This window comes from Pseudomonas sp., assembly GCF_035554175.1.
Lineage (GTDB): Bacteria > Pseudomonadota > Gammaproteobacteria > Pseudomonadales > Pseudomonadaceae > Aquipseudomonas.
Window position 1 is genome coordinate 114,836 of the sequence record NZ_DATMIV010000018.1, and the last position, 57,671, is coordinate 172,506.

Sequence of the window (57,671 nt, forward strand, 5' to 3'; positions counted from 1 at the left end):
CGATCCGATCATCAAACACATCAAAGAGGGGCAGAAGGTGACCTATGATCTTATGCGTGGTGATAACGGCCAGTTGTATGCCTTCGATATCAGACTGGCTCAAGACGAGGACATAGCCAGACCGGCTCGGTTCTCTGTGCTTTTGTAATGCGTCACTCAATCAATCGAAGCGGGAAGCACGAACATGTCAGGCAGAACTACAGGTACCGTTAAATGGTTCAACGATGAAAAAGGTTTTGGCTTTATTACCCCGCAGGGTGGAGGCGATGATCTTTTCGTTCATTTCAAATCAATCCAGACCGACGGTTTCAAATCGCTCAAAGAGGGGCAGACCGTTTCTTTTGTCGCTGCAAAAGGAGCGAAAGGAATGGAAGCCAAGGAAGTGCGGTCCGAGTAGTGAAACGTTGAACGGACTTCCCGGAAGTCTGGAACCAATATGAAAACGGCGACCCATAGTCGCCGTTTTTTATTCCCTCATTGCTTACGCCGCACTGAACAACTTATGCGGATCAATCACAAACTTCTTCGGCACACCCGCATCGAACTCGCCATAACCTTCCGGCGCCTGATCAAGGCTGATGACCTGCACGCCGACCACTTCGGCGATGTTGATGCGATCCCACATGATCGCCTGCATCAGCTGGCGGTTGTACTTCATTACCGGGGTCTGGCCGGTGTGGAAGCTGTGGGATTTGGCCCAGCCCAGGCCGAAGCGGATGCTCAGGCTGCCCATTTTTGCGGCGGCGTCGACGGCACCCGGATCTTCGGTGACGTACAGGCCGGGGATACCGATCTTGCCGGCCACCCGTACCACGCCCATCAACGAGTTGAGCACCGTGGCCGGGGCTTCGGCCTTGACCCCGTCGTGGCCGTGGCCGCGTGCCTCGAAACCGACGCAGTCCACCGCGCAGTCGACTTCCGGCTCGCCCAGCAGTGCGGCGATCTGTTCGTGCAGCGGAGTGTCCTTGGACAGGTCGACGGTTTCAAAACCCTGTGCCTTGGCGTGGGCCAGGCGGATGGTGTTGACGTCGCCGATGATCACTACGGCCGCACCGAGCAAACGTGCGGATGCCGCAGCGGCCAGACCGACCGGGCCGGCGCCGGCGATGTACACGCTGCTGCCCGGGCCGACGCCGGCCGTGACCGCGCCGTGATAACCGGTCGGGAGGATGTCGGACAGACAGGTCAGGTCGCGGATTTTCTCCATGGCCTTGTCGCGATCCGGCAGTTTCAGCAGGTTGAAATCAGCGTACGGCACCAGCACGTACTCGGCCTGACCACCGGTCCAGTCGCCCATGTCGACGTAGCCGTAAGCACCGCCGGCACGGGCCGGGTTGACGGTCAGGCAGACGCCGGTGTGTTGCTCTTTGCAGGAACGGCAGCGCCCGCAAGCCACGTTGAACGGAACGGATACCAGATCGCCGATCTTCAGGTTTTCGACGTCGGAGCCTTTTTCGATCACCTCGCCGGTGATCTCGTGGCCCAGCACCAGACCGGTCTGCGCCGTGGTTCGGCCACGCACCATGTGCTGGTCGGAGCCGCAGATGTTGGTGGAGACCACACGCAGAATCACACCGTGTTCGATCTTCCTGCCGCGCGGATCCTGCATTTTCGGATAGTCGATTTTCTGTACTTCGACCTTGCCAGCGCCGAGATACACCACACCACGATTGCCAGACATGCCATCACCTCTATATTTGTTGTTGGGTAGAGAGTTGATTGAGCTTCAAGCGGCAAGCTACAAGCCGCAAGAAGTGTGCTGACCGCTTGTTCTTGCGGCTTGGAGCTTGAAGCTTGAAGCTAAAGAACAACTGTTCTGTTGGCGTTGAGAAACACTCTTCGCTCAATGTGATAACCGACGGCCCGCGCCAGCGTCAGGCCTTCGATATCGCGCCCCTTGGCGATCAAATCCTCGGGATAGTGACTGTGATCCACCGCCTCGACGCCCTGGGCGATGATTGGCCCTTCATCGAGGTCGTTGTTGATGTAATGCGCGGTGGCGCCCACCAGTTTCACGCCCTTGTTGTAGGCCTGGTGATAGGGCTTGGCGCCTTTGAAGCCCGGCAGCAGCGAGTGATGAATGTTGATCGCCTTGCCGTCGAGCTTGCGGCACAGTTCCGGCGACAGCACCTGCATGTAGCGGGCGAGGATCACCAGTTCGGCACCGGCCTCTTCGATCACCTGCCAGACCTGACGCTCCTGCGCCGGTTTGTCGTTGGGGTCGAGGGGGAAATGGTAGTAGGGAATCTGGTGCCAGTCGGCCAGCGGCTTGAGATCCGGATGGTTGGACACCACCGCCGCCACGTCCATCGACAATTGGCCGATGCGCTGGCGGTAAAGCAAATCGTTGAGGCAGTGATCGGCCTTGGAGACCATGATCACCACTTTCGGCCGGTAGTTCGGCGCGGTCAGCTCGAAGACCATGCCGAACGCCTGCCCGCGCTCGGCAAGCCCGGCGCGGAAGGATTGTTCGTCGAAGCCGTCGGGCTGGCGAAATTCCACACGAATGAAGAAGCGCCCGGAGAGGCGGTCATCGAACGAATGGTGTTCGGTGACGTAGCAACCCTGCTCGAACAGAAAACGCGTGACCGCGTCCACCGTGCCGAGGACGCTGGGGCAGTCGGCGGTCAGAATCCATGTGTCTGGGGCGCGGCTCATGGTGCGGTGACTCCTGTTTCAACATCTGTGAGCAGAGTGAACTCTGTGGCGAGGGAGCTTGCTCCCGCTCGGCTGCGAAGCAGTCGTAAAACTTGCCACCGCGCTCGTGCTGAAAGAATGCGGTCGCTGATTTTGGGGTTGCTTCGCAACCTGGCGGGAGCAAGCTTCCTCGCCACAAAAGCAGTCACCACGGGTCAAGCCTGAACGCTGAGGCCGTACTCAGCCGAAGCATCCTGCAACCACAACCACCAGTAATCCGAGAAGCTGCGACGAATCAGCAGTTCCCAAGTGTCTTCAGCGGTATGGCGAATCATCAACTGCGACTTGGCGAACACCGTGCCCACAGCCTTGCCGACCGGAAAATTGTTCGGGTGCACGTCATAGCTGGTCGATTTCATCAGCACCTGACGCACGTTCGGCCCGCTCAGTTCGAGGATCTGCTGGCCGCCGCTGACGTTGACGATTGCAATGTGCAGATCGCCCAGGGCTTCACGCAGTTTTTGCTCAGCGGCGAATTCCTCGCCACTCGGCACGATCAGCAGCCACTCGTCCGGGCCCATCCATTGCAGGCTGGTTTCGCCTTTGACGATCACACTGAGGGCGCCGGGCAACTCGATACCGAGCGCCTTGTGCACACCGGCCGCGAAGGCTGCATCGTGGCCATCGCCACGAATGGTCAGATGGCCGAGGAGTTTCTTTTCCCGCACGATCACACCGGCGTTCTTGCGGCCCTTGCCGACCAGGCTGGCGAGGTCGGCATGGTGCAGCGACGACTCGGCCTTGGCGCCAGTGGTGGGGCGTTGCTGGTAAACATTGGCTGTGGTCATAAAGCACCTTCTGAATTCTGTTGGATCCTGTGGTAGCTGTGCCGCCGCCTTCGCGAGCAGGCTCGCTCCCACAGGGGAACGCGATCGAATGTGGGAGCGAGCCTGCTCGCGAATAGCCGCCCGCCCACCACCTCGAGGCCGTCAGATGTTCTGCCGCTCACCCTTCGGATCGAAGAACACCGAAGAAACGATTTCCGCCTCGATCACGCTGCCATCGGCCAGCGGTGCGAACACCCGCTCGCCCATGCGCTTGAGGCCGCCCTTGACCACGCCCATGGCAAACGAATAACCGAGGGAGTTGTGCGCGTAGCTTGAGGTGACGTGGCCGACCATGGTCATCGGGATCGCCTGCTTGGTGTTGAACACCAGTTGCGCGCCTTCCGGCAGCCATTTGGTCGGATCGATCGGTTTGAGGCCCACCAGTTGTTTGCGCTGATCTTTCACGCAATCTTCCCGGTTCATGCCGCGCTGGCCGATCCACGAGAACGGTTTGGTACGACCGACACACCAGCCCATGTTCAGGTCGTCCGGAGTCATCGAGCCGTCGGTGTCCTGGCCGACGATGATGAAACCCTTTTCGGCCCGCAGCACGTGCATGGTTTCGGTGCCGTACGGCGTCAGGTTGTACTGCTTGCCGGCCTCGACGATTTTCTCCAGCACACCCATCGCGTAGTCGGCCTGCACGTTGACTTCGTACGACAGCTCACCGGTGAACGAGATACGGAACACCCGCGCCGGCACATCGCCGACCAGACCTTCTTTCCAGGTCATGAACGGGAACGCTTCGTTGCTCAGATCGATGTCGGTCACGGCGCTGAGCAGCTTGCGGCTGTTCGGCCCGGACAGGGTCATGGTCGCCCAGTGGTCGGTGACGGAGGTGAAGTACACCTTCAGCTCCGGCCATTCGGTCTGGTGGTACAGCTCCAGCCACTGCAGTACGCGTGCGGCGCCGCCGGTGGTGGTGGTCATGACGAAATGGTTGTCCGCCAGGCAGGCCGTCACACCATCGTCGAAGACCATGCCGTCTTCCTTGCACATCAAACCGTAACGGGCCTTGCCCACGTCGAGCTTGGTCCAGGCGTTGGTGTACACGCGATTGAGGAACTCGCGGGCATCCGGGCCTTGAATGTCGATCTTGCCGAGGGTCGAGGCGTCGAGCAGGCCGACGCTGTCGCGCACGGCTTTGCATTCACGCTTGACCGCTGCGTGCAGGTCTTCGCCGTTTTTCGGGAAGTACCACGGACGCTTCCACTGACCGACGTCTTCGAACTCGGCGCCGTTCTTCACATGCCAGGCATGCAGCGCGGTGTAGCGCACCGGTTCGAAGATGTGCCCACAGTGCCGACCGGCCACGGCGCCGAACGTCACTGGCGTGTAGTTCGGACGGAACATGGTGGTGCCCATTTGCGGGATGGTCACGTTCAGCGAACGGGCCGCAATGGCCAGACCATTGACGTTGCCGAGCTTGCCCTGATCGGTGCCGAAGCCCAGTGCGGTGTAGCGTTTGACGTGCTCGACCGACTCGAAACCTTCGCGGGTCGCCAGTTCGATGCCACCGGCGGTGACGTCGTTCTGGAAGTCGACGAATTGCTTCGGTGCACGCGCCGAGTTCTTCTCGTGGGGCACCTGGAACAACGCCAGCGTTGGCTCTTCGAGACGGCTCAGCGCTTTCGGCAACACGCCTTCGACGGTCTGGAAACCGGCTTCGGCGGCAGCGCGCACGCCACCTTCGAATCCATCAGCCAGAGAATCGCCGAGCGCGTAGACGCCATTGATACCACCGACGCATACGCGTTTCTGCGGCGCTTCACCCGGCACGAAACCGAGGATGTCTTCACGCCAGACCGGCTTGCCACCGAGGTGCGAAGCCAGGTGCACCACCGGGCTGTAACCGCCGGAGCTGGCGACCAGATCGCAGTCCAGCCACTCGCCCGGACTGGTCACGGCGTGTGCCTTGACGTCAATCGCGGCGACGCGCGCAGCGGTCACGCGCTTGCTGCCGCGGGCCTCGATCACCGCACTGCCGGTGAGGATGCGAATGCCCTTGGCGCGTGCCTCTTCGACCAATGCACCACGCGGATTGCCGCGGGCGTCGGCGACCGCGACCACTTGCAGGCCGGCGTCGAGCCAATCGAGAGCAACGCGATAGGCGTGATCGTTGTTGGTGCTGAGGACAAGCTTCTTGCCCGGCGCGACGCCGTAGCGACGCACGTAAGTCGACACCGCACCGGCGAGCATGTTGCCCGGCACGTCGTTGTTGCCGTAGACCAGCGGACGCTCATGGGCGCCGGTCGCCAGCACCACGCGCTTGGCGCGGACGCGGTGGATGCGCTGACGCACCTGGCCGATCGGCGCGCGATCACCGAGGTGATCGGTGAGGCGTTCATGAATGGTCAGGAAGTTGTGGTCGTGGTAACCGTTGACCGTGGCGCGCGGCAACAGCAGCACGTCCGGGGTGTTCTTCAATTCAGCGATGACGCTGTTGACCCACTCCATCGCCGGTTTGCCGTCGAGGCTTTCACGCGAGTCGAGCAGGCTGCCGCCGAACTCTTCCTGCTCATCGGCCAGAATCACCCGCGCACCGCTGCGCGCAGCGGCCAGGGCAGCGGCGAGACCGGCCGGGCCGGCGCCGACGATCAGCACGTCGCAGTGCTGGTTCATGTAGTCGTAGGTATCCGGATCGTTCTCGGTCGGCGAACGGCCGAGACCGGCAGCCTTGCGGATGTATTTCTCGTAGGTCATCCAGAACGATTGCGGGTACATGAAGGTTTTGTAGTAGAACCCCGGCGGCATCAGCTTGCCGCCGACCTTGCCGAGAATGCCCATCATGTCGTTGTTGACGCTCGGCCAGCCGTTGGTGCTGGTGGCGACCAGGCCCTGATACAACGCCTGTTGCGTGGCGCGCACGTTGGGAATCTGCGTGGCTTCGGTAGCACCGATCTGCAGCACCGCGTTCGGCTCTTCGGAGCCAGCGGCGAAGATCCCGCGAGGGCGCGAATACTTGAAGCTGCGGCCGATGATGTCGACGCCGTTGGCGATCAGTGCAGCGGCCAGCGAGTCGCCTTCATAGCCTTTGTAGGTCTGGCCGTTGAAGGTGAAGCTCAGCACTTTGTTGCGGTCGATCCGTCCACCGTTGGACAGGCGATTGGTCTGGCTCATACCTTCTCTCCCAGCGCCGTCGTGGCTGTTTTCGCAGTGCCAGCCTTGTCGGTGAATTGTGGCTTCTCGCCGATCTTGTAACTCTCGAGAATCTCGTAGGTCACGGTATCGCGAGTGACGTTGAAATACTGGCGGCAACCGGCAACGTGGTCCCACAACTCGTGGTGCAGACCGCGCGGGTTATCGCGAAAGAACATGTAGTCGCCCCACTCTTCATCGGTGCAGGCGTTCGGATCCAGCGGCCGCGGGATGTGCGCCTGACCGGATGCATGGAATTCCTCTTCGGAGCGCAGTTCGCCGCAGTGAGGACAGAAGATGTGCAACATGGGTATTTCTCCTGTTAGTGGGCGACGGCAGCAGCGCCGTGTTCGTCAATGAGCGCGCCGTTGTGGAAACGGTCGATGGAAAACGGGGCGGCCAACGGATGCATTTCACCCTTGGCCAGACTCGCGGCAAACACGTTGCCCGAGCCCGGTGTGGCCTTGAAGCCGCCGGTGCCCCAACCGCAGTTGAAGAACATGTTCGGCACCGGCGTCTTGGAAATGATCGGGCAGGCGTCCGGCGTGGTGTCGACGATGCCGCCCCACTGGCGGTTCATGCGAACGCGGGACAACACCGGGAACATCTCGACGATGGCCTGGATGGTGTGCTCGATCACCGGGTACGAACCACGCTGGCCGTAGCCGTTGTAGCCGTCGATACCGGCGCCGATCACCAGGTCGCCCTTGTCGGACTGGCTGATGTAGCCGTGTACGGCGTTGGACATGATCACGCTGTCGATAATCGGTTTGATCGGCTCGGACACCAGCGCTTGCAATGGGTGGGATTCGATCGGCAGGCGGAAACCGGCGAGTTTGGCCATGTGCCCGGAGTTACCGGCAGTGACCACGCCGACGCGCTTGGCGCCGATGAAACCCTTGTTGGTTTCGACGCCGATGCATACGCCGTTTTCCTTGCGGAAACCGATCACTTCGGTCTGCTGGATCAAGTCCACGCCGAGGGCGTCAGCGGCACGGGCAAAGCCCCAGGCCACGGCGTCGTGACGGGCCACGCCACCGCGACGCTGCACGGTGGCACCCATCACCGGGTAACGGGTGTTTTTCGAGCAATCCAGGTACGGAATCTCGTCGGCCACTTGCTTGGCATCGAGCAGCTCGCCATCGACGCCGTTGAGGCGGTTGGCGCTGACCCGACGCTCGGAATCGCGAATGTCCTGCAGGGTGTGGCACAGGTTGTAGACGCCGCGCTGGGAGAACATCACGTTGTAGTTGAGATCCTGCGACAGGCCTTCCCACAATTTCATCGCGTGTTCGTACAGGTGCGCCGACTCGTCCCACAGGTAGTTGGAACGCACGATGGTGGTGTTGCGCGCGGTGTTACCGCCGCCCAGCCAGCCCTTCTCGACCACGGCGACATTGGTGATGCCGTGCTCCTTGGCCAGATAGTAGGCCGTCGCCAGACCGTGGCCGCCGCCGCCGACGATGACCACGTCGTAGACTTTTTTCGGCGTGGGCGTGCGCCACATGCGCTGCCAGTTTTCGTGGTGACTGAGCGAGTGTTTGAACAGGCCGAAGCCGGAATAGCGTTGCATAGTCATTACTCCAAAACCGCTCAGCGATAAACCGGGAAGTCTGCGCACAGGGCCGAAACCTGCTGGGCAACATTGGCCTCGACATCGGCATCGCCGAGGTTGTCGAGGATGTCGCAGATCCAGCCGGCGAGGGTTTCGCACTGGCTGACCTTGAAGCCGCGCGTGGTCACGGCCGGGGTGCCGATGCGCAGGCCCGAAGTCACAAACGGCGACTGCGGATCGTTCGGCACGGCATTCTTGTTGACGGTGATGTGCGCACGACCCAGCGCGGCGTCGGCGTCTTTGCCGGTCAGGCCCTGACGAATCAGGCTGACCAGGAACAGATGGTTGTCGGTGCCGCCGGAGACAACATCGTAGCCACGCTTGATGAACACGCTGGCCATCGCCTGGGCGTTGTCGATCACTTGTTGCTGATATGCCTTGAAGCCTGGCTCCAGCGCTTCCTTGAAGCACACCGCTTTACCGGCGATGACGTGCATCAGCGGGCCGCCCTGGGCGCCGGGGAATACCGCGGCGTTGAGCTTTTTCTCGATCTCTTCGTTGGACTTGGCCAGGATCAGCCCGCCACGTGGGCCGCGCAGGGTCTTGTGGGTGGTGGTGGTGACCACGTCGGCGTATGGCAGCGGATTCGGATACAGACCGGCAGCCACCAGACCGGCGACGTGGGCCATGTCGACGAACAGCAGCGCACCGACCTTGTCAGCGATCTGACGGAAGCGCGGGAAATCCAGAGTCTTCGAATAAGCGGAAAAACCGGCGACGATCATTTTCGGTTTGCACTCGACGGCCAGACGCTCCACTTCGTCGTAATCGATCAGCCCGGTATCGGTGTTGATGCCGTACTGCACGGCGTTGTAGAGCTTGCCGGAGGACGACACTTTCGCGCCGTGGGTCAGGTGACCGCCGTGGGCCAGGCTCATGCCGAGAATGGTGTCGCCCGGCTGGATCAGCGCCAGGTAAACGGCGCTGTTGGCCGAGGATCCGGAGTGCGGCTGGACGTTGGCGTAATCGGCGCCGAACAGTTGCTTGGCGCGCTCGATGGCCAGCGCCTCGACTTTGTCCACGTGCTCGCAGCCACCGTAGTAGCGCTTGCCCGGGTAGCCCTCGGCGTATTTGTTGGTGAGGCCGCTGCCTTGTGCCTGCATGACGCGCTTGCTGGTGTAGTTCTCCGACGCGATCAGCTCGATGTGATCTTCCTGACGTTGCTCCTCGGCATTCATCGCCGCCAGCAGTGCATCGTCGTAACCCTGGATCTGGTCTTGCTTGCTGAACATCGCGTCTCTCCCAGCGGCATCTGTGCGCCATTCGTCTCGGTAAGGCACCGGCAATCACGGCAGTGCCCTTTGATGCGATGGTATGACCGGCTTCGAGTGCTCAAATGCCTGCGGACGCCACGCAAAGGTGCGTTTACGACATGGCTGGAAATGACTGGAGAATGCATTCCCCCTGTAGGAGCTGCCGAAGGCTGCGATCTTTTGACTTTGACTTTGAAGATCAAAGGATCGCAGCCTTCGGCAGCTCCTACAGGGGTTATGTGATCAACTGGCGGACGGCGAGCAGCAGGAGGAAATGCATGGGATACAGGGCATACGCCCAGCGCCGCATCGGCGGTGGCTGCAGATGTCGCCCATGTCGTAACAAGAACATCCCCAACATCGGCGCAAACAGGCATGTAGCCAGACCGAGAATCGCCACGCTGTTGCCGAACCGCGCCGAGTCGAGCAACACCTGCCATTGATTCGCCGCCAGACATACCAGCCCCGGCAACAGGCTGAAATACCACGGGCGGCGGAACACCAGCAGCAGCGCCAACGGCAGCAGCACGCCAGAGAAACCGAACATCAGTCGCTCTGAAAACACCAACGCCACCACTAGTGCGGCCAGTGCGAGCAAACGCGCCACCGACGATGAATCCTGCCAGCCCCGCGCCACCAGCAGGCCCAACGCCAGAGTCGGTAGCACGTTCAGGGTGTCCGGATCGGGTATGTACAAGCGATACGGAATTTCACTGATTGCGCTGAACAGCATCAGCCAGCCCGGATAACGCCATTCCATTTTCCTCGAACCATTGCGCGCCAGGTTCGCCGCCATCGCCAGGCAAAACCAAGGAAACGCCAGGCGCCCGGGTACATACAGCCAATCGACGGAGAACCCGACGTAGCGCAGGTGATCGAGCACCATGCTCAGCAGCGCCAGCCACTTGAGCAGATCCAGAGCGCCGTCGCGTTGGCTCAGGTGCATAATCGGCCCATAAACTGGTAATTTTCTGCACCCGACATCGCATGTGCTCCCCGGAAGATCTTCGGTAAAGTGCGCATCCTCATTGACCACGAGCCTTCACAAGAGTCTCGATTACGGAAGCCGGCCATGACCGACAAGAGCCAACAATTCGCCAGCGACAACTATTCCGGTATCTGCCCTGAAGCCTGGGCCGCCATGGAACAGGCCAATCACGGCCACCAGCGCGCCTACGGCGACGATGAATGGACCGCCCGCGCGGCCGATCATTTCCGCAAATTGTTCGAAACCGACTGCGAAGTGTTCTTCGCCTTCAACGGCACCGCCGCCAACTCGCTGGCCCTGTCGTCGCTGTGCCAGAGTTACCACAGCGTGATCTGCTCGGAAACCGCTCATGTCGAAACCGACGAATGCGGCGCTCCGGAATTCTTCTCCAACGGTTCGAAACTGCTGATTGCCGGTACCGAAAACGGCAAGATCACCCCGCAGTCGATCCGCGAAGTCGCGCTCAAGCGTCAGGACATCCATTACCCGAAACCACGCGTGGTGACCCTGACCCAGGCCACCGAAGTCGGCAGCGTCTACACCCCGGAAGAAGTCCGAGCGATCAGCGCCACCTGCAAGGAATTGGGCCTGCACCTGCACATGGATGGCGCGCGTTTTTCCAACGCCTGCGCATTCCTCGGCTGCTCGCCTGCCGACCTGACCTGGAAGGCCGGCGTCGACGTGCTGTGCTTCGGTGGCACCAAGAACGGCATGGCGGTGGGTGAGGCGATCCTGTTCTTCAACCACAAACTGGCCGAAGACTTCGATTACCGCTGCAAACAGGCCGGGCAATTGGCCTCGAAGATGCGCTTTCTGTCGGCGCCGTGGGTCGGCATTCTGGAAAACGACGCCTGGCTCAAATACGCCCGCCACGCCAACCACTGCGCGCAACTGCTGGCCGAACTGGTCAGCGACATCCCTGGCGTCGAGCTGATGTTCCCGGTGCAGGCCAACGGCGTGTTCCTGCAACTGTCCGAGCCAGCGATCGCCGCGCTGACCGCGAAGAACTGGCGCTTCTACACCTTCATCGGCAAGGGCGGCGCACGCTTCATGTGCTCCTGGGACACCGAAGAAGAACGCGTGCGCGAACTGGCGCGCGATATTCGCGAAGTGATGTCGGCCTGATTCCCACCACATTGATCGTTCCCACGCGTGGGAACGATCAGCTGTCGTGCGCGTGAACTCCTTATTAAAACTCGATACGCACATCCCCCTTCGGCACGCTGCAGCACGACAAGATAAATCCTTCAGCCTCGTCGTCCTCGGTAATCCCGCCGTTGTGCTCCATCTCCACTTCGCCCCCCAGTTTCAGCACCTTGCAGGTGCCGCAAATACCCATGCCGCAGGCTTTCGGGATCATCAGGCCGAGCTTGGCGGCTGCCGCGTGGACGGTTTCGCCCGGGCCGACGCGAATGCTTTTGCCGGAGGCGGTGAATTCAACCTGGTGCAGATCCGCCGCGTCGACTTCCGGAGCATCGGCGGCCTGTTCGGCCTGTTCCACCGCATCGGCGCGGGCCTCGGGTGGCGTCGCGCCGAAAGATTCTTCGTGGTAGCGCGACATGTCATAGCCGGCCGCTTCCAGCAGACGCTTGACCGCAGTCATGTAAGGCGTCGGGCCGCAGCAGAACACTTCGCGTTCGAGAAAGTCCGGCACCATCAGTTCGAGCATCTTGTGATTCAGATAACCGCGATAGCCGGCCCAGGGCTCACCGAGGCCGTGCTTCTCACAGATCAGGTGCAGGCTGAAGTTGTCGATCCGCGACGCCATATGCTCCAGCTCGCGGTGATAAATGATGTCTTTGGGCGAGCGCGCGCTGTGCACGAAGGTCATGTCGACGTTGGCATTGGTGTCATAGAACCAGCGCGCCATCGACATGCACGGGGTGATGCCGACGCCGCCGCTGAGATAAAGGACTTTCGGGCTGGGGAAGTCGATCGCGTTGAACAGCCCGACCGGGCCGTGCACCGCCAGCTCCTGACCTTCATGGAGGGTGTCGTGCAACCAGTTGGAGACCTTGCCGCCCGGCACGCGCTTGATCGTTACCGAAAAACTGTACGGCACCGACGGCGAGCTGGAGATCGTGTACGAACGCATGATCGGCTGGCCTTCGATTTCCAGCTCCAGGGTGACGAACTGCCCGGGCTTGAAGAAGAACAGGATCGGCTGGTCGGCCATAAAGCAGAAAGTGCGCACATCCCAGGTTTCCTGGATGACTTTGACGCAACGGACAATGTGTCGGCCATTGGCCCAGGTCTGGGTGGTGACCGGATTCAGGAAGCTGTTGGACATGCTGTTCTCCACGGCCGACTGTCGGCCTCATGTCGGCGATTCTGCGTATAGCGCGAACCGTGCGTTTACCTATCCGCGACATTGACATACTTATCGCGACCAGCCCCCAACCACCGGGCCTTGCGCGTCGGGAACAGATTGCACCATGTCGCCCATGGATAAGGTTCGGGGCAGCGCCGGCCCCACACTCGCCTCACACAAGACGACTTCTTTACACCTTGCGTAGCAACCGTTTTGCAGCACACCTGATCAGCCACTTTCGCCGGCCACGCAGAGGGCCATGAGGATTACATCGATGGACGTCACCGCAAAAATCAGCCTGGGCGATCCGCTGGAACCCGCACGCAAGGCCACCGCGCAAATGCTTCAGGAGCGCGAACGCACCTTTTCGCTGCCGCAGCCGTTCTACAGTGACGAGCGGCTGTTCGATATCGACATGCAGGAAATTTTCCAGAAAGAGTGGTTGATCGCTGGCATGACCTGCGAGATCCCGGCCAAGGGCAATTACCTGACCCTGCAGGTCGGCAAGAATCCGATCATCGTCATTCGTGGTGCCGAAGGCGTGGTGCATGCGTTCCACAACGTCTGCCGCCACCGTGGTTCGCGCCTGTGCACAAGCGACAAGGGCAAGGTCGCCAAACTGGTCTGCCACTATCACCAGTGGACGTATGAACTGGACGGGCGCCTGCTGTTCGCCGGCACCGAGATGGGCGCCGACTTCGACATGAATCAGTACGGCCTGAAACCGGTGAACGTGAAGACTGCCGGCGGCTACATCTTCATCAGCCTGGCCGAGAATCCGCCGGCCATCGATGACTTCCTGTCGACGCTCAACCATTACATGGAACCGTACGACATGGAGAACACCAAGGTGGCGATCACCACCACCTTGATGGAAAAGGCCAACTGGAAACTGGTGCTGGAAAACAACCGCGAGTGCTACCACTGCAACGCGTCGCACCCGGAGCTGCTGAAAACCCTGCTGGAATGGGACGACGTCACCGACCCGCGCGCCGATCAGGCGTTCAAGGATCACGTCGCCGCCTCCGCCGCCGCCTGGGAAGCCGAGAAGATCCCTTACGCCCACGCCAGTTTCGGCCTGCGCAACCGCATCGTGCGCATGCCGCTGCTCAAGGGCACTGTGTCGATGACTCTCGATGGCAAACAGGGCTGCGCCAAACTGATGGGCCGGATCAAGAACCCGGATCTGGGTTCGATGCGCATCCTGCACCTGCCGCACTCGTGGAACCACTGCATGGGCGACCACATCATCGTCTTCACCGTGTGGCCGATCAGCGCCCAGGAAACCATGGTCACTACCAAATGGCTGGTACACAAAGACGCGGTGGAAGGCGTCGATTACGACGTCGAGCGCATGCGCCAGGTGTGGGACGCCACCAACGACCAGGATCGCCGGCTGGCCGAAGAAAACCAGCGCGGAATCAACTCCACCGCCTACCAGCCGGGGCCTTACTCCAAGACTTACGAGTTTGGCGTGGTCAACTTCGTGGACTGGTACAGCGAGCGGATGCTGAACAACCTCGGGGCTGAGCCTGCACCTTATCTCAAAGGCGTCCCGGTTCAGGGCTGATCAAGATCCAGGATCGCAGCCTGCGGCAGCTCCTACAGGTGGAACGCACTCCCTTGTAGGAGCGAGCCTGCTCGCGATAGCAATCTCACATTCGACACAACCCGCCTGGTTGAACAATTTCTGATCAACCACCCCGGCCCCCATACCCACCAAGCCCCCCAGCCTTCCGCAAACAAGTTATCCACATACCCACCCACAGCTAATGGGGGTAACTGTGGATGAGTCTTGAAATATCTTGCTGATTCACAAAGAAAAACCGTGACTTATTCGGAATCACGGTTTCAGAAAACGATTGCCTGTTTTTTGATCAGCCAGCTGCAAGCCACGGATTTAACGGTCTGTAGCGGGCAGCAAACACGTTATCCACAGAAGCACCAACAGAGATCGGGGGTAACTCTGGCTTCGCTGTGGAAAAGCGGATCCGGCTGTGGAAAAACGCTCGCTAATGAGGTGCTCACCGTAGAAAAGCGTCACTTGATCAATAATTGAGCAAATCTCTGTAAACCCCGGTTCATATGTCCTGCAGCCGTTAGCGAACATCTTATCCACAGAAGCGCCAACAGAGATTGGGGGCAAGTTTTCGCGTTACTCAAAGAAAAAAGCCCTGAAAATCCGTCACTTAAGCTGGCTGTTTTTTGATCGAAAGCTCGCAGGGCTTGATGGGCGAGGCCTGCAGGGAGGGGCGAACATGTTATCCACAGCTTCGCCAACAGGGAATGTGCGTAAGCCGCGATATCGCGATTGCACATCTCGTAGGAGCTGACGAGTGAAACGAGGCTGCGATCTTTTGATTTTTAGAATCAAGGTCAAAAGATCGCAGCCTCGTTTCACTCGTCAGCTCCTACAGAGGGTTGGCGGGGTTTCAGCGGACTACGCCTTCTTCGATAAGGAGCTTAAGGATCGCTTCAGCACCCGCCTGCGCAGTCACGCCCTTGAGCACTTGCCCACCGCCGCCACTGGCCTTGGCCGTCGCTGCCTTCATCCGGTCGGCGCCGCTCTTGGCCTTGATCACCTTCAGGCGCTTGGGCCGAGGCTTGGCCGGCTGCAGTGTGGCGCTGGCCAGAAGCTGGTCTTGCACCACTTCAACGTCATCGGCGGCCAACTCGCCACGCCGCGCCGGGCCATAGGCACTCTGTCGAGGTTTCGGTGCGGCGTTATCCACAGTTGCCAGAAACGGCAGTTTCACCTTCAATCGCCGCCGCTGGCCACGGGGCAACGCTTGCAGCACCAGCGCCGAACCGTCATTGATCGACTCGACCTGCGCCAGGCCCACCACCAGTGGCCAGCCCAACCCCTCGGCCAGCAGAAAGGGCAACATCCCCGAGCCTTCGCCGGTTTCCGCCTGACTGCCGGTCAACACCACCTGCGCCCCGGCGTCGCGCAGATACGTGGTCAGCGCGGGCAAGGCATCGGCCCCCGCTGGTTGTTCCAGCACATGCAGCTGTTCCAGGCCCATGCCCAGATACGCGCGCAGTGCCGGTTCCGCAACGTCGCCGGCGTGCAGCACTTGCAGGTTTTCCCCAGCCAGTTGCAGACCCAGCTCCACCGCGCGCGCGTCTTGATCGGCGCGGCGCGGACGACCGGAGGTCGGGTGGGCGCCGATGGAGACGAGGCTGATCACGTTAGTGCTCATAACTGTTTTCCTTATGCCGCGTCGCGTCGGCCGTCGTTGCGGTAAGCCTCTACCGCTTCGATCAGGGCCTGCAGAATCTCTGCGCTTTCGCCGATCACCGAGAGGTCGGCGCGTTTGATCATGTCGCAACCCGGATCGAGGTTGATCGCCACCACCTTGTCGCAGGCACCGATGCCTTGCAGGTGCTGAATCGCCCCGGAAATGCCCACCGCGACATATACCCGCGCGGTGACCCAGGTGCCGGACGCGCCGACCTGGCGATCGCGAGCCATGAAGCCATCGTCGACCGCCACGCGGGAAGCGCCTTCGGTGGCGCCCAGTGCGGCGGCAGTCTGGTGGAACAGCGTCCAGTCCTTGACGCCATTGCCGCCGGAGAAAATAAACTCGGCTTCGGCCATCGGGATCGCCGCCGGGTCGACCGCCACCGCGCCGAGATCTTCGATTCGCGACAGGCTGCGTGCAACGCTTGTGGATAACTCCACCGGCAACGCTTCATGACGGGTTTCGCTGACCGGTTCGGCGCATTCGGCAGCGGCGAGAATCAAACGCGCCATCGGCCGCGCCAGATCTTGCAGCCCGGCGCCAGCGCGGCCGATGCACTCCTGATCCTTGACCTGCCACACCCGTGTTGCCGGGCGTTCGCCCAATGCAGCCGCAAAGCGCCGACCCAGTTCGCCGCCACCGCTGCGGCTGTCCGGCAGCAACCAGTGCCGCGGGTTGAACTGGTTATCCACAGCGCGCAGACCCTGCACCCGTTGTTCCGGTGCATAACCGCTGAATTCTTCGCCTTCGAGCACCAGCAAGCGATCAACGCCCGCCGTCGCAAACGCATTTTCCTTATGCTCGCCGAACACCACGGCGAGCACCGCACCGTCCGTGCCGGCCAGCTGATGGGCGAGGCCGAGCAAGTCGCGATCGTGGCTGCTCAGGCGCCCACCGACCATGTCCGGCACCACGCTGATGTAGAACGCCGGCGTCGGCACCTGATGCAGCGGCAATTGCACTTCAACCGCAGCCGAGCGCTTGACCGCCCCGCCCTGCTGCGCGCCGCTGCGGTCGATCCGCTTGAGGCCGTTGGGGCCGATAAAGCCCACACCGTGCGGGTTCTTGCGGATGACCCCGTTGGGGCCCATCCAGCTGTGTTGCGCCGGTTGCATCGCTGCATGCAGCGGATGCAGACGGTTACGCGCAATCCATTCGGCGCGCGGGTCGCGGCGGATAATGTCGCTCATCAATGCACCTCCGCAGGTTCACGTTTGGCCGGGGTGGCAGGCTTGCTCGGCGCGGCATCTTCGAGCAACGCGTCGGCCACCAGTTCGGCGATGTCCTTGATCAGCGGACGCGGTTCGACCACACCTTCAAGCATCGCCGTGCACTGTGGACAACCCACCGCCACCAGTTCGGCGCCGGTCTCGCGGATGTCTTCCATGCGCATGTCGGGGATACGCTGCTTGCCCGGAATATCAGTGATCGGCGCACCGCCGCCACCGCCGCAGCAACGCGAACGGAAGCCGGAACGCTGCATCTCTTTGACTTCAATGCCGAGCGCGCGCAGCACTTCACGCGGCGCCTCATACTCGCCGTTGTAGCGGCCGAGGTAGCAAGGATCGTGATAGGTCACGCTGTTGCCTTTGTGCTGCCCCAGAGCAAGCGCGCCGGCCTGGATGATCTCGGCCATGTAGGTGCTGTGATGCTGCACCAGGTAGTTGCCGTCGAAGGCACCGTACTCGTTTTTCAGCACATGGAAACTGTGCGGATCGCAGGTGACGATGCGGTTGAAGCTGTACTTGGCCAGGGTCTGGATGTTGCGCCTGGCGAGCAGCTGGAACGTCGCTTCATCGCCCAGACGCCGCGCCACATCACCGCTGTCGCGCTCTTCGAGGCCGAGCACGGCGAAGTCGATCTTCGCCGCCTTCAGCACTTTGACGAAGGCGCGCAGGGTGCGCTGGTTGCGCATGTCGAAGGCGCCGTCGCCAACCCAGAACAGCACGTCGGTGGATTTCTTCTCGCTGAGCAGGTTGAGGTTCAGATCCGCTGCCCAGTTCATCCGCCCGCCCGGAGCGAAACCGCCGGGGTTGTCAGTGGCGATCAGGTTTTCGAGGACTTCGGCGCCCTTGTTCGGCGTCGCGCCTTTTTCCAGGGTCAGGTGACGGCGCATGTCGACGATCGCATCGACATGCTCGATCATCATCGGGCATTCCTCGACACAGGCACGGCAGGTGGTGCACGACCACAGGGTTTCGGCGTCGACCAGACCGTTGACGATCGGCTGATGCGGATTGCCGCCGTGTTCGCCCACAGGTTTGCCCGGATAGGGGCTGCCGGCAAACTTCGCATCGGTGCCGCCCGCGAGGCCGACGACCATGTCCTGAATCAGTTTTTTCGGATTCAACGGCTGGCCGGCGGCGAAGGCCGGGCACGCCGCTTCGCACTTGCCGCACTGCACACAGGCGTCGAAACCGAGCAGTTGGTTCCAAGTGAAATCCTTGGGTTTTTCCACGCCCAGCGGCGCATCGGGATTGTTCAGGTCCAGCGGTTTCAAACCGGTCGAGCGCCCGCCACCAAAACGTTCCGGGCGACGGTGCCAGGCAAGGTGCAGGGCACCGGCAAAGGCGTGCTTCATCGGCCCGCCCCAGGTCATGCCGAAGAACAGTTCCGACACGCCCCACAGCACGCCGACACCGAGAATCGCTGCGAGCACCCAGCCGCCGAAGTTTTCCGGGAGGATCCCCGCCACCGGCAAGGTCACCAGGAAAAACGAAGCCGAGAACGCCAGCAGGCTTTTCGGCAGGCGCATCCACGGGCCTTTCGACAGACGCGCTGGCGGGTTGATGCGGCGCAGGTACATGAAGATCGCGCCGACGAACATCACCGCCGACATCAGCAGCAAGGCGTAGCCGAGGATGCGGTTGTGCAGGCCAAAACCGTGCACCAGAATGGCCAGCACGATCGACGCCACCGCACCGCCCGCCGTGGCGACGTGGGTATTGGCAATGTATTTGTCCCGCGCCACCACATGGTGCAAGTCGACCATGTAGCGCTTGGGCATGGCCAGCAGACCGCCGAGCAGATCGACCTTCGCCGCCCGCCCCCGGCGCCACATGTTCATCCGCCGCAGCGCGCCAAGGACAGCAAGGCCCAGAGCCGCGAACAACAGGATTGGAAGAAGGGTGTTCAACATAGGTGTTGCTCCCAAAGACCTCGGGGTCATTTGTGCGCTGGCAAGAGCAACGCACCTACCTGTGGCGAGGGAGCTTGCTCCCGCTGGAGTGCGAAGCGCTCCCAATACAGTCGCCGGTATATGCCTGATACACCGCGACTACAGATTTGGGGCCGCTTCGCAGCCCAGCGGGAGCAAGCTCCCTCGCCACAGGTGATCGTGGTGATGCCGTTTAGAAATCCTTGCACAGCCGCAAGGCGTCATAGATCGCGGCGTGGGTATTACGCTGCGCCACGCAGTCGCCGATGCGGAACAGCAAGTAGCCGTCGCCCGCCTCGCTCAGCGACGGTTGCGGCTGGATCGCAAACAGCGCTTCGACGTCGATCTGGCCCTTGTTGCGCGAGCCGTCCTTGAGGGCGTAGTAGATTTCCTCGTCCGGGCGCACGCCGTTTTCGACGACCACCTGATCGACCACCCGCTCCTCTTTCGCGCCGGTGTATTCGTTCTCCAGCACCGCCACCAGTTTGTCGCCTTCGCGGTAGACCTTCTCCAGCATCATGTCGCCGGTCATGATCACTTCTTTCGGATACATGCTGCGGTAGTAGGTCGGAAACGACGTGCCGCCGATGGCCACGCCCGGTTTGATGTCATCGGTGACGATCTCGACCTGGCTGCCCTTGTCGGCAAGGAAGTCGGCCACCGACATCCCGGTGAACTCGCAGATGGTGTCGTAGACCAGCACGTTCTTGCCCGGCGCAACCTTGCCGTCGAGCACGTCCCAGCTGCTGACCACCAGCCCTTCGGCGGCGCCCCAGTGTTCGTTCTGCTCAAGGTACGGATGTCCACCGACCGCCAGCACCACGACATCCGGACGCAGGTCCATGATGGTGTCGGCATCCGCCGCCGTGCCCAGGCGCAGATCGACTTTCAGCCGCGCCAGTTCCAGCTGGAACCAGCGGGTGATGCCGGCAATCTGATCGCGCTGCGGCGCTTTCGATGCAGTAGTGATCTGCCCGCCGATAAAGTCTTTTTTCTCGAACAGGGTCACGTCGTGGCCACGCTCGGCGGCCACGCGTGCCGCTTCCATTCCGGCCGGGCCGGCACCGACGATCACCACCTTGCGTTTCGGCCCGGTGGATTTCTCGATGATGTGCGGCACGCCCATGTACTCACGGGAGGTCGCGGCGTTCTGGATGCACAGCACATCCAGGCCCTGGTACTGGCGGTCGATGCAGTAGTTGGCGCCGACACACTGCTTGATCTGATCGATCTGGCCCATCTTGATCTTGGCGATCAGGTGCGGGTCAGCGATGTGCGCACGGGTCATGCCGACCATGTCGACGTAACCGCCCTCGAGAATCCGCGTGGCCTGGTTCGGGTCCTTGATGTTCTGCGCGTGCAGTACCGGCACCTTGACCACTTCCTTGATCCCGGCGGCCAGGTGCAGAAACGGCTCCGGTGGATAACTCATGTTCGGAATGACGTTGGCCAGGGTGTTGTGGGTATCGCACCCCGAACCGACGACGCCGATGAAATCGAGCATGCCGGTGTCGTCGTAATACTTGGCGATCTGCTTCATGTCTTCGTGAGACAGACCGTCCGGGTGGAACTCGTCACCGCAGATACGCATGCCCACGCAGAAGTCGTCACCGACCTCGGCGCGCACCGCTTTCAAGACTTCCAGACCGAACTTCATCCGGCCTTCGAAGCTGCCGCCCCATTCGTCGGTGCGCTTGTTGACACGCGGGCTCCAGAACTGGTCGATCATGTGCTGGTGCACGGCCGACAGCTCAACGCCGTCCAGACCACCGGCCTTGGCCCGGCGCGCGGCCTGGGCGTAGTTGCCGATCACCCGCCAGATCTCTTCCGGCTCGATGGTCTTGCAGGTGGCGCGGTGCACCGGTTCACGGATGCCCGACGGCGACATCAGGGTTGGCCAGTGGAAACCGTCCCAGCGCGAGCGGCGGCCCATGTGGGTAATCTGGATCATGATCTTGGCGCCATGCTTGTGCATGGCGTCGGCGAGATTCTGAAAGTGCGGAATGATCCGGTCGGTCGACAGGTTGACCGAACTCCACCATTGCTGCGGGCTGTCGATGGCGACCACCGACGAACCGCCGCAGATGGCCAGGCCGATGCCGCCCTTGGCTTTCTCTTCGTAGTATTTGACGTAGCGCTCGGTGGTCATGCCGCCGTCAGTCGCGTAGACCTCGGCGTGCGCGGTGCTGAGCACGCGGTTGCGGATGGTCAGTTTGCCAATTTGAATTGGCTGGAACATTGCTTCGAAAGCCATGGCGGGTTCCTCGACTTACAACGGCTTGACGATGAACAGGCCGTCATCGTGGCCCTCTTCGGAGCCTCCGTAGACTTGTTCGGCCACAGTACGAATCTGGCTGCCACGGGCTTCGAGAATCTGATCCATGGCCCCGGCAAACCAGCCGGTGAACATGTAGTCGACCTTGCGCCCGACTTTGCCGTAGACATACACAAATGCGGAGTGCTCAAGCTTGACGCTGGCGGTGCCTTTGTCCAGATCGATGTCCTGAATCTTGAACAGGCCCCAGCCGCGCTGCGACAGGCGCTTCATGTAGTGCTCGAACACCGCGATGCCTTCCAGGCCGTGGCATTCGGCTTCCTTTTCGCACCAGTGCCAGGCGGATTTGTAGCCGGCCTTGTAGAGGATTTCCGCATAGGCTTCGGCGCCCAGCACTTCCTCGATGCCCATGTGGTTGTTGACAAAAAAGTGACGCGGCACATAGAGCATTGGCAGGGCGTCGGAGGTCCAGACACCGGTCTCGCTGTCGACTTCGATAGGCAATTGCGGGGCGATCTTGGCCATGGAAACTTAACTCCAGAAAATTTTGTGTGTTGCCCCCGGCGCGGATGGCCGGGAGAAAGAATTCAGAAGTGCGGCGGCTTATTCGCCCCAGACATCTTTCAGAACGTTCACCCAGTTCTCACCCATGATCTTGCGCACCACACGCTCGGAATGGCCGCGCTTGAGCAGGGTTTCGGTGAGGTTGGGGAATTCGCCGACCGTGCGGATGCCCAGCGGGTTGATGATCTTGCCGAAGCTGGTCAGGCGGCGGGCGTAGCCTTTGTCGTGGGTCAGGTATTCGAAGAAATCCTGGCCGTGACCCTGGGTGAAATCGGTGCCGATGCCGATGGCGTCTTCGCCGACGATGTTCATGGTGTATTCGATGGCTTCGGCGTAATCGTCGATGGTCGAATCGATGCCCTTGGCGAGGAACGGCGCAAACATGGTCACGCCGACGAAACCGCCGTGGTCGGCAATGAACTTCAGTTCCGCGTCAGACTTGTTGCGCGGGTGCTCTTTGAGACCCGACGGCAGGCAGTGGGAATAGCACACCGGTTTTTTCGACTCGAGGATGACTTCTTCGGAAGTCTTGGAACCGACGTGGGACAGGTCGCACATGACGCCGACGCGGTTCATCTCGGCAACGATTTCGCGCCCGAAACCCGACAGGCCGCCGTCGCGTTCGTAGCAACCGGTGCCGACCAGATTCTGGGTGTTGTAGCACATCTGCACGATACCGACGCCGAGCTGCTTGAACACCTCGACATAGCCGATCTGGTCTTCGAACGCGTGGGCATTCTGGAAGCCGAAGAGAATGCCGGTCTTGCCCTGCTCCTTGGCGCGACGGATGTCGGCGGTAGTACGCACCGGCATCACCAGGTCGCTGTTTTCGCGGATCAGCTTCTGGCTGGCAGCAATGTTGTTCACGGTCGCCTGAAAGCCTTCCCACACCGACACAGTGCAGTTGGCTGCCGTCAGACCGCCCTTGCGCATGTCTTCGAACAGCTCGCGGTTCCATTTGGCAATGATCAGACCGTCGATAACGATGCTGTCGGCGTGTAATTCGGCTGGGCTCATCAGGCGTCCCCTTATTGGCGATTCATGCGCCGAATCGTCTGCCGGCGCTTTGGGGCCAGCATATGCCTCGGTGCCGGGGCGACCGGGTGCAAAAACGACAGGGGAATTGCCGAAAGCGTCAATCCGCGACAAAGGGTCGTCGGCCGCCCTCCTCCGCTGGCTGTTCAAGCCCGCGCGCTTGCGCCAGAATCTGCCGCAGCCTGCACACACCAACGGATTAGAGCGACCCCCATGAAATCAATGTTCCTCGCCCTGGCACTGATTGCGACCGGCGTCCACGCCGCCGAAGAATCCGAGAACAACCCGTGCGACGCGGTGGAAAACGACATCCAGACCCTGGAATGCTCGACCTACAGCCGCACCACCGCCGAAGACCTGCTCAAGGACAACTACGCCAGCCTGACCGAACGCATGCAGGCCGCGTACGGCAAGAACCCGACGCAACTGGCCGACATCACCGCCAAACTGAAAACCGCCCAGCAACAATGGCTGAAAACCCGCGATGCCGATTGCGCGGTGGAAGCGTTTCCTGCGACGGCGGGGAGTAAAGCGTTCACCATTGCGCAGAATGATTGTGTGGCGCGGATGAGTGACGAGCGGTCGGAGTTTTTGGAGTCGATTGGGCAGGAATAAGATACAAAGGATAAATCAATGATTCCTCATGAAGTGGTCAGCCAAATGGTTGACGGCGCGACACCGATCCGTGCTTGGCGCGAACATCTCAACCTGACGCAGGAAGAAGTGGCGAAGCGCATGGGCATCTCGCAACCGGCGTTTGCCCAGCAGGAAACAGTCGCCAAGCCGCGCAAGGCCACCCGCGAGAAAATTGCCGCCGCGTTCGGCATCACAGCCAGTCAGCTTGAGCTGTAGGCTGCCCTCTTTATTCAAAGGAATTCCCATGAACATCTGCGGCATTGAAATCAAAGGCAGCGAAGCGATCATCGCCGTGGCGGCGCTCGACGGTTCGACCTTGAGCCACGTCCCTCTCGCCACGAAGAAGATTGCTCTGGATGACGATGACGAGGCGGCGAACGTGCGGCGGTTCGCGGCGCAGGTGGCGTCGTTCGTGCGGGAGAACTCGGTGGACCGGATTGCGATCAAGAAGCGCAGCAAGAAGGGTGAGTTTGCCGGTGGGCCGACGACGTTCAAGATCGAGGGCGTGTTTCAGTTGCTTGATGGTTGTGAGGTGACGCTGTTGTCGCCGCAGACGATCAATGCTCAGGCGAAGAAGCACAATTTCGAGCTGCCGGGGACGTTGAACAAGTATCAGCATGAGGCGTACAAGGCGGCGTGTTCGGCGTTGGTGAAGAAGTAACCCTCTCTCAGGCGCCGGAAATTAAATGTGGGAGCGAGCCTGCTCGCGAATGCAATGTGTCAGGCAACACCATTGTTGAATGACAGACCGCATTCGCGAGCAGGCTCGCTCCCACATTTGTTTCATTCAGGCCTGCGCGGTACGCCGATCCTCGCGCGGGCAGCGGGCAAACCTGGCGCGATAGCTGCGCGTAAAATACGACGGTGACTCGAAGCCACAGGCAATGCTGACTTCGAGCACGCTCATGTCGGTCTGGCGCAACAGCTGCCGAGCCTTTTCCAGCCTTAACCGCAGATAAAAATTGCTCGGCGTATCGTTCAGGTGCAGCCGGAACAAGCGCTCCAGCTGCCGCCGCGTCACCTTGATCGACTCCGCCAGCTGCAGCGTGGTCAGCGGCGGTTCGCTGTGCTGTTCCATCTCGCCGATCACCTGCACCAGTTTCTTGTTGCTGATGCCGTAGCGCGTGGCGACTTCCATGCGCTGGTGGTCTTTGCGCGGGCGGATGCGCCCGAGCACAAACTGCTCGCTGACCTGAATCGCCAGTTGCGGGCCGTGAGCCTGGGCGATCAGGTCGAGCATCAGATCAATCGACGCCGTGCCACCGGCCGAAGTGATCCGCCGCCGGTCAATCTCGAACAGCTCCTGGGTGACGCTGAGCTGTGGATAAGACTCCCTGAACGCATCAATCGCCTCCCAGTGCAGAGTCAGGCGATGGCCATCGAGCAGGCCTGCTTCGGCGAGGACGAAGCTGCCGGTGTCGATGGCGCCGAGGGTCACGCCGTCCTTGTCCAGCCTGCGCAACCAATGCTCCAGTGTCGGCGTGATGAATTTCAGCGGTTCGAACCCGGCCACCACCAACAACGTCGCGCCTTTCTTCAGCGGCTCCAGCGCCGCATCGGCGTTGACCGACATGCCATTGCTTGCCAGTACCGCGCCGCCATCGGCGCTGAGCACATGCCAGCGGTACAGCTCGCCGCGAAAGCGGTTGGCCACACGCAGCGGTTCGATGGCGGAGATAAAGCCGATGGCAGAAAACCCCGGCATCAGCAAAAAGTAGAAATCCTGGGACATGGACGCACTCGGTTGGCGGACGCGTGGCTCGTTGATACGCCGATTGTCGGCGCCGTTCAAGCGTGCAGGTCGCTACAGTGCAAATGCCAGTCGCCGCAGTGCGTTTTCATGGGCGTATAGCTGCGTAACTTTGCATCACCGGCACGCCAGATGCCGGAACTCACAATAAACGACCTGCCGAGGAACCCGACATGAAACGACTGATCAGCAGCTGTGTTCTTGCACTCAGCGGTACCGCTTTCTTCAGCGCCGGCGTCATGGCCGCCGAACCCGCATCCTGCAAGAACGTACGCATGGGCGTGGTCAACTGGACCGACGTGATCGCCACCAGTGCCATGACTCAGGTCCTGCTCGACGGCCTCGGCTACAACACCAAACAGACCAGCGCCTCCCAGCAAATCATCTTCGCCGGGATTCGCGATCAGCGGCTGGACCTGTTCCTCGGCTACTGGAATCCGCTGATGACCCAGACCATTACCCCGTTCGTCGAGGCCAATCAGGTAAAAGTGCTCGATGCACCAAGCCTGAAAGATGCCCGCGCCACCCTCGCCGTGCCAACGTATCTGGCCGACAAGGGCCTGAAAACCTTCGCCGACATCGCCAAGTTCGAGAAAGAACTGGGCGGCAAGATCTACGGCATCGAGCCAGGCTCGGGCGCCAACACGCAGATCAAGGCGATGATCGCCAAGAACCAGTTCGGTCTGGGCAAATTCCAGCTTGTCGAATCGAGCGAGGCCGGCATGCTCGCCGCCGTCGACCGCGCCGTGCGCCGCAAGGAAGCCGTGGTGTTCTTCGGCTGGGCGCCGCACCCGATGAACGTCAACATCCAGATGACCTATCTGACCGGCAGCGAAGATGCCCTCGGCCCGAACGAGGGCATGGCCACGGTGTGGACGGTCACTTCACCGAAATACGCCGAGCAGTGCCCGAACATCGGCCGCCTGCTGACCAACCTGACCTTCACCGCCGAAGCCGAGAGCCGGATGATGCAGCCGCTGCTCGATCACAAGGACGCCTTTGAATCGGCGAAGCAGTGGCTCAAGGATCACCCCGAAGACAAACAGCGCTGGCTCGAAGGTGTGACGACTTTCGATGGCAAACCGGCGGCTGAAAACCTGCAGTTGACCAGCAAATAACTCACCACGAATTGACGCTTCGCAGCCCCGCAACGGGCTGCGGACAGACCCATCACGCCTGAAGGAAACGCACCATGAACCACGACGTCATCATCACCTGCGCACTTACCGGTGCTGGCGACACGACCGCCAAGAGCCCGCATGTGCCGGTCACCCCGAAACAGATCGCCGCCGCAGCGGTGGAAGCCGCCAAGGCCGGCGCCACCGTGGTGCACTGCCATGTGCGCGATCCGCAGACCGGCAAGTTCAGCCGCGACGTCGCGTTGTACCGCGAAGTCATGGAGCGCATCCGTGAGGCGGACGTCGACATCATCGTCAACCTCACCGCCGGCATGGGCGGCGACCTGGAAATCGGTGCCGGCGAAAACCCGATGGAGTTTGGCCCGAACACCGACCTGGTCGGGCCGTTGACCCGCCTGGCGCACGTGGAAGAACTGCTGCCGGAAATCTGCACCCTCGATTGCGGCACGCTGAATTTCGGCGACGGCGACACCATTTACGTCTCCACGCCGGCGCAACTGCGCGCCGGCGCCAAGCGCATTACCGAGCTGGGCGTGAAAGCCGAGCTGGAGATCTTCGACACCGGGCATCTGTGGTTCGCCAAGCAGATGATCAAGGAAGGCTTGCTCGACAACCCGCTGTTCCAGCTGTGCCTGGGTATCCCTTGGGGCGCGCCGGCCGACACCACGACCATGAAGGCCATGGTCGACAACCTGCCGGCCGATGCGGTGTGGGCCGGATTCGGCATTGGCCGCATGCAGATGCCGATGGCGGCGCAAGCGGTGCTGCTCGGCGGCAACGTGCGGGTCGGGCTGGAGGACAACCTGTGGCTGGACAAAGGCGTACTCGCGACCAATGGGCAATTGGTTGAGCGTGCCACGGAGATCCTCAGCCGCCTCGGCGCCCGCGTGCTCACACCGGCAGAAGGCCGCAGGAAAATGGGCCTGACCCAGCGCGGCTGACTCCATCACCCACTTCATCTGTAGGAGCTGCCGAAGGCTGCGATCTTTTGACTTTGATTTTCTAAAAGCAAGATCAAAAGATCGCAGCCTTCGGCAGCTCCTACAGGGTTCTTCGAACTCTTCAGGACATCGCCATGCGCTTTATCACCGAAATCAAAACCTTCGCTGCCCTGGGCAGCGGTGTCATCGGCAGTGGCTGGGTCGCCCGTGCGCTCGCCCATGGCCTCGACGTCGTGGCCTGGGATCCGGCGCCCGGCGCCGAAGCCGCACTGCGCCAACGCGTGGCCAATGCCTGGGGCGCGCTGGAGAATAACGGCCTGGCACCGGGCGCCTCCCAGGAGCGTCTGCGCTTTGTTGCGACCATCGAGGAATGCGTGCGCGATGCCGATTTCATTCAGGAAAGCGCTCCGGAGCGGCTGGAGCTGAAACTCGATCTGCACAGCAAGATCAGCGCAGCCGCCAAGCCAGACGCGCTGATTGGCTCAAGCACTTCGGGCCTGTTGCCCAGCGAGTTCTATGAGAGCTCGACGCACCCTGAACGTTGCGTGGTCGGGCATCCGTTCAACCCGGTGTATCTGTTACCGCTGGTGGAAGTGGTCGGCGGCAAGCACACCGCGCCCGAGGCAGTTCAAGCGGCGATGCAAGTCTACGAATCACTCGGCATGCGCCCGTTGCATGTGCGCAAGGAAGTGCCGGGGTTCATTGCTGACCGCTTGCTTGAAGCGCTATGGCGTGAGGCGCTGCATCTGGTCAACGACGGCGTGGCGACGACCGGCGAGATCGACGATGCGATCCGTTTTGGCGCTGGCCTGCGCTGGTCGTTCATGGGCACGTTCCTGACTTATACCCTAGCCGGCGGCGATGCCGGCATGCGCCACTTCATGTCGCAATTCGGCCCGGCGTTGCAGTTGCCGTGGACCTATCTGCCGGCGCCGGAGCTGACCGACAAGTTGATCGATGATGTGGTGGATGGCACCACTGAACAGCTTGGCCGCCACAGCATTTCGGCGCTGGAGCGCTACCGTGATGATTGCCTGCTGGCGGTGCTCGAAGCGGTGAAGAGCACGAAAGAGAAGCACGGGATGAGTTTCAGCGAATAAACGCAGCCCCCTGTGGCGAGGGAGCTTGCTCCCGCTCGGCCGCGAAGCGGTCGTAAAACCAGCGAGTGCGGCCTGGCTGACACACCGCGTCACGAGGTTTCGGGACTGCTGCGCAGTCCAGCGGGAGCAAGCTCCCTCGCCACAAGTGTGTATTTCGCCAGCGACCCATGGAGTTCAGCATGCCCCACCTCACCACCTACCAAACCACCATCATCCCCGAATGGGTCGACTACAACGGCCATCTGCGCGATGCCTTCTACCTGTTGATCTTCAGCTACGCCACCGACGCGCTGATGGACCGTCTCGGCATGGACAGCAGCAACCGCGAAGCCAGCGGCCACTCGCTGTTCACCCTTGAGCTGCACCTCAACTACCTGCACGAAGTGAAGCTCGACACCGAAGTCGAAGTACACACGCAGATCATCGGCCACGACAGCAAACGCCTGCACCTCTATCACAACCTGCACAAGGTCGGCGATGAACAAGCGCTGGCCGGCAACGAACAGATGCTCCTGCACGTCGATCTCGCCGGCCCGCGCTCGGCACCGTTCAGCCCCGATACGCTGCATCACCTGCAAGCCATCGTCGCTGATCAAACCGACCTGCCCGCGCCCGCTTACATCGGCCGCGTGATCGCGCTGCCACCTGCCCGGTAAATCCACTAACGCCAAGGAGCCGCCATGAACACTGCCGTAGCTGTTGCCGATTTTCGTACTTATCCGTTGATCAGCGCGCTACGCGGCGTGCAGGGTCTGGCGGATCGCGTTGTCATCGAATGGGCTGACGGTCGTGTCAGCCCGTTTCACCACGTCTGGCTGCGCGACAATTGTCCATGTGATCGCTGCGTCTACAGCGTCACTCGCGAACAGGTATTCGAGAGCATCGATGCCGCCGAGGATCTGCAACCGCGCGCCACATGCATCGACACCGACGGCTGCCTGCGTATCGACTGGCAGGACGGGCACCTCAGCCGCTTCGATCCGGGCTGGTTGCGCGCTCACGCCTATGACGACCAATCCCGCGCCGAACGCCTGGCCGGCAAACCGCAGCCACGTTTGTGGCACAGCGATCTGCAGTTGCCAGTGTTCCAATACTCAGCGCTGATGAACGACAACGCTGCGCTGCTGCAATGGTTGCTCGCCGTGCGTGATATCGGCCTGACCCAAGTGCGCGGCGTGCCCACCGAACCGGGCTCGCTGAAGCTCATTGCGCAGAGGATTTCCTTCATCCGCGAAAGCAACTTCGGCGTGCTGTTCAATGTGCAGTCCAAAGCCGACGCCGACAGCAACGCCTACACCGCCTTCAACCTGCCATTGCACACGGATCTGCCCACTCGCGAGTTGCAACCGGGGCTGCAATTTCTGCATTGCCTGGTGAACGATGCCGAGGGTGGCGAAAGTATTTTCGTCGACGGGTTTGCGATTGCCGATGCCTTGCGCCGTGAAGACCCGGCATCGTTTCAGGCCCTGTGTGAAATCCCCGTGGAGTTTCGCAACAAGGATCGGCACAGCGACTATCGCTGCCTGGCGCCGATCATTGCTGTGGATGCGATGGGCCGGGTTGCGGAGATTCGCATGGCGAACTTTTTGCGCGGAGCGTTCGAGACGTCGGTGGAACAGATGCCAGGCTTGTATCGAGCCTATCGACGCTTCATCGCGATGACCCGCGAGCCGAGGTTTCGGCTGGTGCAGCGCCTCAATCCGGGCGAGTTGTGGTGCTTTGACAACCGCCGCACGCTGCATGCGCGCAATGCATTCGACCCGGCGAGCGGGGCGCGGCATTTTCAGGGCTGCTATGTCGACCGGGATGAGTTGTTGTCGCGCATTTTGGTGTTACAACGCTAGACCGCGTAATCGTTCTTCGCGAGCAGGCTCGCTCCCACATTTAACCGCATGCCCCTGAATGAACGCGGCCGCCTGTGGGAGCGAGCCTGCTCGCGAAAGCGTCAGCGGGAACAACAAATCTCTGACTGATTCACCGGCAAAAAAAACTCCGATCAAGCCGTGACAGGATCGGAGCTGAGGAGGGTACTGTTGAGGAGCTGCCAAGCGAGGGTGACCAAACCTTCGTGAAGCGAGCTGGGGCCAGTGTGCCTACTCGCCCATCCAGTCGATTAGCCGAAAACGACCTGTTCATAGTCGTCCCGGCCACCGCGACAAAACGCCCTTGCCGCGTCCGGACGGGGCCACCAGAATCGAGCCAAGACCTCCGTTGCCACAGAAGGATTTGCGTGATGATGTACGCCGATTTGATTGACCAGGAAGATCTGTTGGGCCAGCTCAAGGCCTTGGGTATCCAGGTGCCGAGCGGTACCAGCGCCGAACAGGCCTGTGAGTGTGCGGTGCGAGGACTGGATAACGTTCGCGCGTTCGAACTGCGCAAGATGGTCAAGGACATGTACACCAGCGGCGCCAGCATCCAGCCGGCGGTACGTCAGGCGATCGACAAGCAGTTGTTGCCGGCCCTTGCGGATTACCAGCAGTCCCACAGCGCCTGAGAAAAGATCAAAAGATCGCGGCCTTCGGCAGCTCCTGCATTTGGAATACATGTCCCCTGTAGGAGCTGCCGAAGGCTGCGATCTTTTGCTTTACAGCCTTACGCTGGCAAACGTCGATTCATTGCGCGCCTGGCTCAGCGCCGACATCGGCCCCGACAGCGGCGACATCACGATCGCCTGCGGCAGCGGCAGCATCGCCACTTGCTGGGTGGTGTTGGAGCCGACGCGCTCGTCACGCGGCGGGATGCCGAAGTATTCGCGGTAGCACTTGGAGAAGTGCGGCGTCGAGACGAAACCACACACCGACGCCACTTCGATGATCGACATCGGCGTCTGCTTGAGCAGTTGCCGCGCGCGGATCAGGCGCAGCTTGAGGTAGTAGCGCGACGGCGAGCAGTGCAGGTACTTCTGGAACAGCCGCTCCAGCTGTCGACGCGACACCGCGACATACACCGCCAGTTCATCGAGGTCGATCGGCTCTTCGAGGTTGGCTTCCATCAGCGCGACGATTTCCTGCAGCTTCGGCTGGTTGGTGCCGAGCATGTGCTTGAGCGGCACGCGCTGGTGATCCTGCTCGTTGCGGATACGTTCGTAGACGAACATTTCCGAGATCGCGGCGGACAGTTCACGGCCGTGATCGCGGCTGATCAGGTGCAGCATCATGTCCAGCGGCGCGGTACCGCCGGAGCTGGTGAAGCGGTTGCGGTCGAGGGTGAACAGGCGTGTGCTCATGGCCACGCGCGGGAAAGCTTCCTGCATCGCCGCCAGACATTCCCAGTGCACGCTGCAATCGAAGCCGTCGAGCAGACCGGCGCAGGCCAACGCCCAGCTGCCGGTGCACACCGCGCCCAGACGCTTGGACTGGCGCGCCTGACTCTGCAGCCAGGACACGTGTTCACGGGTCACGGTGCGTTGAATGCCGATGCCGCCGCAGACAATCACCGTGTCCAGTGGCGGCGCTTTGTGCATGGAAGCGTCAGGGGTGATCTGCAGACCGTCACTGGCCCAGACCTGGCCGCCATCGACAGTGAGGGTGCTCCAGCGATACAGCTCGCGACCGGACAATTGGTTGGCCATGCGCAGCGGCTCAACGGCGGACGCCAGGGAAATCAGCGTGAAATTGTCCAGCAGCAGAAAGCCGATGGATTGAGGCGCACGGTTCTGGGGTTGGGCCCCGGAGTTGAACGACGTCATCGCGGTATCTCCTCACACAAAGCGGGTGGTGGCCTCAGGCGGAGGCTCTTGTTATTGCCGGCGTTCTCACACGGGAAGCAGGCTTTGTTATGACAGAGCAATTGCCATGCCTGAAATTGGATGGCCATTCAATAACTCCTGAAAACGACCTCGCGACCTGTCTATATGAGACCTCGGAACACGACATTTCGAAGTGCCATCAAGCGCCGTAACGGCCCTGCCGCGCAGTCTGTGAGCAGATCGGTAGCACTTGTGGGAACTGGCCTGCAGAGGTTTTGCAAAGAGTGTCACCGCAAGCACGGGCGACGGACGGTCAGGTATCGACTGATAAGTCACGACAGACAATGGCTCTTGTCTGATTGCGACGCGCCAAAAGGTGGCGTGATTGAACTGAGGTGTTCGTTTGGTGAGCAGTTTTGACTGGTCTTGCGCTTTCGCGAGCAGGCTCGCTCCCACATTTGAAATGCATTCACCTGTGGGAGCGAGCCTGCTCGCGAAGCATTCACCTCGGTGTCACTGACTGACTCAGCATTCAACCGCGCTGACCGCCAGGCCACCGCGCGAAGTTTCTTTATATTTGTCATGCATATCGGCGCCGGTATCGCGCATGGTGCGGATCACCCGGTCCAGCGAGATAAAGTGCTGACCGTCGCCACGCAGGGCCATTTGCGCGGCGTTGATGGCTTTCACTGCGGCAATCGCATTGCGTTCGATGCACGGCACTTGCACCAGACCACCGACCGGATCGCAGGTCAGGCCAAGGTTATGTTCCAGGCCAATTTCCGCCGCGTTGCACAATTGCTCCGGCGTTGCGCCCAAAATCTCCGCCAGCCCCGCCGCTGCCATGGCGCAGGCCGAACCGACTTCGCCCTGGCAACCGACTTCGGCGCCAGAGATGGACGCATTCTTCTTGCACAGAATGCCCACCGCGGCCGCGCTGAGGAAATAGTCGACGACGTTGGCGTCGGTGACCGCTTCGCTGAACTTCATAAAGTAGTGCAACACCGCCGGAATGATGCCCGCCGCGCCATTGGTCGGTGCCGTGACCATACGCCCACCGGCGGCATTCTCTTCATTGACAGCCAGGGCAAACAGGTTGACCCACTCCATCGCGCTCAGGGTCGAGCCAATGACATTGGGTTTGTTCAGCTCCTGCAGGCTGCGGTGCAACTTCGCTGCGCGCCGGCGCACGTTCAAGCCGCCGGGCAGAATGCCTTCGTGCTTGAGGCCCTGCTCCACGCAATCCTGCATCGCCCGCCACAGCTTCATCAGGCCGGCGCGGATTTCTTCTTCGCTGCGCCAGACCTTTTCATTGGCCATCATCAGTTCGGCAACGCGCAGGTTGTGCTTCTTGCACAGATCGAGCAGCTCCACCGCGCTGGAAAAGTCATAAGGCAGTACGGTGCGATCCAGATCGACCACGCCGCTGGTGGCTTGCGCCTCATCAACGACAAATCCGCCGCCAACCGAATAGTAGGTGTCGCGGTGCAGTTCGCCGAATTCGCCCTCGGCGACCAGCGTCATGGCATTGGGATGGAATGGCAGGTTTTCGTCGATCAGGCGCATGTCCCGAGCCCAGACAAATGGCACCGAAAGACGACCATCGAGTAACAGCGTATTGGTTTCGCGCAATGCCTGGATGCGCGGGCCGATCTGCGGCGGGTCGATTGCGTCCGGCCACTCGCCCATCAGGCCCATGATCACCGCGTTGTCGCTGCCGTGACCGACGCCGGTGGCCGACAGCGAGCCGAACAACTGCACCTCGATCCGCCGCACCTGCTCCAACGGGTGTTTATCCCGTAGCGACTCGACGAACAAAGCGGCGGCGCGCATCGGGCCGACGGTGTGGGAACTGGACGGGCCGATGCCGATTTTGAACAGGTCGAAAACGCTGATAGCCATTGCTGCAGAGCTCCTGAGAATACCGGTCCGGGCGGCAAAAGCGCCCGCTGGCGGAGCTGCTACGCTGAAGCTGCGATCCGCCGAATGCCGGCATCATCGGGCTTTTGTCGGCGCGCACGACGTCTGACACCGACGCACTCATGTCCACCAGCGCCGTCAGGTTTTCGCCCCGCAAATGCGCCGTTTTTATGCAGTTCAGAAGGCCATCCTGGGTGGAAAAAAGCTGTAAGCGACGTCACCGACACTGGAAGCGACCATCCCTGTACTGGATACGACCCTCCCTGTAGGCGTCAGATTTTCACTGGTACATGATCGGGATGACTCGATTGCAAGGCGCTGCGGTAGAGCTGTCTTAAGAACGCCACCAACCGCAACCCATAAGTGCGGTGGTCCACAGTCGGAACACTGCCAAAAAAAACACCAAGGAGTCCATCCATGAAAGGTTCCCCGTCGTTGTTGTTGGCCGCCCTGCTGAGTCTGCCGCTACTGGCGCAAGCTGCAGAACCGGCGCAGTGCAGTCTCGTGAATTTCTCCGATGTCGGCTGGACCGACATCACCGCTACCACCGCCACCACTTCCGTTGTTCTCAATGCCCTCGGCTACAAGACCAAGACCACCATGATCTCCGTACCCGTGACCTACAAGTCGCTGGCCGACGGCAAGAACATGGACGTGTTTCTCGGTAACTGGATGCCGACCATGGAGAACGACATCAAGCCGTATCGCGATGCCGGCACTGTGGACACCGTGCGTACCAACCTCAAGGGCGCCAAGTACACCCTCGCCGTGCCGCAGGCCCTGTACGACAAAGGCCTGCATGACTTCGCCGACATCGCCAAATTCAAGAAAGAGCTCGACGGCAAGATCTACGGCATCGAACCGGGCAACGACGGCAACCGCCTGATTCAGAGCATGATCGAGAAAAACGCCTTCGGTCTGAAAGACGCCGGCTTCAAAGTCGTCGAATCCTCCGAGGCCGGCATGCTCTCGCAAGTCGATCGGGCGCAGAAGCGCAATACCGCCGTGGTTTTCCTCGGCTGGGCGCCGCATCCGATGAACAAGCGCTTCAAGATTCAATACCTGACCGGCGGCGACGACTTCTTCGGCCCCGATTTCGGTGCCGCTACCGTGGCCACCAACACCCGCAAGGGGTACGCCGAGGAATGCAGCAACGTCGGTCAGCTGTTGAAGAACCTGGAGTTCACCGTCGACATGGAAAGTGAACTGATGGGCAACATCCTCGACGACAAGATGAAGCCCGACGCGGCCGCCAAGGCCTGGCTGAAAAAGAATCCACAGGTGCTCGAAACCTGGCTCGCTGGCGTGACCACCATTGACGGTAAACCAGGCCTGGAGGCCGTGAAAGCCAAGCTCGCGCCTTGATCCGAGGGGCATCGCTTATGCCGGGCAGGCGTGCCTGCCCGGGCTGTTAATTTCCTTGCATGCGGACGTTCACTACCATGCTGATTGATCAGAAAATACCTTTAGGCCAGTACATCGCGGGCTTCGTCGAATGGTTGACGCAACACGGCGCCAACACCTTCGACGCAATCGCCGTGACACTGGAAACGATGATCCACGGCGTGACGTTTGCGCTGACCTGGTTCAACCCACTGGTCTTGATTGGCCTGATTGCCATCCTTGCCCATCTGATTCAACGCAAATGGGGGCTGACCGCCTTCGTGGTCGCCTCGTTCCTGCTGATCCTCAATCTGGGTTACTGGCAGGAAACCATGGAAACCCTCGCCCAGGTGCTGTTCGCCACCCTGGTCTGCGTGTTGATCGGCGTGCCGCTGGGCATCGTCGCCGCGCACAAACCGATGTTCTACACCATGATGCGGCCGGTGCTCGATCTGATGCAGACCGTACCGACCTTCGTTTACCTCATTCCTACCCTGACCCTCTTCGGGCTGGGTGTGGTACCGGGCCTGATCTCCACGGTGGTCTTCGCCATCGCGGCGCCGATCCGCCTGACCTACCTGGGTATCCGCGATGTCCCGCAAGAACTGATGGACGCCGGCAAGGCCTTCGGCTGCTCGCGTCGCCAACTGCTCTCAAGGATCGAACTGCCGCACGCGATGCCGAGCATCGCGGCCGGCATCACCCAGTGCATCATGCTGTCGCTGTCGATGGTGGTGATCGCGGCACTGGTCGGCGCCGACGGACTCGGCAAACCGGTGGTCAACGCACTGAACACTGCTGATATTGCGCTGGGCTTCGAAGCAGGCCTGGCAATCGTACTGCTGGCGATCATGCTCGACCGTATCTGCAAACAACCCGACGCTAAAGCAGGGGGTGACGCATGAGCATAATTCGCTTTGAAGACGTCGACGTAATCTTCTCCAAAGACCCGCGCGAGGCACTCAAGCTGCTCGATCAGGGCATGACCCGCAACGAGATCCTGAAGAAGACCGGTCAGATCGTCGGCGTGGAAAAAGCCACGCTGGACATCAACAAAGGCGAGATCTGCGTGCTGATGGGCCTCTCCGGCTCGGGCAAATCGAGCCTGCTGCGCTGCATCAACGGCCTCAACACCGTGAGCCGTGGCAAGCTGTTCGTCGAGCATGAAAATCGCCAGATCGACATCGCCTCGTGCACGCCCGCCGAGCTGAAAATGATGCGCACCAAGCGCATTGCCATGGTCTTCCAGAAATTTGCCCTGATGCCCTGGCTGACGGTGCGCGAGAACATCAGTTTCGGTCTGGAAATGCAGGGCCGACCGGAGAAGGAACGCAAGAAACTGGTCGACGAGAAACTCGAACTGGTCGGCCTGACCCAGTGGCGCAACAAGAAGCCCGACGAACTCTCCGGCGGCATGCAACAGCGCGTCGGCCTCGCCCGCGCGCTGGCGATGGACGCCGACATTCTGCTGATGGACGAACCGTTCTCGGCCCTCGACCCATTGATTCGCCAGGGCCTGCAGGATGAACTGCTGGAGCTGCAACGCAAGCTGAGCAAGACCATCGTCTTCGTCAGCCACGACCTCGATGAGGCGCTGAAACTGGGCAGCCGCATCGCGATCATGAAAGACGGCCGGATCATCCAGTACAGCGTGCCGGAAGAAATCGTCCTCAACCCGGCGGACGACTACGTGCGCACCTTCGTCGCCCACACCAATCCGCTCAACGTGCTCTGCGGCCGCAGCCTGATGCGCACGCTGGACAAGTGCAAACGCATCAACGGCTCGGTGTGCCTCGATCCGGGCGGCGACTCGTGGCTGGACCTGGCCGAAGGCAACACCATCAAGGGCGCCCGCCAGAACGGTTCGGTGCTGAACCTGCAGAACTGGGCACCGGGGCAAGCCGTCGAAGGCCTGGAGCGCAAACCGACGCTGGTGGATTCGAACATCGGCATGCGTGACGCGCTGCAGATTCGTTATCAGACCGGCAACAAACTGGTGCTGCACGATAACAATCATGTCGTGGGGATTCTGGGCGACAGCGAGTTGTATCACGCGTTGCTGGGCAAGAATCTGGGGTAAACCCCGCAGACACAAAAACGCCGCGATACTCTCGCGGCGTTTTTGTTTGAAGATCAAAAGATCGCAGCCTTCGGCAGCTCCTACAGGGGAATGCAATTCATGTAGGAGCTGCCGAAGGCTGCGATCTTTTAAAGAACAATGCGGTGTTTCAGCGAGAAACACCGCACTCTCGCTGTTTAGCTGTACACCCGCCCAAGCAACTGCCGATGGCTCTCGAACTGATCGAGCACATCCCGAGTAATCTGCTCCGGCGTGAAGCCCATCAGGTCGTAGTCCTGACTGCCGTTGTGCAGATACACCTCAGCCCGGTAATACCGCTGCCGCGCTTCATCCGCTTGCGCCGATTCGGTCGGAGTCGCCAGATAACCATCCAGGCTGACTTCGTAAACGAAAGGATTGCCCTCCTCCATCTCGACCCGCACGCCCATGCAACGCTTGGCTTTGCCCAACAGCGTCTGCACTTCGATGCCCTGTGTACGCAATTGCGCGGCTGCGGCTTCCAGCGCCGGTGTGACATGTTTGTCCATGAAACGCTGCACCACCGCTTGGCTCGGTTGCAGGTCCAGTTGCGTCAAACGCTCGCTGAAACCACGGCGCCCGCGCTCGGCCAGTTGCGCTTGCTCCTGTTCGATCTGCACGTCCTGGCGCATCGCCTTGTGCAGGCCGAACATGAAGCAGATCAGCACCACCGAGAACGGCAGGCCGGCCAGCACCACCATGGTCTGCATCGCCTCGAAGTTGCCGGCGAAGAGCAGGCCGATGGTCACCAGCGTGATCACTACCGACCAGAAGATCCGCAGCCAGTGCGGCGCGTCTTCATCGACGTTGCCACCCTTGCACGACAGATTCGCCATCATCACCGCGCCGGAGTCGGCCGGGGTCAGGAACAGCACGAAGCCGACGAAGATCGACACACCGATCACCACCTTCGATGCCGGGTAGTGCTCAAGCAACTGATAGATCGCCATCGATGGCTGTTCCAGCGCCGTCTTGCCCAGCTCCACCGCGCCCTGGTTCATCACCAGATCCAGCGCCGAGTTACCGAAGATCGACAACCAGGCCAGGGTGAAGCCCAGCGGAATCAGCAGCACGCCAGCCACCAGTTCGCGCACGCTGCGGCCACGGGAAATGCGCGCGATGAACATGCCCACGAATGGCGCCCAGGAGATCCACCAGGCCCAGTAGAACAGCGTCCACAGACCGAGCCAGCGGTCAGACTTGGCGCTGTCGCCTTCATAGACGTACAGGTCGAACGTCTTCAGCACCACACCATTGAGGTAGTCGCCGATGTTCTGCACGAAGCCGTTGAGCAAGTGCAGGGTCGGGCCGAACAGCAGGACGAAAATCAGCAGGCCGCTGAACAGCACGATGTTCAGGTTGGACAGACGACGAATGCCGTTTTCCACACCGGACACAGCGGCGATGGTCGCCACGGTGCTCATGACGATGATCACGATCAGCAGGTTGGTGTTGCTGTGCTCCATACCGAACAGGTTTTCCAGCCCGGACGACACTTGCAGCGAGCCAATCCCCAGGTTGGTCACCAGCCCCAGCAGCGTTACGAACATGCCGAAGCCGTCCACCGCGTGCCCGGCGGCGCCTTTGACCCAACGTTCGCCAACCAGCGGATACAGCGCCGAACGCAGCGCCAGTGGCTGGTTATGCCGATAGGCAAAATACGCCACCGCCAGGCCAACCAGCGCGTAGATCGCCCAGCCGTGCAGGCCCCAGTGCAGGAACGTCAGTTGCACTGCCTGACGCGCGGCCAGGTTGCTGGCCGACGTGCCTTCCGGTGGATTGAAATAGTGATCCAGCGGTTCGGACGCGCCGAAGTACAACAACGAAATGCCGATGCCCGACGAGAACAGCATCCCCGCCCAGGCGCCGTAACTGAAATCCGGGGTGTCGTCCTTGCTGCCCAGTTTGAGTTTGCCGTACGAGGAAAACGCCAGACCGACCACAAACACCAGGTAGGCCGCGATCACCACCATGTAGTACCAGCCGAAGCTGCGCGACAACCAGGCCTGAGCCATCCCCAACATTCTGCCGGCCTCTTGCGGGGCGATGATCAGAATGGCGGTCAACAACAGAATCAGCGCGGTCGAGGTGTAAAACACCCAACCGTTGACCGTCACCTTCTCGGGCGGGGTCTTTATTAGCGAGGCAGAACTCATGGCACAAATGCTCCAGGCAGTGCGAGAGAAGAACACAAGGCAACACGGCACCCGACCAATCGGTTGGTTGGCAGCCGACCGGCGGGTGATATAAAGACACTCCGAAAAAAGCCCGAACCTGCCGAAATGGCGTTGTGTATTCGCTTTCGTGGCCACAGGTGCCGGACGTTCATCCGAAACCTGGCCCCGAGCGTCTTGCCCTTTCAACACGTCCTTCGAATCGCGAACCGCGCCATGCCCCGCGCAGGTTTCGGGCCGTTTCAGGTGCCGTTTGTTATCGTCATCACGCGTAGGAAATTTCTGTAGGCAGCGACGAATTGTCGCAGATCTTATTCTTTGTTGATTGAACGTTCAATCAAAACAAAATAGACTGGCCCTCAATCCGATCGGCGTCATTCGCCCGTTGGAAGGCCTAAGGAGATGTGCAAGATGCCCAAGGTCGGTATGCAACCCATCCGCCGTCAACAATTGATCGAAGCCACACTGCAGGCGGTCGATCAGGTCGGAATGGGGGACGCCAGCATTGCGCTGATCGCCCGTTTGGCCGGTGTCTCGAATGGCATCATCAGTCATTACTTTCAGGACAAGAACGGCCTGATCGCCGCCACGATGCGGTACCTGATGACCGCCCTCAGCGAGAGCGTCACCGCGCGCCGTCAGGCGCTGGCAGATGACAGCCCACGGGCGCATCTGCAGGTGATCATCGAAGGCAACTTCGACGCCAGCCAGGTCAATGGCCCGGCAATGAAAACCTGGCTGGCCTTCTGGGCCACCAGCATGCACCAGCCGTCTTTGCACAGGTTGCAGCGGATCAACGATCACCGTCTGTATTCCAACCTGTGCTGCCAGTTCCGCCGTGTGCTGCCGCTCGAAGACGCGCGCAGCGCCGCCCGGGGTCTGGCAGCGTTGATTGACGGCTTGTGGTTGCGCGGCGCGCTGTCGGGAGACGCTTTCGACACGGCGCAGGCGCAACAGATCGCTTACGAATACATGGATTTCCAATTGGCCAAGCAGTGAGTCAGAGCACACAGAAACCGCTCGACCCCTGAACGCCACCGCAGCGTGATCGCGGTGGTCAACGCCAACCACCAATGCACCTGCGAGGACACTATGGCCCGTTTCGAACTGCAAAAACTCTACATCGATGGCGCGTACACCGACGCCGGCAGCGACGCCACCTTCGAAGCCATCAACCCGGCGAACGGTGAAGTCCTCGCACTGGTGCAACGTGCGACCAAAGACGACGTCGAGCGCGCTGTGGTCAGCGCTGAAAAGGGCCAGAAAATCTGGGCCGCGATGACCGCCATGGAGCGTTCGCGCATCCTGCGTCGCGCCGTCGACATCCTGCGCGAGCGCAACGATGAACTGGCCGCGCTGGAAACCCTGGACACCGGCAAATCCTTCTCCGAAACCAAGTACGTCGACATCGTTACCGGCGCCGACGTGCTGGAATATTACGCAGGCCTGGTACCCGCCATCGAAGGCGAGCAGATCCCGCTGCGTGACACCTCTTTCGTTTACACCCGTCGCGAGCCGCTGGGCGTGGTCGCCGGTATCGGTGCGTGGAACTACCCGATCCAGATCGCCCTGTGGAAATCCGCTCCAGCCCTGGCGGCCGGTAACGCGATGATCTTCAAGCCAAGCGAAGTCACTTCGCTGACCACCCTGAAACTGGCGGAAATCTACACCGAAGCCGGCGTACCGAACGGCGTGTTCAACGTCCTGACCGGCAGCGGTCGCGAAGTCGGCACCTGGCTGACCGAGCACCCGCGCATCGAGAAGATTTCCTTCACCGGCGGCACCGACACCGGCAAGAAAGTCATGGCCAGCGCTTCGGCTTCGTCGCTCAAAGACGTGACCATGGAACTGGGTGGCAAATCCCCGCTGATCATCTGCGACGACGCCGACCTCGATCGCGCCGCCGACACCGCGATGATGGCCAACTTCTACAGCTCCGGTCAGGTCTGCACCAACGGCACCCGCGTGTTCGTACCGGCGCACCTCAAAGCCGCGTTCGAAGCCAAGATCGTTGAGCGCGTTGCCCGCATCCGCGTCGGCAACCCGGAAGACGAAAACACCAACTTCGGCCCGCTGGTCAGCTTCGCCCACATGGAAAGCGTGCTGGCTTACATCGAGAAAGGTAAGGAACAAGGCGCCCGCGTCCTGTGCGGCGGCGGTCGTCTGACCGACGGCGAATTCGCCAAAGGCGCATTCGTTGCGCCAACCGTGTTCACCGACTGCACCGACGACATGACCATCGTGCGCGAAGAAATCTTCGGCCCGGTGATGGCGATCCTCTCCTACGAAACCGAAGAAGAAGTGATTCGCCGCGCCAACGACACCGACTTCGGCCTGGCCGCCGGTATCGTCACCAAGGACCTGAACCGCGCCCACCGCGTGATTCATCAACTCGAAGCCGGTATCTGCTGGATCAACGCCTGGGGCGAGTCCGACGCGAAAATGCCGGTCGGCGGCTACAAGCAGTCGGGCGTGGGCCGTGAGAACGGGATCAGCTCTCTTAATAACTTCACGCGCATCAAGTCCGTGCAAGTCGAACTGGGTGAGTACGTTTCAGTTTTCTGATGAGCTGATCAGCTGCAAGCGGCAAGTTTCAAGCTGCAAGTAAAAGCAGTTTGGGGTTGCCGCCCTCCCCGATTCCAAAGCCACAGCTCGCTGCTTTTTCTTGCAGCTTGAAGCTTGTGACTTGTAGCTCCCCCAGGAGAATTTATGACTCAAGAATACGACTACATCATCGTAGGTGCCGGCTCGGCCGGTAACACCCTGGCGACCCGTCTGACTGAAGACGAAGGCGTCACCGTTCTGCTGCTTGAAGCCGGTGGCCCGGATTACCGCCTCGACTTCCGTACCCAAATGCCTGCCGCGCTGGCGTTCCCGTTGCAGGGTCGTCGCTACAACTGGGCCTACGAAACCGATCCGGAGCCACACATGGACGGTCGCCGGATGGAATGCGGTCGCGGCAAGGGCCTCGGCGGTTCTTCGTTGATCAACGGCATGTGCTACATCCGTGGCAACGCCATGGACTACGACGGCTGGGCGAAGCTGCCGGGGCTGGAAGACTGGTCGTACCTCGATTGCCTGCCGTACTTCCGCAAAGCCGAAACCCGCGACATCGGCCCGAACGATTACCACGGTGGCGACGGCCCGGTCAGCGTGACCACGCCGAAAGCCGGCAACAACCCGCTGTTCCACGCCATGGTCGAAGCCGGCGTGCAGGCCGGTTATCCGCGTACCGAAGATTTGAACGGTTACCAGCAAGAAGGCTTCGGCCCGATGGACCGCACCGTGACGCCGAACGGCCGCCGTGCTTCCACCGCCCGCGGTTACCTCGATATCGCCAAGAAGCGCTCGACTCTGACTATCGTCACCCACGCCCTGACCGACAGGATTCTGTTTGAAGGTAAGCGTGCGGTCGGCGTGCGTTATCTGGTCGGCGCCGCTGAAGAGCGCGTTGAAGCCAAGGCGCGCAAGGAAGTCCTGCTGTGCTCCGGCGCTATTGCCTCGCCGCAGATCCTGCAGCGCTCCGGTGTGGGTCCGGCGAAACTGCTGGAAAGCCTCGACATCCCGGTGGTCCACGACCTGCCGGGCGTCGGTGAAAACCTGCAGGATCACCTTGAGCTGTACCTGCAATATGCCTGCACCCAACCGGTTTCGCTGTACCCGTCGCTGCTCTGGTACAACCAACCGGCGATCGGTGCCGAGTGGCTGTTCAACGGTACCGGCATCGGCGCCAGCAACCAGTTCGAGGCCGGCGGTTTCATCCGTTCGCGTCCGGAATTCGAATGGCCGAACATCCAGTACCACTTCCTGCCGGTGGCGATTAACTACAACGGCAGCAACGGTGTGAAAGAGCACGGTTTCCAGGCGCACATGGGTTCCATGCGCTCGCCGAGCCGTGGTCGCATCCAGGTCAAATCCAAGGATCCGCGTCAGCACCCGAGCATCCTGTTCAACTACATGGCCACCGAGCAGGACTGGCAGGAATTCCGCGACGGTATCCGCCTGACTCGCGAGATCATGCAGCAGCCGGCTCTGGACGCGTTCCGTGGCCGCGAAATCAGCCCGGGCATCGACGTGCAAACCGATGAGCAGCTCGACAAGTTCATCCGCGAGCACGCCGAAACCGCGTTCCACCCGTCCTGCTCGTGCAAAATGGGCACCGACGAGATGGCCGTGGTCGATGGCGAAGGTCGTGTGCACGGCATGCAGAGCCTGCGTGTGGTCGATGCCTCGATCATGCCGATCATCACCACCGGCAACCTCAACGCGCCGACGATCATGATCGCCGAGAAAATCGCCGACAAGATCCGTGGTCGCAAGCCGCTGCCGCGCAGCAATGCGGCTTATTACGTCGCGAACGGCGCGCCGGTCAAGGGCAAGCCGATGCGGGATATCACCCCGGTTGCTCAATAAGTCGTAAGACCGAGGCGCAGCTTTCGCGAGCAGGCTCGCTCCCACATTGGAATGTATTTCAACTGTGGGAGCGAGCCTGCTCGCGAAGGGGCCCTCACATTCAGCGCAAATCTCCCCGCTGCATAGTAAAACCTCCTACACCCCCTCTTCACTTGATCCTACCCCCACGCAGGCCTACTCTAGACCTCACGCAACCGTTTCACCCCTCCCCGCTGTCGCCCTGCCGCTACTCCATTACAAGGAGGTTTCCGAATGTTCGATTTCCACCCCCAGCTCAAGCAGCGCTTCGCTGCCTTGCGCACGGGCGCTGAATTCTTTTCCCTGCGGTATGTGCGCGAATCCGGCCAGTATCTGTCGGTGCGCAAGAACGTCGCCGAACCGCCGAGCCTGCGCCGCGATGAAGGGGCGATGCTCACCGTGCGCGTCAATGGCGTCGAAGCTTATGCGGCAACCAACGACCTCTCGCAACAGGGTCTGCAAGCCGCCCTCGAACGCGCCGAGCAACAGGCCCGGCGGCTCAAGCCGCACGCGCTGCTCGATCTGCGTGAGCAAACGGTCTCGAGCGACCGCGCCGATTACTTCTCGCCCAACCTCGAACAGCCCTTCCCGTCCCTGAGCGAATGTTTCGATCTGCTCGGCGCGGAATCGGCCTCGGTGCCCAAGGATGAGCGCCTGGTCAATTGGCAAGTGAGCATCGGCATTACCCGCGTCGAGCAGATCTACCTGAGCAGTGCCGGCGCCGAGTTGCGCCAGGCCCAGCGCTTCGTCTACCCCGGCCTCGATGTCACCGCCTACGACGGCAACGACAGCCAGACCCGCAGCCTCGGCCGGGAGAACTTCGGCCAACAGGGTGGCACCGATGTCATCAGCCGTTGCGGTCTGGTCGGCGCCGGCCCGCAAGTCGCCGAACAGGCCCTGCAACTGCTGCTCGCGCCGAACACGCCGCAAGGCCCGCGCGACCTGCTACTGATGCCCGACCAAATGATGCTGCAGATCCACGAATCCATCGGCCATCCGCTGGAACTCGACCGGATTCTGGGCGATGAGCGCAATTACGCCGGCACCAGTTTCGTCAAGACCAGCGATTTCGGCAGCCTGCAATATGGCTCGAAGCTGCTCAACGTGACCTTCGACCCGGACATCCCCGAAGAACTCGCCAGCTACGGCCATGACGACGACGGCACCCCGGCGAGCAAACAATTTCTGATCCGTGACGGCCTGCTGCTGCGGCCGTTGGGCGGGGCGCTGTCGCAATATCGCGCCAGCCTCGATGGCGTCGCCAACAGTCGCGCCTGTGGCTGGAACCGGCCGCCGATCGACCGCATGGCCAACCTCAATATCGAGCCGGGCGATCAGACGCTGGAGCAGATGATCGGCGGTATCGAGCACGGCATTCTGATGAGCACCAACCGCTCGTGGTCGATCGACGATGCGCGCAACAAATTCCAGTTCGGCTGCGAATGGGGCCAGTTGATAGAGAACGGTGAACTCAAAGGCGTGGTAAAAAATCCCAACTACCGGGCGATTTCCGCGCACTTCTGGAAAAGCCTGCGCGCCGTCGGCGATGCCCACACCGTCAAGGTGCTGGGCACGCCGAACTGCGGCAAGGGCGAACCGAACCAGGTGATCCGCGTCGGCCATGCTTCGCCGGCCTGCGTATTCAGCAACATTGATGTGTTTGGGGGAGACGCCTGATGAGCATTTCGAAGCGTCAGTCCGACGCCTTCAAGGTCATGGTCAACTGGCTGCGCGACAGCGTGCGCGAGCCGGAACAGTTCACGCTCAGCTACGCCGCCGAAACCTCGGCGTTCGTGCGTTTCAATCACGCCAGGGTGCGCCAGGCCGGGCAGGTGCAGCAGGCCAACGTCGGCCTGAAACTGATCAACGATGGCCGTCACGCCGACCTGCAGATCACCTTGTCCGGAGATCAGGAAGGCGATCTGCAACGGCTCGCCGAAGGTCTGCAGCAACTGCGCGAAACCTTGCCGCTGCTGCCGCAGGATCCGTACCTGCTACTCAACCACAACAGTTGGCAGAGCACGCATGTACAAGCGCATCCGCTGCCGGACACCGAAGATGTCGTCGAGCAAATCTGCACCGCTGCTGAAGGTCTCGACCTGGTCGGTTTTTATGCCGCCGGCCCGATCAGCCGGGGTTTCGCCAGTTCGGCGGGCGCGTTCGGCTGGCACGAGGCCAACAGCTTCAATTTCGACTTCAGCCTGTTCCACGAAAACGGCGAAGCGGTGAAAGCCAGCTACGCCGGGCACGACTGGAGTGATGAGGGGTTCGCCCGACGGTTCGCTCAAGCGCGCGAGCAACTTGAGTTTCTCGGCCGACCGTTGCGCACCCTGGCGCCCGGTCAGTACCGCGCGTATCTGGCACCGGCGGCACTGGAAGAAATCATGGGCCTGCTCAGCTGGGGCGGGTTCTCGGCGCAATCGATCGCCAGCAAGAGCAGCCCTTTGCAAAAGCTCTACGTCGGCGATCAGGCATTCAGTCCGTTGCTGTCGCTGGATGAAAAAGTCAGCGAATCGCTGAGCCCGGCATTTTCCGCCGAGGGTTACCCGCGCAGCGATCTGCGTCTGATCATCGAGGGCAAGGCCGGCGAACAGCTGGTCGGTTCGCGCAGTGCGGCCGAATACGGTTTGCCGGCCAACGGTGCGGGCGGCGGCGAGATGCCCAGCGCGTTGAACATGGCGGCGGGTGATTTGTCGCAGAAAGAGATCCTCAAGCAGTTGGGCACCGGGCTGTACATCAGCAACCTGTGGTACCTGAACTACTCGGATCAACCGGCGGCGCGGATGACCGGCATGACCCGCTTCGCGACCTTCTGGGTCGAGAACGGTGAGATCCAAGCGCCGCTCAGCACCATGCGTTTCGACGACAGCGCCTACAACCTGCTGGGTTCGCAGCTGGAAGCGTTGACCACCGAGCGTGAGCTGCTGCTGTCGGCGAGCACCTACAGCCAGCGCAATACCTCGTCATCGCTGCTGCCGGGAGCGTTGGTCAGCCGACTCACCCTAACCCTGTAACACCGCAATACCTGTGGGAGCGAGCTTGCTCGCGAAGAGGCCATGCCATGCAACATTTATGGTGACTGACCTGCTGCTTTCGCGAGCAAGCTCGCTCCCACACTGACCGCGCTCGACTCTGAACATGCACTGACCACAAGAGGTTCCATGCCCAATCGCCCGCCTCTCGACGCCATCACCGCCCGCTGGTTGCCGTGGGTCGTCGCCATCGCATTTTTCATGCAGTCCCTCGACGGCACCATTCTCAATACCGCACTGCCGGCCATGGCCAGCGATCTGGCCGAAGACCCGTTGCGCATGCAGGGCGTGATCATTGCCTACATGCTCACCGTGGCCTTGCTGATCCCGGCTTCCGGCTGGATCGCCGACCGCTTCGGCACCAAGAAGATCTTCTTCGGCGCGATCCTGCTGTTCAGCTTCGGCTCGCTACTGTGCGCCTTGTCGAGCAGCCTGAGCATGCTGATCGGTGCGCGGGTGATTCAGGGCCTCGGCGGTGCGCTGATGCTGCCGGTCGGGCGGCTGGTGGTGCTGCGCGCCTACCCGCGCTCGGAGCTGGTGCGGATCATGGGCTTCATCACCATTCCCGGCCTGCTCGGCCCACTGATCGGCCCGACCATGGGCGGCTGGATGGTGGAGTATTTGACGTGGCACTGGATCTTCCTGATCAACCTGCCGGTCGGGGTGATCGGTTGTTACGCGGTGTGGAAATTCATTCCCGACCTGCGCGGCACCGAGCGCACGCGCTTCGATAGCCTGGGCTTTGTGCTGTTCGGCGCGGCAATGATCCTCATCACCATCGCCATGGAAGGCCTTGGCGAGCTGCACCTGCCGCATCTGCGCGTGATGTTGCTGCTGTTCGCCGGCATGGCCTGTCTGGCGGCGTACTGGTTGCGCGCCGGGCATATCGAAAATCCGCTGTTCGCGCCGTCGCTGTTCAAGACCCGCACCTTCGCCGTCGGCATTCTTGGCAATCTGTTCGCGCGTCTGGGCAGCGGCGCCCTGCCGTTTCTGGTGCCGTTGCTGCTGCAAGTGGCGTTGGGTTACTCGCCCTCGCAAGCCGGCATGAGCATGTTGCCGCTGGCGGCTGCGGCGATGGTTGCCAAATGGGTCGCGCGGCCGCTGATCGAGCGTCTCGGCTATCGCATCGTGCTCACCGGCAACACCCTGGCACTGGGGATCATGCTGGCAAGCATGGGCCTGGTCAGCGAGCAGACGCCTTACTGGCTGCTGCTGTGCCTGCTGGCGGTGCTCGGGGCGATCAACTCGCTGCAATTCACCGCGATGAACACCGTGACTCTGATCGACCTCGACGATGCCAGCGCCAGCAGCGGCAACAGTCTGCTGTCAGTGGTCGCGCAGTTGTCGCTGAGCCTGGGTGTGGCTTGCGCCGGTGCGCTGCTCGGCGGCTTCACCGCCAAGGTCGGCAACGATGGCGTGGAAACCGTGCTCGGCGCGTTCCAGCTGACCTTCGTCACGGTCGGCGTGATGGCGATGCTGGCGGCGACAATCTTCTCGCAGCTGTCCAAGGAAGACGGACGGCGCGCTAAACGTCCACAAGAACACATCGAACACTGATTCTGCTGAAGGACTCCCTGTAGGAGCTGCCGAAGGCTGCGATCTTTTGATCTTGTTTTTTAAAGCAAAATCAAAAGATCGCAGCCTTCGGCAGCTCCTACAGGGGAATGTGGTCCCTCACACAGGCTGATCTCCAGTCAGAGAAACTCTGGGGCTGTTCGTCCAGAACTGTCGAGGAAACGGGCACGGGGCTGCTACACTGCGCGACATTTTGTTTTGCAGGCCAGTCCCGTGACCACCATCGCCACCGCTTTTAATACTCTGCCGCTGTCCGCCGCCATGCTGGCTAACCTCGAATCACTCGGTTATGCCCAGATGACGCCGATCCAGGCGCAGAGCTTGCCGGTGATCCTCAAGGGGATGGACCTGATCGCCCAGGCCAAGACCGGCAGCGGCAAGACCGCCGCGTTCGGCATCGGTCTGCTCAATCCGATCAACCCGCGCTACTTCGGTTGCCAGGCGCTGGTGATCTGCCCGACCCGTGAACTGGCCGACCAGGTCGCCAAGGAAGTCCGCCGTCTGGCCCGCGCCGAAGACAACATCAAGGTCCTGACCCTCTGCGGCGGCGTGTCGTTCGGCCCGCAGATCGCATCGCTGGAACACGGCGCGCACATCATCGTCGGCACCCCGGGGCGCATCCAGCAACACCTGCGCAAGGGTTCGCTGGTACTCGATGGCCTGAACACGCTGATCCTCGACGAAGCCGACCGCATGCTCGACATGGGCTTCTACGACGCCATCGAAGACATCATCATCAAGACTCCGGAGCGTCGGCAGACGCTGCTGTTCTCCGCGACCTACCCGGTGGGCATCAAGCAACTGGCCTCGAAATTCATGCGCGATCCGCAGACCGTCAAGGCTGAGGCATTCCACGACGACACACAGATCGAGCAGCGCTTCTACGAGATCTCCCCGGAAGAGCGCATGAGCGCGGTGACCAAAGTCCTGCACCACTTCCGTCCGGCATCCTGCGTGGCGTTCTGCTTCACCAAGCAGCAGGTGCAGGAAACCGTCGATCACCTGACCGCCAAGGGTATTTCCGCGGTCGGCCTGCACGGCGATCTGGAACAGCGTGACCGCGATCAGGTACTGGCGATGTTCGCCAACCGCAGCACCTCGGTGCTGGTCGCCACCGACGTCGCCGCCCGTGGCCTGGACATCGATGCGCTGGACATGGTGATCAACGTCGAGCTGGCCCGCGATTCGGAAATCCACATTCACCGCGTCGGCCGCACCGGTCGCGCCGGCGAGAAAGGCATTGCCATCAGTCTGGTCGCGCCATCCGAAGCGCACCGCGCGCAGGCCATCGAGCAATTGCAAAAAGCCCCGCTGAACTGGGATCAGATCGACAATCTCAAGTCCCAGGGCCTGGCGCCACTGCAACCGCCGATGACTACCCTTTGCATCGGCGCGGGCCGCAAGGACAAAGTGCGTCCGGGCGACATTCTCGGTGCATTGACCGGCGAAGCCGGCATTCCCGGCGCGCAGGTCGGCAAGATCGCGATCTTCGATTTCCAGGCCTACGTGGCAGTTGAACGCACCGTGGCCATGCAGGCCTTGCAGCGCTTGAACGACGGCAAGATCAAGGGCCGCTCGCTGCGCGTACGCATCTTGTAAGAACGACGCGATCCCCCCTGTAGGAGCTGCCGAAGGCTGCGATCTTTTGATCTTGATCTTGGTCTTGATTTTGAAAAAGCAGGATCAAAAGATCGCAGCCTCGTTTCACTCGTCAGCTCCTACATAGCTCCTACATAGCTCCTACACAGTTGGTTTTGGTGATATTTGCGAGGACACCGCTTTGCGCTCTACCGAAGTCGTGATCATTGGCGCTGGCGCGGCCGGCTTGATGTGTGCCCTGACCGCCGCCGGGCGCGGGCGGCAGGTGTTGCTGCTCGACCACGCGAACAAGGCCGGCAAGAAAATCCTCATGTCGGGCGGTGGCCGCTGTAATTTCACCAACATGTACACCGAACCGAGCAATTTCCTCTCGCAGAATCCGCATTTCTGCAAATCGGCTTTGGCGCGCTACACCCAGTGGGACTTCATCGGCATGGTCGGCAAACACGGCGTGCCCTACCACGAGAAGAAACTCGGGCAGCTGTTCTGCGATAACAAATCCAGCGACATACTCGGCATGCTCCTCGATGAATGCGATCAGGCTGGCGTCGAGCTGCACCTCGACACCTCGATCCAGACCATCGAGAAAGTCGACGAGGGTTACCTGCTCGACACCACCCTCGGCCAGGTCCAATGCCAGTCGCTGGTAATCGCCACGGGAGGGCTGTCGATCCCGACCCTCGGTGCGACGGGCTTCGGTTATCAGGTAGCGAAACAGTTCGGCCATGAACTGCTGCCGACCCGCGCCGGGCTGGTGCCGTTCACCATCACTGACCAGCTCAAGGATGTGTGCACAGAGTTGTCCGGGACGTCGGTGGATTGTCTGGTCAGCTGCAATGACCAGAGCTTTCGCGAAAACATCCTGTTCACCCACCGTGGCCTCAGCGGCCCGGCGATCCTGCAGATTTCCTCGTTCTGGGAGCCTGGCGACACCGTCGAGATCAATCTGCTGCCGGATCACGACGCCGCGAGCTGGCTGCAACAGCAAGTCGCCGAGCGCCCGAACAGCGAGCTGAAAACGTTGCTCGGTGAGATCTTCACCAAGAAGATGGCCAACCTGCTGGCAGACAACTGGTTCGTCTCCAAACCGATGAAGCAGTACACCCATGCTGAACTGGCGCAGATAGCCGACAGGCTCGGCAGCTGGAAAGTCGTGCCGGCGGGGACTGAAGGCTATCGCACGGCTGAGGTGACGCTCGGTGGCGTCGATACCCGCGAGGTTTCGTCGAAGACCATGGAATCGCTGAAAAGCCCTGGCCTGTATTTCATCGGTGAAGTCCTCGACGTCACTGGTCACCTGGGCGGGTTCAACTTCCAGTGGGCCTGGGCCTCCGGCTACGCTGCTGCGCAGTACGTCTAACGCAAAACCCTGTAGGAGCTGCCGAAGGCTGCGATCTTTTGATCTTGATCTTTAAAAAAAAGATCAAAAGATCGCAGCCTTCGGCAGCTCCTACACAGTTGTCATGTGTGATGCAGTAAGGAACACTTTTTGCTGTCAGATGTGCTCGGCGCCATTGCGTCGGCGTCATTACTGGCTCAATTTAGCGGCATCGCCTCGGAAGGCCTTCGCACTTCATGTCCTCGACCTCGTTTCGTCAGTCTTTGCGGCGCCTGTGGGCGCTGGATAAATTCAGCTACAGCGTGCGGGTATTCATTGCCCTGACCGGCAGCATGGCGCTGTGTTGGTATCAGGATGAAATGGGCTTGCTGATCCCGTTGTTCCTCGGGATTATCGCCAGCGCCCTGGCCGAAACCGACGACAGCTGGCAGGGCCGCCTCAACGCCCTCGCGGTGACGCTGGTGTGCTTCAGCATCGCCGCGCTGTCGGTGGAATTGCTTTTCCCTTACCCGATCATTTTTGCCGTAGCTCTGGCGCTGGCCAGTTTCGGCCTGACCATGCTTGGGGCGCTGGGCGAGCGTTACGGTGCGATTGCTTCCGCGACGCTGATTCTGTCGGTGTACACGATGATCGGCGTCGACCAGCGCGGCGGCGCGGTCACTGATTTCTGGCATGAGCCGATGCTGCTGGTCGCCGGTGCGGCGTGGTACGGCCTGCTCTCGGTACTGTGGCAGGCGCTGTTTTCCAATCAGCCCGTGCAGCAGAGTCTGGCGCGCCTGTTCCGCGAACTGGGCCTTTACCTGAAGCTGAAATCCTCACTGTTCGAGCCGATCCGGCAAATGGACGTTGAAGCCCGCCGCCTCGAACTGGCGCAGCAGAATGGCCGCGTGGTTGCGGCGCTCAACACGGCCAAGGAAATCATCCTGCACCGGGTTGGCAATGGCCGGCCCGGCTCTAAAGTCAGTCGCTACCTGAAGCTGTATTTCCTCGCACAGGACATCCACGAACGCGCCAGCTCTTCGCACTATCCTTACAACGCCCTGGCCGAGGCGTTCTTCCACAGCGATGTGCTGTTCCGCTGCCAGCGCCTGCTGCGCCAGCAAGGCAAGGCTTGCCGCGCGTTGGCCGAGTCGATCCAGATGCGCCAGCCGTTCATCTACGACGCCAGTTTCGCCGAGGCCCTGAACGATCTGCACGCCTCGCTCGAACACTTGCGCATCCAGAGCAACCCGGCCTGGCGCGGACTGCTGCGTTCGCTACGGGCGCTAGCCGCCAACCTCGGCACCCTCGATCGCTTGCTCAGCGACGCGAGCAATCCCGATGCCCTGGCCGACGCCACTGACAGCAGCCTGCTCGACCGCTCACCGCGCAACCTCAAGGACGTGTGGATTCGCCTGCGCACGCAACTGACGCCGACCTCGTTGCTGTTCCGCCACGCCCTGCGCCTGCCACTGGCACTGAGCATCGGCTACGGCATGGTGCACCTGATTCACCCGTCGCAAGGCTACTGGATCATCCTCACCACGCTGTTCGTCTGCCAACCGAACTACGGCGCCACCCGGCGCAAACTCGGTCAACGGATCATCGGCACGGCCATCGGTCTGACCGTGGCCTGGGCGCTGTTCGATCTGTTCCCCAACCCGGTGGTGCAGTCGTGCTTCGCCATCGCCGCCGGCGTGGTGTTCTTTACCAATCGCACCACGCGCTACACCCTCGCCACGGCGGCGATCACCATCATGGTGCTGTTCTGCTTCAATCAGGTCGGCGATGGCTATGGGCTGTTCCTGCCACGGCTGTTCGATACCCTGCTGGGCAGCCTGATCGCAGGGCTGGCGGTGTTCCTGTTCCTGCCGGACTGGCAGGGCCGACGGCTGAACAAAGTGCTGGCCAACACCCTGACCTGCAACAGCATCTACCTGCGGCAGATCATGCAGCAATACGCCGCCGGCAAGAGCGACGACCTCGCCTACCGCCTCGCCCGACGCAACGCACACAACGCCGATGCGGCGCTGTCGACGACGCTGGCAAACATGCTCATGGAACCGGGGCATTTCCGTAAGGAGGCCGATGTCGGTTTCCGCTTCCTAGTGCTGTCGCACACGCTGCTCAGCTATCTGTCGGGACTCGGTGCGCACCGCGAAACGCAGCTACCGGCGGATGTGCGCGAGCATTTGATTGCAGGCGCCGGGGTGAAACTGGCGACCAGCATCGACGAAATCGCCCAAGGCCTGGCAAGCAAGCAGCCGATCGCGATTCAAAGCGATGAAGAGGAAGCGCTGGCCAACGAGCTGGAGCAGATGCCGGACGAGATCGATGAAGGTCAGCGTCTGGTGCAGACGCAGCTGGCGCTGATTTGCCGGCAGTTGGGGCCGCTGCGCACGTTGGCGGCGCATTTGATCAAAGAGGTCTAGCTACAAGCTGCAAGCTGCAAGCTGCCCCGGCTTCTCACTTGAAGCTTGTAGCTTGAAACTTGTAGCTCCCAACTACATCCCGTGCCGCCTCAGCAACTTCTCATAAGTCCCGTCAGCCTTCATCGCCTCTATGGCTCGATCGAACCCGGCCACAATCTGCTCATGCTGCGGGTTCTTCAGGCTGACCAGAATATGCAGGCTGTTCTCACTCAATGGTTTGGATAGAAACTCCACCGAATTGCGCACCTTGGCCGATTCACGTGCCAGGTAGTATTTCGCCACATACTCGTCTTCCAGGGTCAGCTTGACCCGATCCGCGGCAAGCATGCGGATGCCCATGGCGAAGTTATGCACAGGGATTTTCTGCATCGCCGTGTCGGCATCGAACGGTGCCGAATAGGCATACCCGCGCACCACCGCAATCGGGTAGGTATGCAACTGCTCCAGGTTGTTGTATTCGATGGGCGCGTCTTTGCGCTTGAGGAAGCGAATGCGGTTGATCAGGTACTCAGCGGAAAACTCGCCGATCTGCGTGCGTTCGTCGTTGTACCAGGCATTGACCAGCACGTCGTAACGCCCTTCGCCAATGCCCAGCAATGCCCGCGCCCACGGCACTTGCTCGTAACCGCTGGCATAGCCGGCGCGAGCCAGTGCGGTGCTGACAATGTCAGTGGCCAGGCCACCATTGACCAGTGCGTCGTCGGTAAATGGCGGCCAGTTATCGAACACCAGCCGCAGCTTCTGCGCTGCGGCATCCTGGCCGAGCAACAGCAGTCCGATCAAAGCAACGGCTTGCAGCAATCGCAGCATGCTTGAACATCCTCAGCGGGCATCCGCCCGACGTGGTTTCACGTCAAAATCCAAGGCCCCTTACCGGCAAAACCCAAGCATTGAACATTAGCTCATGGGAGCCGGTGCACAGTGCTCTTGAGCAGATTACACAAAGTCGCGGGCGTGGCGAAAAAGGAATGATGGCATTTTGACCTTTATCACAGACTGATACGCCATACAGACATCCGCAGCGGCTGGGCTTAGTATCGGGCGACACGTTCAAGGAATCGGAAAATGACAATCGAGTGGATCTGCAAACATCACAGCGATCTGGGCAAAGAGCAGTTGTATGCACTGCTGAAACTGCGCTCGGACGTGTTCGTGGTCGAACAGAAATGTGCCTATCCGGATCTCGACGGCCAGGATCTTGAGGGTGATACCTACCACCTGATGGGCTGGGAGAATGATCAGTTGATGGCTTACCTGCGCCTGCTGGACCCGGAATCCCAGGGCGGCGACGTGGTAATCGGCCGCGTGATCACCGCCCCCGCCGCTCGTGGCAAAGGGCTGGGCCACGCGATGATGGAACAGGCGCTGAAACAAGCGCAGAAGCATTGGCCACAGGTGCCGATCTATCTGTCGGCGCAGGCGCATCTGCAGGGGTATTACGGCAAGTACGGGTTTGAAGTGGCGGGTGAGGAATATCTCGAAGATGACATTCCCCACATAGGCATGCGTCGTTCTTGAGGGCCCTTTCGCGAGCAGGCTCGCTCCCACAGGAGAATGTATTTCAAATGTGGGAGCGAGCCTGCTCGCGAAGGCGTCAACTCAGGCACCGCGAATGTCAGGGATATTCCAGGACAGCTTTGATCTGCCGCAAATTCCGTTCGATCCACCCGCGATCAATGGCCCCCCACTCGCGAATCCGATAGCGCCCCGCGTGGTTGCGCGCGCCCTCTTCCTGCTCGAATTCACAGACGATATCCAGATCGGCCAGCGCGGCGATGGTGTCCTGCGCCGTGCGCCGGGGCATGCCGGTCACTGCGGTCAGCGTCGGCACGCTTGGCGCCAGGCCACTGTCGATCAAATAGGCCACGTAGAGACGGCGATAGAAACTGCTTTTGGTCTTGCTTACGTCCATCTAAACACTCCCGACGTTAAAAGATCGCAGCCTTCGGCAGCTCCTACAGTTGGAATGCGATCTTTTGATTTTCATTGCATATCGCGCCATGTCAGGTACACGCGCAGATCGAATTCGATCTGGTGATACCCCGGCAGCATGTGCTCGCATAATTTGTAGAACGCCTTGTTGTGATCCGATTCCTTGAAGTGCGCCAGTTCATGCACAACGATCATCTTCAGAAAGTCCGGCGCGGCGTCCTTGAACAGCGAGGCGATGCGGATTTCCTTGTTGGCCTTGAGCTTGCCGCCCTGCACCCGCGAGACCGTGGTGTGCAGACCGAGGGCGCGGTGGGTCAGGTCGAGGCGGTTGTCGAACAGCACCTTGTCGATGGCCGGGGCGTTGCGCATGTACTGCTGTTTGAGATCCAGCGCGTAGCTGTACAACGCTTTGTCGCTCTGCACGTCATGCCGGCCCGAATAACGTTGATCCAGGTAGTCACCCAGCCGCCCTTCGGCGATCAGTTGGCGCACCTGATCCTGCAAACGCTCGGGGTAGGCCTGGAGGTACTTCAACACAGTCATGGACGGCAGCACGGTTCAAAAAAAGGTGCGCCAGTGTAGCGAATTCAACTGGTCAGCGCGCTCCAGTCGAAGGGCTCGACGAAGGCGGCGGCGTCCTCGGCAATCAACGGTCGCGCCACCAGGAAGCCCTGCACATATTCGCAGTCATGGGCTTGCAGCCACCGGTATTGCTCCACGGTTTCCACCCCTTCGGCGATCACCAGAAGACCGTATTGCTTGCACAGGTCGATGACCATGCGCACCAGCGCAGCATCACGCGGCGAGTCCGGCAGGCGCGCGATGAGGTGGCGGTCGAGCTTCAGCGTGTCCAGTTCCAGATCACGCAGATGCGCCAGGGAGCATGATCCAGAACCGAAATCATCCAGCGCCACGCGCACCCCCAGATGACGCAGCAGCCGCAGTTGCTTGCGGGTTTCGTCCGGATTCTGCATCAGCGCGTCTTCGGTGACTTCGACTTCCAGTTGCCATGGCTGCAGAGCATGGCGCTCAATGACCTGGCGCAACTCAGTGACCAGGTTCGGCAGCCCGAACTGAGTGTTGCTCAGGCTCACGCCCAGCACCAGATCGTCGGTGAACAGCGTCTCCCAGGCTTTGCGCTGCCCGGCACCACGGTGATAGATCCAGCTGCCGAGGCGACTGATCAGGCGCGCCTCTTCGAGCAACGGCAGAAACAACCCCGGCGGCACATCGCCGACACTTGGATGCTGCCAGCGCAACAACGCCTCGAAACCCCGGATCCGCCCGCTGCCAATCGCCACCTGCGGTTGATAGACCAGATTGAAATCGCGGTTCTCGATGGCATTGCGTACGCTGTCCTCAAGCATCAACCGCGAGCGTGCGCGGCCATTCATTTCATGATCGTAGAAACGATA

48 protein-coding genes and 1 pseudogene (2 of these 49 running past the window's edge) are annotated in these 57,671 nt (G+C 61.1%); 26 read left to right on the forward strand and 23 right to left on the reverse strand.

Annotated features, from left to right (window positions below; all coding sequences use genetic code 11):
• Positions 1–148, forward strand: partial view of a hypothetical protein gene (locus VNV36_RS07765; RefSeq protein WP_325717259.1) — the 3' portion only. 77 nt of this gene lie to the left of the window's left edge; only the last 148 of its 225 coding nucleotides appear in the window; its start codon lies beyond the left edge, outside the window; its stop codon occupies positions 146–148.
• A 36-nt stretch (positions 149–184) separates the two neighbouring features.
• Positions 185–397: a cold-shock protein gene (locus tag VNV36_RS07770; RefSeq protein WP_325717260.1), complete on the forward strand. Its 213-nt coding sequence runs from the start codon at positions 185–187 to the stop codon at positions 395–397.
• Positions 398–481: 84 nt separating this feature from the next.
• Here VNV36_RS07770 and fdhA read toward each other — a convergent pair whose 3' ends face one another.
• The 8 genes from fdhA to VNV36_RS07810 all read right to left on the reverse strand — a co-directional run bounded on the left by fdhA (position 482) and on the right by VNV36_RS07810 (position 10,476).
• The gene (fdhA, locus tag VNV36_RS07775) at positions 482–1,681 is read right to left on the reverse strand and encodes a formaldehyde dehydrogenase, glutathione-independent (RefSeq protein ID WP_325717261.1); all 1,200 of its coding nucleotides are present in this window, start codon (positions 1,679–1,681) and stop codon (positions 482–484) included.
• A gap of 119 nt (positions 1,682–1,800) precedes the next feature.
• Positions 1,801–2,658, reverse strand: a complete 858-nt coding sequence (purU, locus tag VNV36_RS07780; protein ID WP_285419260.1) for a formyltetrahydrofolate deformylase — start codon at positions 2,656–2,658, stop codon at positions 1,801–1,803.
• Between the two features lie 194 nt (positions 2,659–2,852).
• The gene (locus VNV36_RS07785; protein WP_041476747.1) at positions 2,853–3,485 is read right to left on the reverse strand and encodes a sarcosine oxidase subunit gamma; all 633 of its coding nucleotides are present in this window, start codon (positions 3,483–3,485) and stop codon (positions 2,853–2,855) included.
• A gap of 141 nt (positions 3,486–3,626) precedes the next feature.
• Positions 3,627–6,644 carry a sarcosine oxidase subunit alpha gene (locus VNV36_RS07790; protein ID WP_325717262.1) on the reverse strand — a complete coding sequence of 1,006 codons (3,018 nt, stop codon included), beginning with the start codon at positions 6,642–6,644 and terminating at the stop codon, positions 3,627–3,629.
• Complete coding sequence (locus tag VNV36_RS07795) at positions 6,641–6,970, reverse strand: sarcosine oxidase subunit delta (RefSeq protein ID WP_016772830.1); 330 nt, start codon at positions 6,968–6,970, stop codon at positions 6,641–6,643. Before VNV36_RS07795 ends, VNV36_RS07790 begins: the two co-directional genes overlap by 4 nt.
• A 14-nt stretch (positions 6,971–6,984) precedes the next feature.
• On the reverse strand, positions 6,985–8,235 hold the full coding sequence (locus tag VNV36_RS07800) for a sarcosine oxidase subunit beta (protein WP_007980419.1): 1,251 nt from the start codon (positions 8,233–8,235) through the stop codon (positions 6,985–6,987).
• 20 nt (positions 8,236–8,255) lie between these two features.
• Positions 8,256–9,509: a serine hydroxymethyltransferase gene (gene glyA / locus VNV36_RS07805; protein WP_024014589.1), complete on the reverse strand. Its 1,254-nt coding sequence runs from the start codon at positions 9,507–9,509 to the stop codon at positions 8,256–8,258.
• A 256-nt stretch (positions 9,510–9,765) separates the two neighbouring features.
• Entirely contained in the window at positions 9,766–10,476 is a 711-nt protein-coding gene (locus VNV36_RS07810) for a TraX family protein (protein WP_325717263.1), read from the reverse strand.
• A 126-nt stretch (positions 10,477–10,602) separates the two neighbouring features.
• Here VNV36_RS07810 and VNV36_RS07815 point away from each other — a divergent pair, with 126 nt between their 5' ends.
• Positions 10,603–11,643, forward strand: coding sequence for a threonine aldolase family protein (locus tag VNV36_RS07815; RefSeq protein WP_016772826.1), 1,041 nt, complete (start codon positions 10,603–10,605; stop codon positions 11,641–11,643).
• Positions 11,644–11,707: 64 nt separating this feature from the next.
• On the opposite strand, the gene gbcB is transcribed toward VNV36_RS07815, so the two are convergent.
• Complete coding sequence (gbcB, locus tag VNV36_RS07820) at positions 11,708–12,808, reverse strand: glycine betaine monooxygenase reductase subunit (protein WP_325717264.1); 1,101 nt, start codon at positions 12,806–12,808, stop codon at positions 11,708–11,710.
• 295 nt (positions 12,809–13,103) lie between these two features.
• On the opposite strand from gbcB, the gene gbca reads away from it, so the two are divergent.
• Entirely contained in the window at positions 13,104–14,399 is a 1,296-nt protein-coding gene (gene gbca / locus VNV36_RS07825; protein ID WP_110646290.1) for a glycine betaine monooxygenase oxygenase subunit, read from the forward strand.
• A gap of 862 nt (positions 14,400–15,261) precedes the next feature.
• Here the strand turns inward: gbca and etfB are convergent.
• The 6 genes from etfB to VNV36_RS07855 form a co-directional block, all read right to left on the reverse strand.
• Complete coding sequence (gene etfB, locus VNV36_RS07830; RefSeq protein ID WP_325717265.1) at positions 15,262–16,032, reverse strand: electron transfer flavoprotein subunit beta; 771 nt, start codon at positions 16,030–16,032, stop codon at positions 15,262–15,264.
• A gap of 11 nt (positions 16,033–16,043) precedes the next feature.
• Positions 16,044–17,264: an electron transfer flavoprotein subunit alpha gene (etfA, locus tag VNV36_RS07835; protein ID WP_325717266.1), complete on the reverse strand. Its 1,221-nt coding sequence runs from the start codon at positions 17,262–17,264 to the stop codon at positions 16,044–16,046.
• Positions 17,264–19,213: a dimethylglycine demethylation protein DgcB gene (dgcB, locus tag VNV36_RS07840; RefSeq protein WP_325717267.1), complete on the reverse strand. Its 1,950-nt coding sequence runs from the start codon at positions 19,211–19,213 to the stop codon at positions 17,264–17,266. The genes etfA and dgcB overlap by 1 nt, the downstream gene beginning before the upstream one ends.
• Positions 19,214–19,424: 211 nt before the next feature.
• Positions 19,425–21,485 carry a dimethylglycine demethylation protein DgcA gene (gene dgcA / locus VNV36_RS07845; protein WP_325717268.1) on the reverse strand — a complete coding sequence of 687 codons (2,061 nt, stop codon included), beginning with the start codon at positions 21,483–21,485 and terminating at the stop codon, positions 19,425–19,427.
• A 15-nt stretch (positions 21,486–21,500) separates the two neighbouring features.
• A complete protein-coding gene (locus VNV36_RS07850) occupies positions 21,501–22,031 on the reverse strand; it encodes a 4-vinyl reductase (protein WP_325717269.1) in 531 nt (176 codons plus the stop codon).
• A 78-nt stretch (positions 22,032–22,109) separates the two neighbouring features.
• On the reverse strand, positions 22,110–23,087 hold the full coding sequence (locus VNV36_RS07855) for a dipeptidase (protein WP_007962626.1): 978 nt from the start codon (positions 23,085–23,087) through the stop codon (positions 22,110–22,112).
• 231 nt (positions 23,088–23,318) lie between these two features.
• Between VNV36_RS07855 and VNV36_RS07860 the strand changes: the two genes are divergently transcribed.
• The 3 genes and pseudogenes from VNV36_RS07860 (at position 23,319) to VNV36_RS07870 (ending at position 24,402) form a co-directional block, all read left to right on the forward strand.
• Positions 23,319–23,720: a lysozyme inhibitor LprI family protein gene (locus VNV36_RS07860; RefSeq protein ID WP_325717270.1), complete on the forward strand. Its 402-nt coding sequence runs from the start codon at positions 23,319–23,321 to the stop codon at positions 23,718–23,720.
• A 9-nt stretch (positions 23,721–23,729) separates the two neighbouring features.
• Positions 23,730–23,957 (forward strand): annotated as a pseudogene (gene relB / locus VNV36_RS07865) (type II toxin-antitoxin system RelB family anti-toxin); the annotation flags it as partial.
• Between the two features lie 28 nt (positions 23,958–23,985).
• Positions 23,986–24,402: a DUF3010 family protein gene (locus VNV36_RS07870; RefSeq protein ID WP_016772815.1), complete on the forward strand. Its 417-nt coding sequence runs from the start codon at positions 23,986–23,988 to the stop codon at positions 24,400–24,402.
• 126 nt (positions 24,403–24,528) lie between these two features.
• On the opposite strand, the gene VNV36_RS07875 is transcribed toward VNV36_RS07870, so the two are convergent.
• Complete coding sequence (locus VNV36_RS07875) at positions 24,529–25,473, reverse strand: GlxA family transcriptional regulator (protein ID WP_325717271.1); 945 nt, start codon at positions 25,471–25,473, stop codon at positions 24,529–24,531.
• Between the two features lie 191 nt (positions 25,474–25,664).
• Between VNV36_RS07875 and VNV36_RS07880 the strand changes: the two genes are divergently transcribed.
• The 6 genes from VNV36_RS07880 to VNV36_RS07905 all read left to right on the forward strand — a co-directional run bounded on the left by VNV36_RS07880 (position 25,665) and on the right by VNV36_RS07905 (position 31,168).
• The gene (locus tag VNV36_RS07880; protein WP_325717272.1) at positions 25,665–26,609 is read left to right on the forward strand and encodes a choline ABC transporter substrate-binding protein; all 945 of its coding nucleotides are present in this window, start codon (positions 25,665–25,667) and stop codon (positions 26,607–26,609) included.
• Positions 26,610–26,683: 74 nt separating this feature from the next.
• Positions 26,684–27,571 carry a 3-dehydrocarnitine:acetyl-CoA trimethylamine transferase CdhC gene (gene cdhC, locus VNV36_RS07885; RefSeq protein ID WP_325717273.1) on the forward strand — a complete coding sequence of 296 codons (888 nt, stop codon included), beginning with the start codon at positions 26,684–26,686 and terminating at the stop codon, positions 27,569–27,571.
• Positions 27,572–27,705: 134 nt separating this feature from the next.
• Positions 27,706–28,671, forward strand: a complete 966-nt coding sequence (locus VNV36_RS07890; RefSeq protein ID WP_325717274.1) for an L-carnitine dehydrogenase — start codon at positions 27,706–27,708, stop codon at positions 28,669–28,671.
• A gap of 179 nt (positions 28,672–28,850) precedes the next feature.
• Positions 28,851–29,327 (forward strand): thioesterase family protein, encoded by a 477-nt coding sequence (locus VNV36_RS07895; protein WP_325717275.1) that lies wholly within the window; start codon positions 28,851–28,853, stop codon positions 29,325–29,327.
• 24 nt (positions 29,328–29,351) lie between these two features.
• Positions 29,352–30,515, forward strand: a complete 1,164-nt coding sequence (locus VNV36_RS07900) for a gamma-butyrobetaine dioxygenase (RefSeq protein ID WP_325717276.1) — start codon at positions 29,352–29,354, stop codon at positions 30,513–30,515.
• A gap of 389 nt (positions 30,516–30,904) precedes the next feature.
• Entirely contained in the window at positions 30,905–31,168 is a 264-nt protein-coding gene (locus tag VNV36_RS07905) for a hypothetical protein (protein WP_325717277.1), read from the forward strand.
• 90 nt (positions 31,169–31,258) lie between these two features.
• On the opposite strand, the gene gbdR is transcribed toward VNV36_RS07905, so the two are convergent.
• Both gbdR and VNV36_RS07915 read right to left on the reverse strand, forming a co-directional pair.
• Positions 31,259–32,362, reverse strand: a complete 1,104-nt coding sequence (gene gbdR, locus VNV36_RS07910; RefSeq protein ID WP_007949927.1) for a choline metabolism transcriptional regulator GbdR — start codon at positions 32,360–32,362, stop codon at positions 31,259–31,261.
• A gap of 525 nt (positions 32,363–32,887) precedes the next feature.
• Positions 32,888–34,264, reverse strand: a complete 1,377-nt coding sequence (locus tag VNV36_RS07915; protein WP_325717278.1) for an L-serine ammonia-lyase — start codon at positions 34,262–34,264, stop codon at positions 32,888–32,890.
• A gap of 435 nt (positions 34,265–34,699) precedes the next feature.
• On the opposite strand from VNV36_RS07915, the gene VNV36_RS07920 reads away from it, so the two are divergent.
• From VNV36_RS07920 to choV, 3 genes are all read left to right on the forward strand, one after another.
• Positions 34,700–35,647: a choline ABC transporter substrate-binding protein gene (locus VNV36_RS07920; RefSeq protein ID WP_325717279.1), complete on the forward strand. Its 948-nt coding sequence runs from the start codon at positions 34,700–34,702 to the stop codon at positions 35,645–35,647.
• 77 nt (positions 35,648–35,724) lie between these two features.
• A complete protein-coding gene (choW, locus tag VNV36_RS07925; protein ID WP_312999558.1) occupies positions 35,725–36,570 on the forward strand; it encodes a choline ABC transporter permease subunit in 846 nt (281 codons plus the stop codon).
• Positions 36,567–37,745: a choline ABC transporter ATP-binding protein gene (gene choV, locus VNV36_RS07930; protein WP_016772804.1), complete on the forward strand. Its 1,179-nt coding sequence runs from the start codon at positions 36,567–36,569 to the stop codon at positions 37,743–37,745. Before choW ends, choV begins: the two co-directional genes overlap by 4 nt.
• A 176-nt stretch (positions 37,746–37,921) precedes the next feature.
• On the opposite strand, the gene VNV36_RS07935 is transcribed toward choV, so the two are convergent.
• A complete protein-coding gene (locus VNV36_RS07935) occupies positions 37,922–39,862 on the reverse strand; it encodes a BCCT family transporter (RefSeq protein ID WP_325717354.1) in 1,941 nt (646 codons plus the stop codon).
• A gap of 486 nt (positions 39,863–40,348) precedes the next feature.
• Between VNV36_RS07935 and betI the strand changes: the two genes are divergently transcribed.
• The 9 genes from betI to yccS all read left to right on the forward strand — a co-directional run bounded on the left by betI (position 40,349) and on the right by yccS (position 54,324).
• Positions 40,349–40,936 carry a transcriptional regulator BetI gene (betI, locus tag VNV36_RS07940; RefSeq protein WP_325717280.1) on the forward strand — a complete coding sequence of 196 codons (588 nt, stop codon included), beginning with the start codon at positions 40,349–40,351 and terminating at the stop codon, positions 40,934–40,936.
• 93 nt (positions 40,937–41,029) lie between these two features.
• Entirely contained in the window at positions 41,030–42,502 is a 1,473-nt protein-coding gene (gene betB, locus VNV36_RS07945) for a betaine-aldehyde dehydrogenase (RefSeq protein ID WP_325717281.1), read from the forward strand.
• A 144-nt stretch (positions 42,503–42,646) separates the two neighbouring features.
• Complete coding sequence (gene betA, locus VNV36_RS07950; RefSeq protein ID WP_325717282.1) at positions 42,647–44,350, forward strand: choline dehydrogenase; 1,704 nt, start codon at positions 42,647–42,649, stop codon at positions 44,348–44,350.
• A gap of 252 nt (positions 44,351–44,602) precedes the next feature.
• Positions 44,603–46,045 (forward strand): TldD/PmbA family protein, encoded by a 1,443-nt coding sequence (locus tag VNV36_RS07955; RefSeq protein ID WP_325717283.1) that lies wholly within the window; start codon positions 44,603–44,605, stop codon positions 46,043–46,045.
• Complete coding sequence (locus VNV36_RS07960) at positions 46,045–47,382, forward strand: TldD/PmbA family protein (protein ID WP_325717284.1); 1,338 nt, start codon at positions 46,045–46,047, stop codon at positions 47,380–47,382. Before VNV36_RS07955 ends, VNV36_RS07960 begins: the two co-directional genes overlap by 1 nt.
• Before the next feature lie 147 nt (positions 47,383–47,529).
• Positions 47,530–48,957, forward strand: a complete 1,428-nt coding sequence (mdtD, locus tag VNV36_RS07965) for a multidrug transporter subunit MdtD (RefSeq protein WP_414705502.1) — start codon at positions 47,530–47,532, stop codon at positions 48,955–48,957.
• A 231-nt stretch (positions 48,958–49,188) separates the two neighbouring features.
• Positions 49,189–50,574 carry an ATP-dependent RNA helicase DbpA gene (dbpA, locus tag VNV36_RS07970; protein WP_024014613.1) on the forward strand — a complete coding sequence of 462 codons (1,386 nt, stop codon included), beginning with the start codon at positions 49,189–49,191 and terminating at the stop codon, positions 50,572–50,574.
• Positions 50,575–50,755: 181 nt separating this feature from the next.
• Positions 50,756–51,934 (forward strand): BaiN/RdsA family NAD(P)/FAD-dependent oxidoreductase, encoded by a 1,179-nt coding sequence (locus VNV36_RS07975; RefSeq protein ID WP_325717285.1) that lies wholly within the window; start codon positions 50,756–50,758, stop codon positions 51,932–51,934.
• 215 nt (positions 51,935–52,149) lie between these two features.
• The gene (gene yccS / locus VNV36_RS07980) at positions 52,150–54,324 is read left to right on the forward strand and encodes a YccS family putative transporter (RefSeq protein WP_325717286.1); all 2,175 of its coding nucleotides are present in this window, start codon (positions 52,150–52,152) and stop codon (positions 54,322–54,324) included.
• A gap of 72 nt (positions 54,325–54,396) precedes the next feature.
• Here the strand turns inward: yccS and VNV36_RS07985 are convergent, their stop codons facing one another.
• Positions 54,397–55,134 (reverse strand): substrate-binding periplasmic protein, encoded by a 738-nt coding sequence (locus tag VNV36_RS07985; protein WP_325717287.1) that lies wholly within the window; start codon positions 55,132–55,134, stop codon positions 54,397–54,399.
• A gap of 255 nt (positions 55,135–55,389) precedes the next feature.
• Between VNV36_RS07985 and VNV36_RS07990 the strand changes: the two genes are divergently transcribed.
• Positions 55,390–55,842: a GNAT family N-acetyltransferase gene (locus VNV36_RS07990; protein ID WP_325717288.1), complete on the forward strand. Its 453-nt coding sequence runs from the start codon at positions 55,390–55,392 to the stop codon at positions 55,840–55,842.
• Between the two features lie 97 nt (positions 55,843–55,939).
• On the opposite strand, the gene VNV36_RS07995 is transcribed toward VNV36_RS07990, so the two are convergent.
• The 3 genes from VNV36_RS07995 to VNV36_RS08005 all read right to left on the reverse strand — a co-directional run.
• Positions 55,940–56,236, reverse strand: a complete 297-nt coding sequence (locus VNV36_RS07995; protein ID WP_325717289.1) for a winged helix-turn-helix domain-containing protein — start codon at positions 56,234–56,236, stop codon at positions 55,940–55,942.
• Between the two features lie 71 nt (positions 56,237–56,307).
• Positions 56,308–56,799 carry a M48 metallopeptidase family protein gene (locus tag VNV36_RS08000; protein ID WP_042606612.1) on the reverse strand — a complete coding sequence of 164 codons (492 nt, stop codon included), beginning with the start codon at positions 56,797–56,799 and terminating at the stop codon, positions 56,308–56,310.
• Positions 56,800–56,843: 44 nt separating this feature from the next.
• On the reverse strand, positions 56,844–57,671 hold the 3' portion of the coding sequence (locus tag VNV36_RS08005) for a putative bifunctional diguanylate cyclase/phosphodiesterase (RefSeq protein ID WP_325717290.1). It continues 1,296 nt past the right edge of the window; the window shows 828 of its 2,124 coding nt (coding positions 1,297–2,124); the start codon falls outside the window, past its right edge; it ends in the stop codon at positions 56,844–56,846.

Coding starts and splice junctions, on each gene's coding strand:
- VNV36_RS07770 (WP_325717260.1), top strand. CDS start 185: ATGTCAGGCAGAACTACAGGTACCGTTAAATGGTTCAACGATGAAAAA.
- fdhA (WP_325717261.1), bottom strand. CDS start 1,681: ATGTCTGGCAATCGTGGTGTGGTGTATCTCGGCGCTGGCAAGGTCGAA.
- purU (WP_285419260.1), bottom strand. CDS start 2,658: ATGAGCCGCGCCCCAGACACATGGATTCTGACCGCCGACTGCCCCAGC.
- VNV36_RS07785 (WP_041476747.1), bottom strand. CDS start 3,485: ATGACCACAGCCAATGTTTACCAGCAACGCCCCACCACTGGCGCCAAG.
- VNV36_RS07790 (WP_325717262.1), bottom strand. CDS start 6,644: ATGAGCCAGACCAATCGCCTGTCCAACGGTGGACGGATCGACCGCAAC.
- VNV36_RS07795 (WP_016772830.1), bottom strand. CDS start 6,970: ATGTTGCACATCTTCTGTCCTCACTGCGGCGAACTGCGCTCCGAAGAG.
- VNV36_RS07800 (WP_007980419.1), bottom strand. CDS start 8,235: ATGCAACGCTATTCCGGCTTCGGCCTGTTCAAACACTCGCTCAGTCAC.
- glyA (WP_024014589.1), bottom strand. CDS start 9,509: ATGTTCAGCAAGCAAGACCAGATCCAGGGTTACGACGATGCACTGCTG.
- VNV36_RS07810 (WP_325717263.1), bottom strand. CDS start 10,476: ATGCACCTGAGCCAACGCGACGGCGCTCTGGATCTGCTCAAGTGGCTG.
- VNV36_RS07815 (WP_016772826.1), top strand. CDS start 10,603: ATGACCGACAAGAGCCAACAATTCGCCAGCGACAACTATTCCGGTATC.
- gbcB (WP_325717264.1), bottom strand. CDS start 12,808: ATGTCCAACAGCTTCCTGAATCCGGTCACCACCCAGACCTGGGCCAAT.
- gbca (WP_110646290.1), top strand. CDS start 13,104: ATGGACGTCACCGCAAAAATCAGCCTGGGCGATCCGCTGGAACCCGCA.
- etfB (WP_325717265.1), bottom strand. CDS start 16,032: ATGAGCACTAACGTGATCAGCCTCGTCTCCATCGGCGCCCACCCGACC.
- etfA (WP_325717266.1), bottom strand. CDS start 17,264: ATGAGCGACATTATCCGCCGCGACCCGCGCGCCGAATGGATTGCGCGT.
- dgcB (WP_325717267.1), bottom strand. CDS start 19,213: ATGTTGAACACCCTTCTTCCAATCCTGTTGTTCGCGGCTCTGGGCCTT.
- dgcA (WP_325717268.1), bottom strand. CDS start 21,485: ATGGCTTTCGAAGCAATGTTCCAGCCAATTCAAATTGGCAAACTGACC.
- VNV36_RS07850 (WP_325717269.1), bottom strand. CDS start 22,031: ATGGCCAAGATCGCCCCGCAATTGCCTATCGAAGTCGACAGCGAGACC.
- VNV36_RS07855 (WP_007962626.1), bottom strand. CDS start 23,087: ATGAGCCCAGCCGAATTACACGCCGACAGCATCGTTATCGACGGTCTG.
- VNV36_RS07860 (WP_325717270.1), top strand. CDS start 23,319: ATGAAATCAATGTTCCTCGCCCTGGCACTGATTGCGACCGGCGTCCAC.
- VNV36_RS07870 (WP_016772815.1), top strand. CDS start 23,986: ATGAACATCTGCGGCATTGAAATCAAAGGCAGCGAAGCGATCATCGCC.
- VNV36_RS07875 (WP_325717271.1), bottom strand. CDS start 25,473: ATGTCCCAGGATTTCTACTTTTTGCTGATGCCGGGGTTTTCTGCCATC.
- VNV36_RS07880 (WP_325717272.1), top strand. CDS start 25,665: ATGAAACGACTGATCAGCAGCTGTGTTCTTGCACTCAGCGGTACCGCT.
- cdhC (WP_325717273.1), top strand. CDS start 26,684: ATGAACCACGACGTCATCATCACCTGCGCACTTACCGGTGCTGGCGAC.
- VNV36_RS07890 (WP_325717274.1), top strand. CDS start 27,706: ATGCGCTTTATCACCGAAATCAAAACCTTCGCTGCCCTGGGCAGCGGT.
- VNV36_RS07895 (WP_325717275.1), top strand. CDS start 28,851: ATGCCCCACCTCACCACCTACCAAACCACCATCATCCCCGAATGGGTC.
- VNV36_RS07900 (WP_325717276.1), top strand. CDS start 29,352: ATGAACACTGCCGTAGCTGTTGCCGATTTTCGTACTTATCCGTTGATC.
- VNV36_RS07905 (WP_325717277.1), top strand. CDS start 30,905: ATGATGTACGCCGATTTGATTGACCAGGAAGATCTGTTGGGCCAGCTC.
- gbdR (WP_007949927.1), bottom strand. CDS start 32,362: ATGACGTCGTTCAACTCCGGGGCCCAACCCCAGAACCGTGCGCCTCAA.
- VNV36_RS07915 (WP_325717278.1), bottom strand. CDS start 34,264: ATGGCTATCAGCGTTTTCGACCTGTTCAAAATCGGCATCGGCCCGTCC.
- VNV36_RS07920 (WP_325717279.1), top strand. CDS start 34,700: ATGAAAGGTTCCCCGTCGTTGTTGTTGGCCGCCCTGCTGAGTCTGCCG.
- choW (WP_312999558.1), top strand. CDS start 35,725: ATGCTGATTGATCAGAAAATACCTTTAGGCCAGTACATCGCGGGCTTC.
- choV (WP_016772804.1), top strand. CDS start 36,567: ATGAGCATAATTCGCTTTGAAGACGTCGACGTAATCTTCTCCAAAGAC.
- betI (WP_325717280.1), top strand. CDS start 40,349: ATGCCCAAGGTCGGTATGCAACCCATCCGCCGTCAACAATTGATCGAA.
- betB (WP_325717281.1), top strand. CDS start 41,030: ATGGCCCGTTTCGAACTGCAAAAACTCTACATCGATGGCGCGTACACC.
- betA (WP_325717282.1), top strand. CDS start 42,647: ATGACTCAAGAATACGACTACATCATCGTAGGTGCCGGCTCGGCCGGT.
- VNV36_RS07955 (WP_325717283.1), top strand. CDS start 44,603: ATGTTCGATTTCCACCCCCAGCTCAAGCAGCGCTTCGCTGCCTTGCGC.
- VNV36_RS07960 (WP_325717284.1), top strand. CDS start 46,045: ATGAGCATTTCGAAGCGTCAGTCCGACGCCTTCAAGGTCATGGTCAAC.
- mdtD (WP_414705502.1), top strand. CDS start 47,530: ATGCCCAATCGCCCGCCTCTCGACGCCATCACCGCCCGCTGGTTGCCG.
- yccS (WP_325717286.1), top strand. CDS start 52,150: ATGTCCTCGACCTCGTTTCGTCAGTCTTTGCGGCGCCTGTGGGCGCTG.
- VNV36_RS07985 (WP_325717287.1), bottom strand. CDS start 55,134: ATGCTGCGATTGCTGCAAGCCGTTGCTTTGATCGGACTGCTGTTGCTC.
- VNV36_RS07990 (WP_325717288.1), top strand. CDS start 55,390: ATGACAATCGAGTGGATCTGCAAACATCACAGCGATCTGGGCAAAGAG.
- VNV36_RS07995 (WP_325717289.1), bottom strand. CDS start 56,236: ATGGACGTAAGCAAGACCAAAAGCAGTTTCTATCGCCGTCTCTACGTG.
- VNV36_RS08000 (WP_042606612.1), bottom strand. CDS start 56,799: ATGACTGTGTTGAAGTACCTCCAGGCCTACCCCGAGCGTTTGCAGGAT.